Genomic DNA, 50,683 nt, shown 5'->3' with positions numbered 1-50,683 from the left:
GCTTTGGTCGTTAAACATATTCTACCCGCTATGGGTTTATTTTTTTAAATCTGTTGCACTTAGATTGTAAATACTCAACATATAATTTCGGATACTTTTCCACCTAGTCAGATTAAACCAACTTATAGCCAAATCCCCGGACAGTTAAAAGGTGCTGTGGCTGGTGGGGGTTATTCTCTAACTTATCACGGAGGTGGCTGATATGGATATCGACAATTCGTGAGGTATCCAGGATATCGTATCCCCAAATTCCGTTAACCAGCTGCTCGCGGCTTAGCACTTGTCCGTGGTGTTCAACTAAGTAGGAGAGTAGCTGGAATTCTTTAGGTGTTAGTTCAACCGGCTGTTCATTTTTGGTAACCAGGAAATTTTGCCGGTCAATTTGCCAATTTCCCATTGTAATAATGCTAGGGTGTGTTGTTTCTTTACGCGTGGTGCGGTCCCTTAGCTGGAAATGATCATAAAGCCATAATCGTTGCTCAAGGAGGGGCCGGAATACTTCCCTCGTGATGGGGGTTGGGATAATGTCATCGACTTTAGCTCGCAAAAGTTTTCGCTGGCTCCGAATAGTTGGCTCATCAGTAAAAACCGTGATCGGTCCGCTAACCTGGTCACGAATTAGGGTGACGGTTGCAATTGTGGTATCAAGCGTGGTGGATCCAGCTAAATCCCACCAAATTCCCGCAAAAGTATGCTTTTCTAGCTCAACCACGAGGCCGGTGGGGGTAGTGACTTGGATAAAATTCCAATGGGTCTTTTTACAAAGGGTTCTTAACTGGTAGACGAGTTCTTGGCGCTGACTCATTAGTAGAAATTCTTTTGTCATAACTTCTCCAAATTTACACAACTTTTACAAAGCAAAGATTAAAAGTTTACATCGGATTGGTATGCTCTATTTGTACCATAGGAAATAAACGAAGACAACCGAGGAGTTTACCATGAAGAAGATTATTTTAAGCGTTGGGATCGCTGTAATTATCGCCGGTCTTGGTGCCGGGTGGGTGGTAGCGAAAAAGCAGCCCCCACAAGAAAAGGTAACGATTGTTGGCTCAACTGCCCTTCAACCACTTACCGAAGCAGTTGTTGGCAAGTACCCTAACAGCAACCATACCAGCATCACTGTTCAGGGCGGTGGTTCTGGTACCGGCCTAAGTCAGGTTCAGGCTGGCGCGGTCGATATTGGTGCATCCGATATTTTTGCTGAACAGCAAGACGGGATTACCGCTGCTAATCTTAAGGATCATATCGTGGCGGTTTCCGGGATTGTTCCAGTGGTTAACAAGCGGTTGGGGGTGGACAATTTAACGATGAACCAGCTCCGTCAGATCTTTACCGGCCAGGTTACCAATTGGCGTGAAGTTGGCGGGCCCAATTTGCCAATTACGGTCATTAACCGGGCTAACGGAAGTGGTACCCGGGTTGCATTTGAGCAAACGGTTCTTAAGCCCGGAACTCATTCGGTCAATGCCCAGGAGCAGGACTCAAATGGGACGGTTAAAGAGATCGTTAAAAATACGCCTGGAGCGATTAGTTACATTTCATCTGCTTACCTTAATCGCGACGTTCAACCGGTAAAACTTGATGGGGTGCGCTTATCGACGGCAAACATTACCACTAATAAGTGGCCGCTGTGGTCGTATGAACACTTGTACACTAAAAAACGGCCACGTTTAGCAACCCAAAATTTTATTAATTTTATGCAGTCAAAAAAGGTACAAAACTCATTAGTAGAGGATGCCAATTACGTCAATATTCATGATATGAAAGTAGAACGGACGGCAGACGGACAGGTTAGTGAGAGGAAATAATGATGGATAAATTAAAAAAACAACTATTGGGTCCGTCAGCAGAAAGTAAGCAGGAACTGCTGGGTAAACTAGTTAGCTACATCGCAATTATCGTAATTGGTGGGTTAGTTGGCACAATCCTTGTCTTCTTGACGATTAAGGGGGTGGCCCTCTTTAATAATGATCACTTTTCCTTATGGCAATTTTTAAGCGGGGTTAATTGGCAGCCATCACACCACCTTTATGGCGCGTTACCGATGATTGCCGCATCGTTTGGGGTAACTGTTTTGGCAGGGATGGTTGCTTTGCCATTAGCATTAGTGGTCGCGCTTGCGCTAACGGAGATGTTGTCAAAAAAGATCAATCAATTTTGTCAGCCATTGATTGAGTTACTGGTTGGAATCCCATCAGTGGTTTATGGGTATATTGGATTAACGGTGGTGGTACCCAACCTACGCCAACTCTTTGGTGGAACTGGTTTTGGCCTCCTGGCTGCTGCCTGCGTTTTATTTCTCATGATTCTCCCAACCATGACATCAATGACAATTGATAGTTTACGGGCAGTTCCCAAGCAATACCGGATGGCGTCAACCGGCCTCGGTGCGACTCGGTGGCAAACAATTATCCGCGTCATTATTCCCAGTGCCCGGAGTGATATCTTTACCGCAATGGTTTTTGGAATGTCCCGGGCATTTGGTGAGGCCCTAGCAGTTCAAATGGTAGTTGGTAATACAACCATTATGCCAAAGGGACTGATGGATTCGGCGGCCACCCTGACGAGTGTTATCACAACGGGAATTGGGAACACTGTGATGGGAACACCATCTAATAATGCGTTGTGGTCACTGGCACTAATCCTTTTAATCATGTCCTTAGCCTTTAACCTTTTGATTCGGGTGGTTAGTCGGAAAGGAGCACGGTAATGCGACCAGAAAAAATTGATCGGATTGCAACGATTGTAATCCTCGGCCTTACCGGGGTGGTTGGGTTATTGATTATAAGCTTATTAGTTTATATCTTGGCAACGGGCTTACCAAATATTTCCTGGCACTTTTTAACTTCAAGTGCCGAAGCCTTCAAGAGTGAGGGCGGAATCCGTGACCAATTATTTAATTCACTATACCTAGTTGTTATTACAATGATTGTTTCCGTACCGTTAGCGCTCTGTGCAGCAATTTACTTGAGTGAATATGCGCCGGCAAACCGGTTGACTAGCTTATTACGGTTGGCAATTGAGGTTCTTAGTTCGTTACCATCAGTGGTGGTCGGCCTTTTTGGTTACCTGGTTTTTGTCCTTAAATTTGGGATGGATTTTTCCCTTCTTGCAGGGGCACTAGCCTTAACTATCTTGAACCTCCCAATCCTTACTCGTAGCTGTGAAGATGCCCTCCAGCAGGTGCCGTACTTGCAACGGCAGGCGGGACTCGGACTGGGGATGTCTAAGTGGCGGATAGTAACGAAGATTGTGCTACCAGCCGCCTTGCCAGGGATTATCACAGGAATCATCCTGAGTGCCGGCCGTATTTTTGGTGAAGCAGCGGCCTTGATATACACTGCAGGACAAAGTTCGCCCGCAATCGATTATTCTGATTGGAACCCATTCAGTCCGACAAGTTTCTTGAATCCGATGCGGCCAGCAGAAACACTGGCGGTCCATATTTGGAAGGTAAATAGTGAGGGGCTGGTGCCGGATGCACGGGCGGTATCGAACGGTTCAGCAGCAGTCTTGGTTATTACGATTCTGTTGTTTAACTTACTCGCACGTTATGTTGGTCACTTAATAAAACGGCGCCTAGTAAAGTGAGGATGGATAAAAGATGAAGATAGCACTAGAAGTAAAAAATCTCCAAGTCCTGTATGGTGAAAAACACGTGGTTCATGATATTAATTTGAAGTTTCCCGCAAACCAAATTACCGCGTTAATTGGTGCGTCAGGATCAGGAAAATCGACGGTATTGCGGAGCTTAAACCGGATGAATGATGACCTGGCAACGGTACAGGGGACGATTGATTTTCATGGTATTAATATTAACCAGCCACAGGTTAACGTCTACCGTGTCCGGCAGCAAATTGGGATGGTTTTTCAGCAACCAACCCCGTTCCCGTTATCAATCTACGAAAATGTAATTTATGGGCTTCGCTTAGCGGGGGAGAAGGATAAACAAGTCTTGAGTCAACGGGCAGAAGAAAGTCTCCGGCAAGCGGCGTTGTGGGATGAGGTGAAAGACCAGTTAAATGAGAGTGCGCTGGCGCTTTCTGGTGGCCAACAGCAGCGGCTATGCATTGCCCGGACGCTGGCAGTTCGCCCAGAGATTATCTTGATGGATGAGCCAACTAGTGCGCTTGATCCGGTTTCTACTTCGCAAATTGAGGATACTTTAGTACAATTGAAGGAAGAATTTACGATTATTATGGTGACCCACAATATGCAGCAGGCATCCCGGGCCGCTGACTGGACAGCTTTTATGCACCAGGGGAACTTAATTGAATTTGACAAGACTGCCACAATTTTTATGAATCCACGTGAGCAAAAAACTGCTGACTATCTTAGCGGCAAGTTTGGTTAGGAGGCGAAAGGATGGGCGCGATCTTTGATGACGAATTAAAACGACTGCGAAGCCATTTTATGGAGATGGGGATTGATGCTAGTGAGCAGATTTACCAGGCAACGAAGGCCTTCACTGAGAAAGATAGTGAGCTAGCACAAACGGTTTTAAACACGGATCCCAAAATTAACAATGAGGAAATCCGGTTAGAAAAACAGGCACTTAAATTAATGGCCCTCCAGCAACCCGTAGCTAGTGATTTTCGAAAAATTATTAGTATTCTAAAGGCTAGTAGTGATATCGAACGGTTAGGGGATTACGCTGCGCACATTGCCCGGGCGGCAATAAACCTTAGTTCCCGCGAGCATAACAAGGCAATTGAAGAGCAGGTCGAAAAAATGATGATGATTGTTCGCCAGATGCTGGAACGGGTCCTTGATGCCTATGTTTATACGGATGAGCAAAAGGCTTATGAAGTAGCTAATGAGGACTTACAAGTTGACCTTATTTACGTCCAGCAGCAGGATAATATCCTTCGTGCACTCGCTGCTGGGGGAAAGAATGTGAAGGTCTATAGTGATTACCTCTCTGTTATTCGCTACCTGGAACGTTCAGGAGACCACATTGTTAACCTAGCGGAATGGATTATTTATAGTGGTTCTGGTAAGTTAGTGGAATTAAATCCTGGTAAGGCTGATCCGGAAATGGTTCAGCGGAAATTAAAAGAACAGGAATAAAAAATGGGAGAAATAATTCAGAAGTCATCATGACTACTGGATTGTTTCTCCCATGCTATTTATCAAATTAGTAGAAGCTTGGCAGGGGAGTAAAAGAAAATTACTTCATCTAGATAGGACTATGCATAAAACGTATAGGTGTAAAATAACCCTATTGAGGAGGGAACAGGATGGAAAACAAAAATCCGGGTGCCCGTATGCAGGCATTCCTAGAAAAGATGATGAGGTCCACAGCCTTTCAGAAGGGAAACGTGGCTCAGTATAGTCCTAATGCGGTGGCTTTTAATCCTCAGTCACCGTTAGTCGGGAAGCGGGTGGCTTTTCTGGGCTCATCAGTAACGTATGGCTTTGCGGCGAAGGGAAAGTCCTTCGTTGACTACTTAGCGGCCCGGGACGGCGTAAAGACGGTTAAGTCAGCAATCTCCGGGACCACGCTGGCTGGTTTAGAACCAGGTGGTTACCTTGACCGATTGAAGAAAGATTTCCCAACTGACCAGCAGTATGACCTCTTTGTTTGCCAGCTATCGACGAACGACAACCGGCATGGCAAGCAGCTGGGACAGCTGACTGCCGATGATCAACGGGACGGGTTCAATGTGGAAACAACCCTGGGGGCAATTGAGGAAGTTTGCCGGTATGTGCAGACGACGTTTAACTGCCCGCTGGTGTTCTACACTTGCCTGCAAAATGATCCAGAACACAAGTATGCCGACCTGGTTCAGAAATTAAAAAAGGCTGCAGAAGAAGTGGGGCTTTTACATCATTGACCTCTTCCATAACCAGGGCCTACTTGCCAGTACGGCCGCGCACCCGAACGCAATGTTTGATGACGTCCACCCGACCCAGGAAGGTTACTTGAAGATTTGGTTGCCGGTGTTTGAAGGGGAACTGGCGTTGATTATTAAGAACTAGTAGGAAGGTTGATTACATAATGGATATTACAATTAAAAGAGATGGCTTAACGCTCCGTGGCGTACTTGAAGGTACTGATGCTCTGCAAAATGACCGCATTGCTATTTTGATGCACGGTTTTCAAGGGGACCGCGGTTATCACCCGGGCAAGCTCCTTTATGACCTTTCCCACCAGCTTAATGCGGCCAGGCTTCCCACCCTCCGCTTTGACTTTGATGGCTGCGGGCAAAGCGATGGCGACTTTGCGGACATGACCGTTCTTGGTGAAATTTTAGATGGGATGGCAATTATCGACTTTGTCCGGACAAAGGTTAAGGCAACGAAGATCTACCTGGTTGGTCATTCCCAAGGTGGGGTGGTTGCTTCAATGCTGGCGGGCTATTACCGGGACTTAATTGACAAGTTAGTTCTGATGGCGCCAGCAGCTACTTTGAAGGATGATGCCTTGATTGGCGAGTGCCAGGGAAGTAAGTATGACCCGAACCATATTCCATTGGCGGTACCAGTCCATGGTCAAAACGTAAGCGGCCAGTACTTCCGGACCGCTCAGTTACTGCCAATTTATGAGACGGCCCAGCACTTTGGCGGGGATGCGTTGATCATTCATGGCTTAAACGACAACATCGTTTCACCAGAAGCATCACGGAAGTACAACGTAATCTTACCAAACAGCAAGCTGTACCTAATGGAAGGCGAAGACCATATGTTGGAAGGTAAGAAACTGCCGGAGATTTTAACCACTGTGACTGATTTCTTGAACGAATAATGTTTCACATGAAACAAAAACGGCACCGTTTTGCGTGGTGCCGCTTTTGCTATTTTAAATCTTTTTCCCGCTGGTCAAGAAAGTGGCTGATGCAGTTTTCCAAACTTAACCCGGTTTGGTCAGCCAGGGTCGAGAGCCACCAGATACATTCGCCAATCTTGTAGTCAAGCTGGTCTTCACTGGTTTTCGGCCACCGTCCTTGCTGGTCCATTACTAACCGGCCGACGATTCCGGCATCGGTTAAGAAGGCCAGGGCATCTTCCTCCGTATTCCATTTACTGCCATGATACTTTAACTCCAATTCATGGTAACGTTGGCGAATTTTTGCTGATCGTTGTGAAACTTCTTTGATATCCATTTTAATTTACTCCTTAGTTTGCTTGTGCCGGTAATCCTTCTCAAAATCAACAAGTTCCTTGATATCATGGCAGTTTGCCAGTGCAGCCTTGTACTGGTCGTGAATATCGGGGTCGACCCGCTGCCCCTCAGCAGTTTTGGCGTAGTGGATAGTCTCGGTACCGGCCTCAATTGCTGTCTTGAAATACCACATCTTATAGTGGAGGAAGTCGAGCTGGTCTTGCAGAACCTTAATCTGCTTAGTAACTGTTTGCTCTTCCTGCTTAAGGAGGTCGTAACGGTCATTGAGGGTAACGTCACCGACCATGCACAGGTCAATAAAGTGCCGGATCTCTTCAATCTTCATTCCGCACTTTTTCATGCACTCAATTACTTGTAGAAAGTTCAGGTCGTTATCCTTAAAACTCCGCCGTCCCGCCTGGTCGCGGTCGACAAAGGGGAGCAGTCCCTTCTTATCGTAGAAACGGAGAGTGGAAGTTGGAATATTCAACTTTGTGGCGACCTCACCAATTGTATAACGCATTATTTGCCTTCTTTCCCTTCTTTCCCTTCTTTCCCTTTGACTTAAACCATGGTTTAACTCGTATTATAACAATGATGAATTAAGGAGGTAATTAAGATGTCTGAAATTGACAAGTTAGCAGCTGGTGAATGGTTTAATTTTGGCGCGCCCGAAATTGCTTCCCGGAAACTACGGGCAGCAACATTAGCCCAAGAATTTAATGCGATTCCTGAAAATGAGGCCGAGCGGCAGGAAGCAATGGCCCGCGAGATTCTTGGCTCTGCTGGTAAGAACCTCGTGGTGCATAGCCGGTTTAACTTTGATAACGGTAAGAACATCCATGTCGGTGATAATTTCTTAGCCAACTATAATTTAACTGTCCTAGATGTTGGCGAGGTACATATCGGTGATAATGTTTGGATTGGGCCGAACACTGATATTTACACGGTTAACCACCCCTTAACTGCGCAGGGCCGGCGCCAGCACTTGGCCCGGGTTCAACCAGTGACGATTGGTAATGATGTCTGGATCTGCGGGAAGGTTACAATTACGCCGGGCGTTACGATTGGCAATAATATTGTTATTGCAGCGGGGGCCGTGGTTACCCATGATATTCCCGACAATAGTTTGGCTGCGGGAGTCCCAGCGAAGGTTATCCGGCAATTAGGTGAAGAATAATTTCACTATGCATTAATCGTATACTGTTATAAAAAAGCGGCAATTTTCAAACTTACTTTTCACCAGTAGAATGAAACCATCGAATCAAACAAAACACAAAAAGGATGGTATTAATAATGGAAAAGTTTAAGTTAAACAATGATGTTGAAATGCCTGAAATGGGAATCGGAACCTTCCGGATGTCCTCAAGCAATGCACAAAAGGCTGTTGAATCGGCCCTGGCAGACGGTTACCAATTAATTGATACTGCCGAAGCTTACTACAACGAAGACGGGGGTGGCCGTGGGATCAAGAACTCCGGTGTTAACCGTGAAGACCTCTTCGTCAGCACCAAGCTTTGGACCTCTTCTTACAATGATCCAGATGCCGTTGACAAGGCACTTGACCGTTTAGACCTCGACTACATTGACCTGCTCTTCTTGCACCAACCATCTGGTGATTGGAAGACTGCTTACCAGACTCTCGAAAAGGCCTACAAGGAAGGCAAGATCAAGGCCATCGGTATTTCCAACTTTGACCGGAGCGCTTCAATGCTGAAGAACGTCTTGGACTTTGCCGAAATCAAACCACAAGTACTGCAAGCAGAAGCACACCCATACTTCCCACAAACAGAAGCACGGGAAATTCTCAAGCCTTACGGTACCCGTCTGATGGCTTGGTACCCACTAGGTTCCGGTGACCGTTCCCTGATCAACGAACCAATCTTCACTAAGTTGGCAAAGAAGTACAACAAGACTAACGTTCAAATTATCTTGCGTTGGCACACCCAAATGGGCTTTGTGGTAATCCCTGGTTCAACTAACCCGGCCCACATCCACGACAACGCTGATATCTTCGACTTTACGCTGACTGATAATGAAATGGCTGAAATTGCCAAGATCAACAAGAATAAGCGTTACTACTAAAATGAAATGACTAGAGACTGAGAAATAACTAAGCCTCTTTTTATTTTATATTCATGCTGCTGGGTACCGTAGCTAGAAAGTGATAACCCTTTAATTAAAAAAGCGTTCCGTGAGTCAAATGACTTGCCGGAACGCTTTTGGTGTGTTTATTTAAGTTAAATTACAGAACTACGTAGAAGCTTGGTGCGTACCATGCTTGGGTAGTAACAGTAACGGTTTGACCAGGTTGTGGTGCGTGAACGTAGCGACCGTTACCAAGGGAGATAGCAACGTGACCTGGAGTGGTGTCAGAACCAAAGAAGAGCAGGGCACCCAGTGGGGCGTTTGCAACATCATAGTGGTGGACACCAAGTGCTTGTTGTTGGTAGGTGATCCGTTCGCGAAGACCGTATGCCCATTGAACTAAACCAGAGCAGTCAAAACCACCAGGCTTGTTACCACCCCAAACGTATGGGGTACCAACAACAGAAAGTGCACGGTTAACAGCAATTTGCTGGCGTGTCTGTAACTTACCATCGTTACCAAAGAGGTAGGTAGTACCGTTGATTACTTGTTGGCCAGTAACCTTTTGACCAGTCGTTGGGTTGTAGTAATAGTCACCTTGCCAACCACTGTTGATGGAGTAATCACCAGACATAAAGTCAACGTATTGGCTGTTACCATCGGCAGAACTAGTGTACCGGTGGATGATCCGGATCCCCTTGTGTTGCATTGCGTCAGTTACCGGAATATCAACGCTGAAACCGGATTGGGCAGTTTCGGCAATCCATGGGTAAGCCTTGGTAATGTCATTCCGGGTGATGTTCTTTTGTGAACCAGTTAATTCGGTCCGGTAAAGTTCATGCCCATTCAGGTCTAAAACAATGATGTATTGGTGTTGCATCCCCTTAGCATTAGTAGCAGCATGCCAACCAGAGTAGTGGATGGTGTTGCCGTTTAATGAGAATTGGTCAGCGTAGCCGGCGTTAGTAGCGTAAACCTTTGAGTATTGGTCACTGTAGTTGCCATTTCCTTGAGCATCATTGGTGAACCGCATCATTACTTGCAGGTTGCCGCTTAAGAGTGCTTGGTCAACATTGAAGTTAGCAGTGAAGCCACTCTTGGCACTGCCATAAATCGTGTTCATTGCCTTTGCAACATCATTCCGGGTAGTCAGGTTAACCTTTGTCCGAGCTAATTCCTTACCATCCTTCATTAAGAAAACATAAGCGTATGGTTTAGTAGCGGAAGCATCATCGGCCATCCAGCCAGAAACTTGCATACCAGTGTCAGTTTGCTTTAATGAGTCAATTGCAAAAGCTTTTTGGGACTTACCGAGGTCAATTGGGCCAAACCACTTATCGAGGTTCTTGCCTTCACCGTTAGCAGCGGTGGAGTAACGGCTGATGATCTGTAAGCTATCGTTTAAGTATGGGGTTAAATCAAAGTTGAAGTTGGTTGAAAAGCCAGCATACTTGGCGTTGTAAACACCAGGGTAAACTTTTGCTACATCGTCCCGTTGGGTGTTGGTAACTTCTTGCCGTGCTAATTCCTTGCTTTGTGTTTGATCGTAAACAATTACGAAGTGGTGTTGGTAGTTAACATCCTGGTTAGAAGCATTCCAGCCGGAAACTTGCAGGTTGCCGTTAGCAATGCTGAAGTTATCCAGGCTACCGTGGTTAGCTTGGTCGCTAGCGGTTTGGGCCTGTTGAGTATTTAGAGATGCGTTGCTTGGTTGCCAAGCAGGAGTCTGGTTTTGTTGTGTTTGGTTAGTGGTTGCAGCTTGATTAGCAGTGGATGCTTGTTGGCTAGTAGCACTAGTTGTACTAGTAACAGCAGTAGTTGCTGGTTGGTTAACCGTATCGGCCTGGGCAGCGGGTTGGCCACTAACCATTACACCGAAGGCAACAGCAAGCGTTGCGATTGCAGCGTAGCACCAGTTCTTACCATTCTTGTACATCTTGTAGTGTTTCTTAGTACCCATTGATTAATCATTACTCCCTTTTTTAATCCGTTAAATAATTTCCGATTGTAAGATTACCACTCCTACAAGGTGAAAAGGGGGAAGTGGGCGTAATGTTATTGGAATGATACTTTTTGCAATCGGCCTGTAATAGGACTGCAATATAAATAAGGTTGGTGAAAAGAAAACGGTCTAAATGTAGGTGTTCTCCACTCATAAGTAAAACTTATTGATTACCTTGCCAATTGAAATTGGTTCTTTACCGATTGCTGTCTAGAATAAAAGCATCGACAGAGGAAAAGGAGCGATTAAAATGCAAAAAGAGGTAACAGTATTATTCGGTAGTGGTTCAATCGGTGAAGCAATTGCGCGCCGGGTTAGTGCCGGTAAGAAGCTCTTGTTAGCTGATTACAATGAGGGCAACCTGAAGAATGTTCAAAAGCGGCTTCAAGAAGCTGGCTTTGACGTGGAAACCATCAAGGCTGACCTGTCATCCCGTAATTCAATTAAGGAAGTAGTCGCAAAGGCGCAAGAATTAGGTGCCATTAAGCACTTAATTAACGCAGCGGGGGTTTCACCATCCCAAACAACGCCAGAGCAAGTTTTGAAGGTCGACCTTTACGGGACTTCCGTTTTACTGGAAGAGTTTGGTAAAGTAATGGCAGAAGGTGGCAGTGGTGTGATTATTTCTTCGCAATCTGGTCACCGCCTGCCTGCTTTAGGGACCGGAACTGATAAGAAGCTGGCAATGACGCCAACCGAAGAATTACTTGACCTGGATGTTTTGCAGCCAGATGTCATTAAGGATTCACTGGCTGCTTACCAATATGCTAAGCGGCAAAATGTCCTGCGGGTAGCGGCCGAATCCGTTAACTGGCAAAAGCGCGGTGCCCGGATTAACGTTATTTCACCAGGGATCGTTATGACCCCATTGGCACTGGATGAGCTGAACGGTCCTCGTGGTGCCGGCTACAAGAAGATGTTTGAATCCATGGTTACTAAGCGCCCTGGTACGCCAGACGAAATTGCCGGACTGGCCGAATTCCTGCTTAGTGACAAGGCTGCCTTTATTACTGGAAGTGACTTCCTGATGGACGGTGGGGTTACTGCCCAATACTGGTACGGTAACGTCAGTGAAGTTCGGGGGTCTGGCAAGGCTGAATAGCATTTTTTAGGAAGAACCTGATTGATGATGGAATACTTAACATTGAATACTGGTGCGAAGGTGCCGGTGTTGGGATTCGGGACCTACTTAATTGAGCCCCGTGACACAAAGCAAGCGGTGTATGAGGCCATCAAGGCGGGTTACCGTAGTATCGATACTTCTCAGGATTACTACAACGAAAAAGAAGTTGGCCAGGGTATTACCCAGGCAATCAGTGCGGGCCTGGTTAAACGGGAAGATTTATTTGTAACAACTAAGGTTGATACTGATGGCTATAAGCAAGGCAAGAAGGGAATTGAAGAATCCCTAAGTAAGCTAGGCTTGGATTATCTGGACATGATGATTCTCCACTGGCCACGCCGGGATGATCTCGGTTCCTATCAAGCACTAGAGGAATATTACCATGCGGGTAAGATCAAAGCGATTGGTCTCTCTAACTTTAATATTGCTCAAACTAAGAAGATGATTGAACAGACAGAGGTTAAGCCAGTAGTTGACCAAATTGAAACAAACCTCAACCTCCAACAGGGGAAGATGCACGATTTTCTTCTTAGTGAGGGAATTGTCCATGAATCGTGGTCACCACTTGCTCAGGGCGCCCAGAATCTGAATACTAACCCGGTCCTGGCTAAGATTGGACAAAAGTATGGTAAGACCGGGGTTCAGGTCCTGTCGCGGTTCTTGACCCAGTGGCATGTAATGACGATTCCGCGTTCGATCAGTCCGGAACACATTAAGAGTAACTTTGATATCTTTGATTTTCAGTTAACCGCTGATGAGATGACAGACATCCGGCAACTCGACCAACACCGTTCACAGGGCGGTTGGCCAAGTTCAATGCAGGTTGATGCTTAAAAAATAACTAAGGGGCCCGTGACAAAACTTGGTTTTGTCATGGGCCCTTGTTTTAGTTCCGAATATTACAGAGATATCGCGTGCCACAACCCAGGGCCTTAGTGTCTAGCTACGGCCAATCGCTAGCCCGTTCCGTGCTAACGATCGTCCTATGCTAGCCATACAGGCCCTAACCGGGGTTGTGTCACAGCTCCCTTATTCATTTTAGTTCCAAATACAGCTCCCTTAATCCGCCCAAATTTCATGGAGTTGGTCAACGAGGGACCGGACAAGCTTTCGCTGGCTTGGCTGGTAGTTAAGATAAAAGTCCATTGTGGCTTCTGGACTGGAGATTGGGACCATTACCTGGTTGGTGTCAGCGTTTCGCCGTTCCCCTAATTTTTCGGTAATGTTAGTTGTAAAGTATGGAAAACTAGAGTAATTGGTGATTTCACGGAGGGCGTCCCACTGCGTTTGGTAAAGGAATTTAGCATCGGGGATGTTATCCTGGATGACCTGTTTCCAGGGACCAATATCACTAAGGACCACGAAACTTAACCCCTTAAGCTCATTAAAGGTAATCGTTGGCTGCTGCGACTGGATCATAAACTGGTCCAAGTTGACATTCAACGTTTCCTTCCCCAGGTAAAGCGACTCAATTTCGTCAGTTTGGATTTCCTGGTTACTGATAATAAAACTATAACGATTATCTACCAGGTCACTGCTGATTTCATCGCTTGGCAGGAGGTGGGGGTCAACATTGACATTCCCTTCTTCCCCAGCCAGTGCTTGGAGGACCATTACGGGACCTGGAGCATTCGAAGCAACCTTGATTTCCCGGTGACTTTGGTCAAAGTTGTGCACGCGGTTAATAAATTCTTGGTTTTGCCGGAGGACTTTTTCCGCCTCTTGGACAGCAAACTGTCCGGTTTCGTTCAAACTAATTTGGTTGCTCTGCCGGTCAAATAGTTTGACACCCAAGTCTTCTTCGAGCTTTTGCATCCCCCGGGTAACCGTTGGCTGGGTTAACATGAGCTCTTTAGCGGTAGCTGACAGGGTTTTGTACTTGGCAAAGGTGACAAACTGTTCTAACAGGTGGTTGTCAATCATTTAGAGCCCTTCTTTCGCTATGATAATTTCGTATGGTGCTATCCATAATTGATAATTTTCAGCTAGAGTATGTATTTATATAATAATGCCATTGCCAAAATATTAAAAGTAGATAATGGAGGAGCAAACTTATGCAATTATTATGGTTATTATTACCAGCTATTGGTTGGGGCCTCCTACCACTGGTAGTAGTAAAAACGAACAGTCGAGTTGGTAACCAGATTTTTGGGACCGCGATGGGGACATTAATCATTAGTATTATTGTCATGGCGGTACTCCAGCTACACCTTTCTGTTGCCACCTTTATCATGGCGGCGGTCGCTGGTGCCGTTTGGATTGTTGGTCAGCTCGGTCAGTACACCGCCTACCAACGGATTGGTGTTTCACAAACAATGCCGATCTCCACGGGACTTCAGTTGATTGGGACGTCCCTAGTAGGTGTATTTATGTTTGGCGAATGGTCCACGGCCACGGCCCGGATTGCTGGCTTTGCGGGGATCGTCTTATTTATTATCGGGGCGGTACTAACCTCAATCAGTGATGGCGGTTCAAATAGTACCCAAAAGATGCCGGTAGGGACACTGGTAATGTTGGTCCTAACGACAATTGGTTATGTGATTTACAACGCGATCCCGCGGGCGCTGACTGCTTCCGGGATTGCAATCTTCTTCCCTGAATCCGTAGGGATGGTAATTGGGGTTTTGATTTACTTCGTCGCTAGTCACCAGACGGGGATGTTACGGGAACGGGCAAGTTGGCGGAGCCTGGTAATTGGGTTTGTCTTCTCAATTGCCTCACTGGCATACATCCTTAGTGTCCGTGACAACGGTGTGAACACTGCCTTTATCGTTTCCCAACTTTCCGTAGTAATCTCAACCCTGGGTGGTTTCATCTTCCTGGGTGAACGGAAGAGCAAGCGGGGTTACGTATTAACGATTACCGGCCTGGTACTGATTGTAGTTGGGGCAGTTATTACCTCGGTTTTCTAGATTCAAAATACTTGCCTTGAAGCTAACTTAAAGGTTTAACATTACATTAATAAATTTGGAGGTATACGCATGGAAACAAGAATTCTCGGTGATGATTTGAAGGTAACATCAGTTGGGCTCGGTTGTATGGGCTTTTCCCATGGTTATGGTAAGCCAACCGATGTTGATGAAGCGGTTAAGGCAATTCGGGCAGCTTATGAAATGGGCTACCTTTTCTTTGATACCGCCGAAATCTACCAGGGTATTAACCCTGATGGGACCACTAACTACAACGAAGAAGTCGTTGGTAAGGCCCTTCATGATGTACGCGACCAGGTTGTGATTGCAACCAAGTTTGGGATTGCGGCCCACGAGAGTGATGACCTGAAAGTGGACTCCAGTCCAGAAACAATCCGTAAGTCCGTGGAAGGCTCACTGAAGCGGCTGGGCACCGACCACATTGACCTTTACTACCAACACCGGATCGACCCAACGGTCTCACCAGAAACGGTTGCCGGGGTCATGAAAGAGTTGATGGATGAAGGTAAGATTACCCACTGGGGAATTTCAGAAGCAAATGAAGACTACCTTCGTCGGGCTAACGCAGTCTGCAAGGTAACTGCCGTCCAAAACCGTTACTCAATGATGTTCCGCGAATACGAAGACCTCTTCCCGGTCTTGGAGGAATTACATGTTGGCTTAGTGGCATTCTCACCACTGGCTAACGGCTTATTGACGGGCCAAATCAAGCAAAGCAGGTTTGGTGAAGGCGACCTGCGGAGTAAGATGCCGCAATTTACACCAGAAGCCTTGAAGAAGAACCAGGACTTACTGGAATTGCTGAACGAGATTGCAGCGAACCACGATGCTACCCCGGCTCAAATTTCACTGGCCTGGATGATTAACAAGAAGCCTTACATCGTGCCAATTCCAGGTAGCCGCCACCTTGACCGGATCGAAGACAACCTCAAGGCTGGCCAGATTAAGATGTCAGCGGAAGAGGTTGCCCAGATTGACCAAGCACTGGATGACGTGCCAATGTCAGACGTCTTTGGTGGAACCCGGGTAGAAAAAAAGTAGAATTTTCCTTAGATATTTTGGCAAAAATTTGCTAAACTATCGTATTCAGAACTAATTTCTATAAATTAAGAACAATCAGGGCTGGATTGCAGGCTTGCTTGTTCTTTTTATTTGAGAAAGGGTGTTTTGAATGAAATTCTATAATAATTTTCCACGAAATATGAAAGAAACTCTGTTATACACGCTGGTTGTTTCCATGCTAGCCGTATGTACGATTACGCCAGCCGTTAATTTCTGCATTCAAGGGATTAGCTGGCCCGTCTTCCTTGGTGTCTTGCGGTCCCTGCCACTAGTATGGCTAGTCGCCGTTATTGTCCTTGCCGCTACTCGGTACCCAGTAACCCACCTGAAGAAGCGGTTAACCGGTGACCATGATAGTTACACAGCCCAAATTACGGTTAATATCGTTAGTAACGTTATCTTCATGTCAATGATCATGACCATTGCCGGAACGTGGGCCGGGCAGGGCTATATCAGCACAGAAATTTTCCACCACTACCTGTCATTTTGGCCCCGCAATTTTGGAATTGCCTTCGCAATGCAAAGTTTGATTGCTTAGCCAAGTGCACGGTTTGTCATGCGGACGATTCACCGTCGTCATGACAAACGGGAAAAAGAAATTATGGCAGAACTCTAAAAATTGACAATAGAAAAGGCAACCTGCGTGCGGGTTGCCTTTTATTAGTGTCTTTAGACCTAGTTGAATACGCGAACGAAGTGAGTGTATGAAACAAAAAACCACCTGCTATGCGGGTGGGCGATAAGAATTATATAAAAAGGCCTTTTTTGCCTTAAGATGTAGGTGTTCAAGCCAAAATCAATAAGGGAAAAGAGGTAATAAAAATATGGCTAATAAATTAAATAGTTTAGCCCATACAAAATGGTTATGTAAGTTCATTCCAAAGTATAGACGGAAAATAATATATAATCAATATCGAAGAGACTTACGAGATTGTATAAGACTATTGTGCAAGTATAAAGGTGTGACAATCATTGAAGGACACATGATGCCAGATCATGTTCATTTGCTTGTAAGCATACCACCGAAGTTAAGCGTATCGCGGTTTATGGGATACTTAAAAGGGAAAAGTGCATTAATGATGTTTGATCGACATGCAAATTTAAAATATAAGTTTGGCAATCGGCATTTTTGGGCAGAAGGATATTACGTAAGCACAGTAGGCATGAATGAAGCCACAATCAAGAAGTATATACGCATGACATAGCAATAGACAAGTTAACAAGTACAGAATACTCAGACCCTTTCAAGGGTAGGTGAAGTAATACGAACACTGCTTAAAACAGTAGCAAAGTAATCAGAGCATTTTGGCTTGAGCAAAGCGAAAGCCAGAGCCTTGAGACGCTGGCTTTTCTGATCGGCTTATAGCCGATGTGCAAACCACCCGTTTGACGGGTGGTTATGATTTTTCATGGTTTTAAAATATATTTTGTGTTTTATGGTATCATTACAAGCAAATGAAAGCGCTGTTTTAGACTAAGCAGGTAAAATATGCAATTAGATACAATATATATGTTAAATGATGGTAATCAAGTAGTAATTAAACAAGTCTTTAATCATTATCAAAGCCAACAAATAGATTACTTAATTGCTACTCAAGAAGGAGAATATATAATTACTCAGCAAGAGTTAGCCGCTCAATTGCGAAAAAAAAGAACGACGGCTGAAAAATTAGCCCTTTTTCATCGTTATTTTGCAGGTCGTGACGATGTATATGCTCAGAAGTGGAGCAATGGTAAGGGATATAGCCCTGCACTTACTAATTGGTGGGATTTTTATCAAGTTCGTGATGATAAAGTAGCCCAGAAAAAACTAACGAAAAAATATGAACCTTATACTGAAAAAACAATTTATGATCAGATTGCAAAGACGGACTCTTATCATCGTTATGGGATTTACCCTTTATTAAAGGGAGATCAGACTCGACTACTAGTTTTTGATTTCGATAAACATTCGTCACCAGTTGATCCACGAAAAACGACAAAAGCGGTATTGGCAACGTGTCTTAAGTATGGAATTGAGTGTTTACCCGAAATATCATCTTCAGGATCTAGCTATCATCTTTGGATATTTTTTAGTCAGCCAATTGATGCAAGTACAGCACGATTGTTAGGGAAACTTATTCTAATTGAATCGATGGCAAATAGTGAAGATGTAGATCTAAGTTGTTTTGATCGGATGATTCCAAACCAGGATAAACTTCCTAATAAGGGCTTTGGAAATCTAATTGCTCTTCCGTTAAAGTGGAGCGATGTGCAACAGAAAAGATCGATATTTACAGATAATGATCTTTTACCATTAATGCCTAAATTATTATTTGACCGCTTGGCAGCAACTAGGCGATATAGCAATGATGAAGTATGGTCATTTATTAAAAAAGATTAACCAAGACATGGGGTTGTTGCAAAGTGAAAAAAGTCTGCTTGATTTGAACAGCTTTACAGATCTCCCTCGGGAAATCACTGGGATTGTTGCCGGTGAAATAATTATCAAAAGGCAAGGCCTTACCCGTCGTGAACAACTTGGGTTACTTAATTTAGCAACTTTTGCCAACCCCGAATTCTTAAAGAAGCAACAAATGCGGATGCCGGTTTGGAATGTACCCGCAATGTTAACCACAGCAAGGATTACACGGGAGAACCTTTACTTACCTCGTGGTATTTTAAATACATTACAGGTAAAGTGCCATTGTCATTTAACTATGCACTTTACGTCACCTTCCACGCTAGACGTTTCTTTTACTGGCAAATTACGTCCAGAGCAGGCTCAGGCTGTTAGAAAGGCAAGTAAACATAATCTAGGAGTAATTTGTGCCCATACCGGCTTTGGAAAAACAGTTGTTGGCTATGCATTAATTGCGCAGCGTAAGGTTCGAACATTAATAGTTGTACCGACAACAAATATAGCGCAACAATGGCAAAAAGCCGGTCTTAAATTCCTAAAAATAGAAAACGATCCATTCCTCGAACATACGCCCACAGGAAGAGAAGTGAGAAAAAAGAAGATTGAAATTATTTCTGGTACGAGAAACCATCCTTCAAAATTAATTGATGTTATCAATATTAGAAAGCTAATTCAAATGTCGGCTAGTGAACGAAAAAATGTTTACCAGGATTACGGGCAAATTATTATTGATGAGTGCCATCATATTCCGGCAGCAACATTTGAAAAAACATTAATTGAGGCTAATGTTCGTTATATTTTAGGCCTAACTGCAACCCCAGAAAGAAAAGACGGATTGGAGAAATTCATTAGTTATCGTTGTGGAAGTATTGTTTACCAAAGTGCTAAAGAGGACACTCATTTAATTCAACGCTACCTTTATCCACGGTATAGCAATGCTTTTGAGGAACAAAAGGTATTTAATGGTAATAGTTATTCTCAAAAATTAAATGCTTTAGCGGAAGATGATGATCGAAATGAGCAGATCATCAAGGATGTTAGTCGTGCATTAGCTGAAAATCGTCATATTCTATTACTCAGTGAGCGAATAAAACATTTAGAACGGCTTTATCAATTACTACGTTCTACTGGTAATACTCATATTTATCTAATAACTGGCGGTGGGAAAAATACTCTTGATTTAAAAAATGAACAAGAACCGTATATAATACTTTCAACTAATAAATACGTAGGCGAAGGTTTTGACTTACCCAGTTTGGATACACTCTTTTTAACAATGCCTTTTTCGTGGCAAGGAAGTACAAAACAGTATTTAGGACGCCTTGAGCGGGGACTAGCTAAAAAAGATGAACTTCGAGTTTATGACTATGTTGATATTGCTGATGATGTGTTTGCCAAAATGTATCAAAAACGTGTTAAGGTGTACCGACAGTTAGGGTACCAACCAGTTAAAAGTAAAAAGTGGAATACTTATTCGGCGACATATTATACAGATCAAAATTATCGCCCAATTTGGGAACATGATCTTGAAAAGGCTACTGATATTTTTATTCGTGTTCGGCAACTTTCAAAAGAACAACTTGAGAAATTTGAAAAATTAGCAGTAAAAGAAAAGCAAGTTCATTTAGAATTAGCAACGAAAATGAAAGAGAAAAAATTTATTAGGTCTGCATTGGATTTACTAACTTCAAATTTAATTATTGATTTTAAAGATGATATCCGAAACAATCTTTGCATTTTTGATCATAAATTTTTTTGGTATGGTGATCTGAATTTTGGTGGGAAGTCTTATCACGGAATGACTGGGATACGTTTAATTAATCAGCATTTGGCTAATGAAACACTGAAAAAACATTAAAAATGCAATATGTATTCTATCGAAAAACTTTACCTAAGAGTTAAGCTAAGAATAATAAAATCGCCATCCAGGAATTCTTGGGTTCCCTGGGTGGCGATTTTTTATTGGGGTGTTGTTAGTATTAGTGGTCGATTTCAGTACTTAAAACCTTCTTGGAGTTGGCGTCAAGCGTCACCTCCTTTACCTGGTGGCCATTGACAACTTTAACTTCCCAAACGGCCTTACCATTTTCTTCCTTCAGTTCCCATTCAACCGCGGAGCCTTTTTTAGCAGCATCCTTAGCAACATTACTTGCGTCGTCGCGGCTGATTGCCTTGCTTGTGTCCAGTGCAGTTGGCTTTTCATCTGCATCGAGTTTTTCAGACTTGCTAGAAATTACCTTGCCGGTCTTGGCGTTAACTTCTACTTCGTATTCCTTCGTGTCGTCAAATCCCTTGACTTCGTAAACGTATTTCCCGTGGTCAACTTCTAATTTTACTTCTGAAATTTGCTTGTTAGCGTACTTTGCATTGAACTTATCAATTGCGGCCTGTTGGTCAATCTTAATGTCATTTGTGTTGGCTTTCTTTAATTGAGTTGCTTCAACGCGGTCTTCGTGGCTATCTTGGGCTGCCATCACGCCGAACGTTCCGCCAGCGCCAAGGAGCAAACCACCGCAGACGCAGGCAACCATGGTCGCCCACTTAGTGCGAGCATTCTTCTTAGTAGTCTTAACGTCCTTGTTGTCAATTACTGGTTGGTTTTGGTCTTGCTTCTTGTTCATGTTTTTCTTTCCTTTCTGTTTCTTGCTTAAGTTTGTAAGTTTATTTTACTGAACAGGAGGGAAAGAAAAACCAAGAATGAGTGAAAGTCAGATGAAGAAATCTTCATTTTTCTCGGGGGAGGGAAACGGTAAAAACTGCACCGTGGGGCTGGTTATCACTAACGGTAATGCGGCCCTGGTACTTGTCGACGATTGCCTTTACAATTGCCAGACCAATTCCAGAACCAGGAACCGTGCTGGAATGGGACTCATCTTCCCGGTAGAAACGATCGAAAATCCGCTGCCGGTTTTCTGGCGCAATCCCACGGCCTTGGTCGGCCACTTGGAAGATAACGTCATTATCATTTTGCTTAAGATGAACGTTGATTGTGGAATCAGCAGGTGAATATTTCGCAGCATTTTCCAGTAAGTTATGTGCAAGACTTTGGAAATCGCTAGCCGTTATTTCATAGGATAATTCTGTGGGTGCATTGAACTTAAATTCTCGCTGGTAGGCACCACGAATTGAAGCAACTTCATCACTGATAATTGGAACGAGGTTAGTTGCGGTCAGGGCCCCCTGTGACTGGTGACCTTCCAGGGTGAGCAATTCATTGATCATTCGCTGCATCCGTTGGGCCTCTTGGTCAATATAGCCCAGTGACTTATCAACTAGTTCAGGGTGACGCTTGCCATGGCGCTTAATTAGGTTAACGTGGCCAAGAATACCAGCCAACGGCGTCTTGAGCTCGTGTGAAGCATTGGCAACGAAGAATTTTTCCCGCTGCATTGCCTGGTATTGGTGGTCGAGCAGGTCGTTGAATGATTCAGCAACATTTTTGATTTCTAGTGGTTGGTCAGGAACGGTGAGTGATTGCGGCTGGTCGCTCTGGGGGTTAACTGTATTGATATCCTGGTTTAATTTGGTCAACGGGGTAGTCCACCGGTGGGCGAGCCGCCTAATTAGCGGGATGGCAAAGATGATTGCCACCAGGTTGATAAGGATTGTTAGGCCGAGTAGCCAGGCAGTTAGGCGGAGGAGGTCGTCAACATTGATTGCTACCCGCACAAGGCTTCCGTGAATGATTTGCTGGCGGAGGTAGTAAACACCCTCCTGAGTTACCTGCAGGTTATTGATGGACCAACCACGGTGGTTAATCCGGCCAAAAATCCGCGGCGCTTTTGGTGAATAGTAGTGGCGCTGGCCACTGGTAATCGCAATTGCATCGTCATCTTGACGAGCGACATAGGCAGTTAGCAGGGGCGTCCAATCCTTGTTTGGTGCCCAGTCACTTTCAATCGTTTCGGTAACTTCTTCGGCCTGGTCATCAGCATAGCGGTACACCAGGTTGGTTGCCGTAGCAATAAAGACCAGGTTAACTACTAAGAGAATGGCGATAAAAAGACCGATGAAGAGTTTAGTTAGCTGCCCAGCAGCGGTCGTCGGTTTATGCTTCATTATGGTTAGCCTCGAGTTGGTAGCCGATACCACGGACAGTCTTAATTAAGTTGCGGTAGTCACCGAGTTTATTGCGGAGTGCCCGGATATAAACGTCAACGGTGTTAGTCTGCCCGTCAAAGTCGTAACCCCAAATTTGGTTGAGGAGGTCATCCCGGGTCAGGACGGTTCCCGGTTGTTCCATCAGTGCAAGCATCAATGCAAACTCCTTGGGGGTCAGGTGAACGGCCTGGTCATTGACCGCAAATTGGTGCTTGAGTAAGTCAAGGTGGAAGGGACCAAACTGGTAGTCATGACTAGCGGGCTTGGACTGGTTAAGCCGCCGGATGATCACCCGGACACGGGCGAGCAGTTCCTCGATTTCAAAGGGTTTAGTGATGTAGTCGTCGAGTCCCTGGTCGAGGGCCATGCTGATATCAGAAGTTTGGCTCCGGGCAGTAATCATGATGATGGGGATGTCGCTGCTTTGACGAATTCGGCGGAGGACGGTGAGCCCGTCATAAACCGGAAGCATCCAGTCGAGTAGGATGAGGGTGATGCTACCGTGGTTGAAGGCTTCCAGGGCAGCCCGGCCATCTTGAACCCAGATTACCTGGTAACCCTCGAGTTCGAGTTCGGTTTTGACAAAGCTAGCGAGACTTTCTTCATCTTCGACTAGCAGGATTGTTGCTTTTTCCATTGCGTACACCTCTTTGAATAATATTCTACCAGTGATTAGCTTTTGAATATATAGACCGGATAAATCTGCGGGTTTATCCGGTGCCTTTTAAGGTCAGCAGTGGTATGATTGGAGGAACAAGGAGGGGTGGCAATGAATAACTACCAAGCTGCTTTACAAAACGCGCGAACGGTCGCGGAATGCCAGGCATTATACGAGGCCGAATTGGCTAATAAGAAGATTGAGTACCAAAAGTTGTACCCCGAAAATTACCTAACTATGCTGGCGGCCCATGAGGTTGATTACTGGATTAAGGCTGAAAACCGGGCAAAAGTCTTGAAGAGAAACGACCATTCATACGGGAATATCATCCAGCGGCAACAATTTATGTAATGAAAAATGGGAAAAGGGCTTGCCTTTTGGGGCAAAGCTTGCTAATATTATTATCGCTGTGATAATATGACCCGTTAGTCAAGTGGTTAAGACACCAGCCTTTCACGCTGGTATCGTGGGTTCAAATCCCGCACGGGTCACTTTATTGGGCTATAGCCAAGCGGTAAGGCAACGGTTTTTGGTACCGTCATGCGCTGGTTCGAATCCAGCTAGCCCAATAAGTTAAAAGCTCTCTGTGTTTTACAGGGAGCTTTTTTGTGTTGACAAGTTCGGCAAAAGGGACTAGATTAATCAAAAAATAAACGGGTTTATCTGACACCGGTTGGATAAATTTTAGGCATTTACAACGCGCCGCAGGTATGATGGTTCGCCATCTAAGGTACGTTGTAAATGCCTTATTTTTTTCCAGATTAATTAATAAAGGAGACCTGACCATGAAAATAAGTGACTTTGGTGTGGAACAATGGATGAATAAATACGAAACAAAGGCTAAGTATAACTTAGGAGAAACCTGTGTCTCGCCGTTTTCACTCCATACACTTCTTGAGACGGTGGGCGTGGATGAAACTCAATTCATGACTAAACTGCTAAATAAGCGGCTAACTTACGGTGCAATTGAAGGGGCTACGGAGTTAAAGAAGGAGATCGCCCAGCTTTACCGGCCAGCGCTGACACCAGGAGAAATCGTAACGGAGCACGGTGCAATTGGGGCTAATAACCTGGTCCTCAATACTGTCGTTGAGCCTGGCGACGAGGTAGTGGTGGTAACGCCGACCTACCAACAATTGCAGTCGATCCCAGAAGCGCTTGGGGCAACCGTTAAATTATTGCAGTTGCGGCCAGCCAACCATTACTTACCCGCTGTTCAAGAGTTGAAATCCTTGGTCAACGCGAAGACTAAGCTAATCATTCTTAACAACCCCGATAACCCATCTGGGGCGTTGATGATGGCAGATGAATTACGGCCGATTATCGATGTCGCCCGGTCGGTTAATGCTTATGTTTTAAGTGACGAGGTTTACCGCCACCTTACCCAGACAGATACTTATTCGCCATCCATCATTGACCTTTATGAAAAGGGGATTTCGACCAGCAGCTTTTCAAAGGTCTTCTCGCTTGCTGGATTGCGGTTGGGCTGGATAGCAACCCATGACCAGGGCTTAATGAAACAGTTGCTTGCTCACCGGGATTACGCCACGATTAGTTGTGGTGTTTTAGACGAGATGGTAGGAACGCTAGCTCTCCAACACCGGGAAGAAATTCTCAAACGGAACCGCCAGATTATTCGGCAGAATTTGACCATCCTGGAAAAGTGGGTTAACAGTGAACCCCACATTTCCTGGCTAAAGCCACAAGCGGGGACAACTACACTGCTTCATTATGATTTCCCACTGGCCAGTACCGAATTCTGTGATCGCTTGATGAAAGAACACCAAACATTGCTGGTTCCCGGTTCCTGCTTTGATATTGAAGGAACCGTCCGGATTGGTTATGCCTTTGAAAGTGAACATTTAAAGGCCGGCTTAGCGCAGGTTAGTGATTTTCTGAAGGAGCTTGAAAACTAAAAAATCCTCGCCGGCCAAACCTGACTAGTGAGGATAAAACTATTAATTTTCATAAACTGACCGCTTGAGGACACCAACAAAGGGGAGGTTACGATAAAGGCCACTATAGTCAAGACCGTAGCCAACGATAAATTCGTTTGGAACTTCGAAGCCAATGTAATCACCTTCAACGTCAGCTTCCCGCCGGTCCGGCTTGTCAAGGAGGGCACAAATTTCAATACTCTTTGCACTACGGCCCTTGAGTAAATCCTTAAGGAACTTCAATGTGTGGCCAGTATCAACAATATCTTCCATGATAATCACTGGCCGATCCTTGATGTCGGTCGACAGGTCCTGGATTAACTGAACCTTGCCAGACTGAGTACCATCGGCGTAGCTAGAAACGTCTACGTAATCAAGGGTGAGCTTAAAGTTAAGCCGTTCAATCATTTCACCGGTAAAGACGAGGGCACCGGTCATTACTGAAACGATTACGGGTTGTTGGTCATGGTACTTGGCGGTTAATTCACTGGCTAGTTCATCAAGACGGTGGTTAACTTGTTCATGGGTGTATAAGACTTTCTCAATATCGTTATTCATCGAATTCTCCTTCTGCATCGTTGGTATTTTTGATCGTCTTAAATAATGTTCGTGTTTTGCTAAACAATTGACCTGCTTAGCCTCTTTCAAATCACAACGTAAGAATTTTAACATATCCTGGATGAATTTAAAGGGGAATCCAGATAAAATACTAACAATTTTCTGGTAAATGCTTTTAAACGTTTATATAGAGGCGAACAAGCTAGCCGTTGAACTTGATATTTGAAACACCAGTAAGTTCAAACGGGCTTGAGTAACGAGTCTTGATTAAGATATCAATGATTTCATCCTTCGAGAGGGGGTGAGCCTGCCGGAGCCAGATTTTAACGATTGACCATAATTGGCTAACGATTAACTCCTGAGCAAAGGCCATTGGGATTGTCGGGTGTAAGTCATATTGTTCTTGGACTTGACCTAGTTTCTTTTTAAGGCTGTGGTCAATCAGGGAAACTACTTTGCTGATGGTCTCCTGATCACCATGAGACCCTAACCATGCCCGGTTAAATTCCCAATCAGCCGCGACAAAATCAATAATCTGCTGGAATAACGGAAACAGGGTTGCGGGGTTCCCTGGATTTTGCTGAGGATTGGTTGCAATTAACTCCTGGTCAATAATTTCCTGAAGACTTTCAATCATGTGTACTCGGTACTTAGCTGTTAGGTCAGGATTATCAAGGTAGTGACGGTAGAAGGTAGTGCGGTTGATGTTCGCGTAGGCACTGATTTGTTGAACGGTGACTTTTGATAAACCTTCCAAGTTAATTAATTTAATAACTGCCTGTTTAATGGCCCGCTCTGTTTTCTGGTATTTTAGATTATTTTTCATCATCAATTTTCCCCCTTAATTTAAAGCAACACTTTTATTAAAAATGCTGATTGTTACTGCTGCAATAGGCTTTTATAGTAAACAGTAACAAAAGAGGAGGGAAAGAACAATGTTTGGAAAATTTTTGAAGAGTAGGGGCGTCTTATTGGCATTTCTGGTAATGCTAATTTACGGGGTGCTTGTTTTCTCAATTTACTTTACTGGGTACCGACCACTGCCAAACCGTGTGACTGATTTACCGATTACCCTAGTTAATCAGGATAAGCAAAGCAGCAAACTAAATACTCAGTTGAAGCGGTCGTTAAAGTCATTTAAGACCGTCCACGAAAGTAGCAACTTAGACCGGTCAATTAATCAACTTAAAGATCGGCAAACCTATTTAGTAATTGATATTTCGGCGAACTTTAGCAAACGAGTTCAAGCCAACCAGCCGGCCCAGTTAAACTTCTACGTCAACGAGGCTAACCAGACGATGGTAGTGAACAGCATGGAGAATGTAGCAACTAAAGTAGGGAACGCGGTTAATAACCGGGTCATTATTAGCAAAGGCCAGGCAATTATGACTACCGCACTAGTACAGCAACTTCGTCAGCAAATGAACAATTTACCGGTAACTGCGCAAGCTCAACAGTCCCAGCTCGTTACTGCCCAGGTTAATAAGGCCTACCAAAGGGTTAATAATTCCGTGACTAGTAACATTCACCGAGTTAACCGGGTAAGGACCGGCCTGAATAATTCCATGGCACCGTTCTTTATTAGCCTGGCAACTTACTTAGGAGCATTAATCGGGACGATTGTTCTATACGGGACCTACGTCAAGTTCGCAAAATTGACCGACCGGTTTAAGTCATTCGCAATGCTCGAAACTGTTTTACTTGGACTATCGCTAATTGGTGGGGCAATCGTCGCCGGTACCGTAATGGCAATGACGGGGGCTGGCACCGGCCACTTTGCGGGAATTTGGTTGACCCATGTGCTTGAAATCATGGGGGCCTATAACCTTAACCTCATTTTCATCCTCCTACTAGGACAAATTGGTGCCGCCCTAAATATTCTGTTAACCATGATTCAAGTGGTTGCCGGTGCGGGGATGGTGCCTGTGCAACTAATGGGTGGCTTCTTCAAGGCAATCCATGCCTTTTCACCAATGTATTACAGCATTATGTCTGATTATGACTTGCTGTACGCGCAAGTATCATTTACCGGCTTGGTTAGCGGAGCATTTATTTTAGCAATAGCTTACCTATTATTAAACCTTATTATTGTGGCATTTCGCCGGAAACAACCATTCCTCCACTTTGAAGACCTAGCGTAAAATCCTTGCCTTATAGTTAACTCGAAGGTCTAGACTATTACTAATTTTTAGTAAGGGTCGTGAAATGATTTGAGTAAGTATGATAAGTTGTTTGAACCAGTTACACTGGCCAATGGTGTTCAGTTAAAGAACCGGTTTATGTTTGCACCAATGTGTGACGATTCATCTGATGGTGGCAAGGTGACGGACCAACAAATGCGGTACATGAAGCCGCGGGCCGCCCACGTAGGGATCGCGGATACCGGTTACGCCTACGTCAATGACTCAGGTATCCAGCTCCCCGGTCAATTGAGCGCCGCCCATGATAGTGATGTGCCGGGCCTTAGCCGTCTTGCAACGACGATGAAGATTGGTGGCGCAAAGGCAATCCTTCAACTATCCCATGCTGGCCGTGGTGCCGGTGGTTCAGTTGCTAAGGGTGAACGGGTTTATGCACCAAGTAAGCTCCCGTTCCCATGGCTTAACTACGATGTTGATGAAATGAGTAAGGAAGACATTCAACAAGTAATTAATGATTACCGGGAGGCCACTAAACGGGCAATTGCCGCTGGCTTTGACGGGGTTGAGATCCACAATTGTAACCACGACCTCCTCCAACAATTCTTCTCTGCCAGTGCCAACCACCGGACTGATGAATACGGTGGTAGCCGTGAAAAGCGGATGGCACTGCCGCTTGCGGTTTTACGGGCAGTTAAGGAGACGGTTGCTGCTTCTGGTAACCCAGACTTTATTATTGGTTGGCAGATTAGTCCACAAGAAAAGCACGGTGATAAACTTGGCTATGATGTGGACGATATGCTCGCCCAAACCGATGAAGCGGCCAAGATTGGTTTTGACTACCTTAACATTTCATTGAACTTGTCAGCTGACTATTCTAATAGCGTACGACCAAGCTACGATATTAAGGTGAAGGGAACTGACCTCAGCTTCCCCGCTTATTACCGGGCTGCGGTTGGTGATCGGGTACCAATCTTCATCGGTAGCAATGTTTTGACTGCTGATGACGCCCTGGCTGCAGTTACCGATGCGGACGGGGTATACGTTGGCCGGGAAATGCTGATGGATCCTGACTTTGTTCAGAAGATTGCGGATGGTCAGGCTGATGAAATCATTAACACCACAACGATTGAACACTTGAAAGAAGTCGGCCTGCCAGACGGCTTCGTTGAAAACTACGCCGACACTGATGGCAGTAGCCGGGTTGTTTCTTACCGAAATGGTATCCCGTTGCCAGGCTTGGATTAAATACTAAAAAGGAGCTAGACAGAAGTCGGTTATTACGACCTTTGTCTAGCTCCTTTTGTTTCATGTGGAACATTATTGATTAGTAAGCCCCGCAATCGCTTGCCGGTAAACCAACTGAATATCTGCTGGGCTGTATTTAATGCCAATTATTTTTTCTTGGCAGATGAGGGCTAGTGCTGGGCCAACCATACACCGGATGATTTGGATGGGCGTCAAGGCTGGATTAATTTCTGGATATTCGGTTTGGAGTCTTTTAATCGACGTAAATATTCCTCGACTGCCACCGAAGGCTTCCTTAAATGCCGGGCTAAGTTCATCTTTCTCCGTTAGTAGTTCCTGCATCACGATTTTGATGAGGTCGAAATTGTCACGGACAAAGGATATTCGGTTATCGATGATGAATTTAACTAAGTCACTTAAATGATCGTAGTGCTTGATCTCGCCAAAAAAGCTGTCCCGAACGGTTGTCAAAATGGGGATAAGGAGGGCAGTTAGTAATTCCTTCTTTGAGCCAAAGTATTTATAAATAGTGCCTTCACTAACCCCAGCCTGGTGGGCAATTTCAGCAGTGGTGGTTGCGTGAAATCCGTGGTTGGCAAAGAGATGAAGCGCGGCTAGTAAAACTTTCTTTTTGCCCGCGGGAATTTCTTGTTGATTAAGTTTCTTTTCGTATGATGTTAAGACTTCTGACATGGCGACCTCCAATTAAACTTTCCGGTACCGCTTGAGACCAATAATATTTAGGATAACAAGAATAATTAAGAAGATGAAGAGGGCGCCAATATCGCCACCCAATTGGCTTAACTTGGTCCCATCCATCACAATTCGGGTTAGTGCGTCCCCGCTGTAGGTTAAGGGGAGAACTTTCCCAATGTATTGTACCCAGTGCGCCATTGAATCAAGGGGAATGATTCCGGAGAAAAATACCTGGGGAACAACGACCAGTGGGATAAACTGCATCATCTGGAATTCGGAGTTAGCTAGGGTCGACATCAAGATTCCAAAGGCTAGTGCAACAAGGGCAAAGAGAAGGCTGATTAGGATAATGCTGAAGACATTTCCAACTACTTCAACCTTAAGGAGCCAAATCGTTGCTAGGACAATGATGGTTGACTGGATAATTGCGAGAATCCCATAACTTAGCATGTAACCATAGACAATTTCACTTCGCTTAACCGGAGTGGCGAGCAGGCGGCCGAGCGTTCCATTAATTCGTTCATTGAGTAAGCCCATTCCAGAAATTAGGAATACAAAGAAGAAAATGAAGAAGCCCATTAGGATAGGGATGATCTTAGCGAAAAAGTTGGTATTCTGGTCACCATATTGATAGTGGTTAGTAATTCGCGGCGTTGGTTGTGGATGAGCTGCTGGAGTTGCTTGAGGGTTAACCTTCATTAGAGTAGTTTGTAGTTGCTGAATAGTACCCGTCAAGGTTGTAATTGTCTGTCCCGTAAGTGCCGCATGGAGGGCCTGCTTCGTTAGGGCTGTTTTACTGGCATCGGTATTAGCGTAAGTCACCTGATAGTGGTTAGCGTGGTAGCTAATCACACCGTCAACTTTTTGCTGGTGGAGGGCCTTATTTGCATTTGACTGCTGTTGATATTGGTGAACGCTCACTCCCTTCACCTGGTCAAGGTTTTGCCGCACAACCCGGGGAACATCGACCGTTGCTAGTGAAACGTCGGTTGAAGAGTTAGCCGAGAACATTACATTCATCAGCCACATAATTAGGATCGGGGCAATAAACATTAATGCCAGGGTTCGCTTGTCCCGGACGAGTTCGCGGAGAACCCGCCCAGCAATTGCAATTATTCGCATGTTGTTGCCTCCTTTTCAGCCTTGAGAAAGACATCCTCAATTGTGGGAACGCCGTATGCTTGTTCTAGCTTTTGGGGATGGTCAAAGGCAGTAATTCGGCCACCGATTAATAAGGCTACCCGGTCAGTTAACTCGGCCTCTGACATTACGTGGGTCGTGACAAGAATGCTACATCCCTGGTCACGAAGGATCCCCAATTCATGCCAGACTTGACGGCGGAGTGCTGGATCAATTCCAACGGTCGGTTCGTCCAGGATCAGGAGCTTAGGGTGACCAAGCAGGGCAATCGCTAATGATAACCGGCGTTTCATCCCGCCAGAATACCCGGCAACGCGTTTGTCGAGATCGTCAGTGAGGTCAACCACTTGACTAACATGAGTGATTTCGGCCTTAAGCTGGGTGCCACTGATTAACTTCATTCGGCCGAAAAAAGTAAGATTTTCCCGGCCGGTTAAACTCTCATAGAGGGCATCGGTTTGGGCCATGTAGCCGATTTGGCCAAGAATCAACCGGTTGGGCATTTGGGTGTTAAGAACCCGTGCTTGGCCGCTATCGGCTCTTTCCATCCCGAGCATTGTTTTAATTATCGTTGACTTACCAGCACCGGATGGGCCGATTAGCCCCACAATTTCGCCTGATTTTACGGTGAGGTTAATTCCCCGGAGGACGGGGTGGCTATCAAAGCTCTTTTGCAGAGCCTGCAAGGAAATAGTTGTTGTCATATAATTCCTCCCTAGTGAGTGTTCACTCACCTTTTGTTTAGAATTATAGTGAGTAAACACTCACCATGTCAAGGAGGCTATTTGAGACGGGCCCGTAAAACGAGGTGTTGCCTAAGCAAAGGAACATGGTGACGGAGCCAGAGAAGGGCAGGTAACTGTAGGTGATGCAGTACGGTTTTCGTGATTTACGTAACTATTTGGTGTATTATTCGAATTAACCAGCGTGCCGAGGTTAGTAAAATTAACGCTAAACTTTGGCAGCGGAAATAGTAGAAAGCGTGATTGAATTGACTGAAGATTTTCTCATTGGAACCTACACCAACAAGACCAGCAAGGGGATGTACCGGGTGACCCTGGATACTGACCAGGAACGCCTGGTCAACGTTCGGCTGGCGGTTGAACTCCTCAAGCCGTCCTATGTTCAGGTTGGCAGTAACCACTGGGTCTACACGATCAAAAAGGCAGCCGATGGCAAGAAAGGGGCGGGAATTTACCAACTGGGAGAAACAGCAGCTGACGCAAAACTACTTGGTGAAGCCTTATTTGACGGCCCATCACCGGCGTACCTTGGCTTGGATGAAAAACGCCACCTCCTCTTTGGGGCCAACTACCACGCTGGCCGGATTGACGTCTTTAAGATCGGTACTGATGGTCAATTGACCCGGACCGACGTAGTGGAACACCATGGTGAAATGGGACCACGGCCGGAACAGGAGATGCCGCACGTCCACTACACTGACCTGACACCAGATGGCCGCCTGGCGGTTTGTGATCTTGGTGAAGACCTAGTCTCTGTTTATGACGTCTCAGATGACGGTAAGCTAACGGCAGTTTCCGACTACCAGTTTCCAAGTGGTGACGGGCCGCGGCACATGCTCTTTGGCAAGGATGGTCAATTTGCTTACGTGATGTGTGAACTGGGCAGTAAGCTGACGGTTCTTCGTTATGATGCTGATAAGGGATCTTTTACCCATATTCAGACGGTCAAGACAATTCCAGATACCTGGACGGCTCACAATGGGGCGGCCGCTATCCGGATATCGAGCGATGGTCGCTTTATTTACACAACTAACCGTGGTGAAAATACGATTGCGGTATGGGCGGTCCAGGATGATGGCACCGTTAAGCATGTTCAATCGATTTCTAGTGAAGGTGACTTCCCACGGGATTTCAACTTCAGTAAAGATGAGCACTACTTGGTTTCTTCCAACCAGGAATCCGACGACCTGGTCCTTTACCGGCGTGATCCGGCAACCGGTCAATTAACACTCCTGCAAAAGGATGTTGCCTGTCCAGAACCAATTTGTGTTCAACCATATTAATTTGTAACAAAAATCCCCGCAGTGGCGAACAACCGCTGCAGGGATTTTTTTATGGCTTCAAAACGGGTACCCGCTTTAATACCCAGTTGGTCAGCAGGCAGACCAGCAAAATGAAGACGGCAAACTGAATTGGTAAAAGCAGCCAGAGGATAATTGCGGTCAAAAGCGGCCGCTCCAAAATAACGGTGATCCCGGTAGCAACAACCAAACTAGCCGTTAACCGGGGCATCCACGGTAGGTAGTGGGCTAGGCAGGCACCAACCGCTAACGTACTAAAAATAGCGGGGAAAATGGTCCCACCACGCCAGCCAAGGGCGAAACCAACGTTGGTAATAATTGCCTTAACCAGGGCAAAGGTGATCAAGAATAGTGGTGCCATTTGTAGGGACCGGTGGGCAAAGGGGACGATACTGAATTCACCAGAGTAGAGGCAGTCGGTGGAAAACGCGGCAGCAGCAACTAGGACCAGGCCGCCAAGTACCGCCTTCATAACCGTGTGCTTTCCCCGATCAATCCAGCGTTCGCTAGCCTTGCTAATTTTGACAAAGATAAAGCCGAACAACCAGCCGACTGCGAGTGCCGGAATGACTACCAGTAGGCCACCCCATTCCCAGTTAATGGCGGGGTGGTGGAAACCAATTACGCCTTCTTGGGGGAAGAACTTAAAGAAGATCACCAAACCGATAAAGGCCACCAGGGTGTAGGCAAAGTAGAAGGCCTGCTTAGTTCGTTTACTCCGAAAGAAGTCCGTAATTGGACGGTCCACCTGGTATGTGGATAGGCGGGTGAACCAAATTACCCGAAGTTGGCGGCGAAAAGTAGCAGTCGCGAGTTCTTCACGTTGGGCCTGGATGACCTTGTAATGACAGCCTAACCAGTAGATCATGCCGGCAACCAGCCCACTGGCACTGGCTTCTGGACCAACACTGGCACCGGCACCAAGAATTAGCAGTCCGGAATAAATGATTTGTTTCCAGCGGTGGTAATCGAAGTGACCGGTAATCTTAACTTCATCCAGCACCTGGGCAATCGTCAGTGGGTATGCACCAACATACTTCTGTGAAAGTCCAATTACAATACTAAGTGGCATACAGATGGCGAGGGGGCGCCAAGCGCTGGGAATGCTAAGCCAGGCGGGGATGTCTTTCCAGAAAAAGTCAATTACCCAGTTGATGAGGTCGAGGTAGGCAGCAGTTGCGGCCCCAATAATTAAGCTCCAAAAGGCCATGTAGATGGTGGTTAATACCTTCAAGCGTGGCACATTTTTCATCTCCTAACAATTTACTTCTTCTAATATATCGGTGGCGCGGCAGGAATGCAAAAGGTCACTATGTACTTAGCGTATGGTGCTATTGAGTTTTGATAATTTATTCTCTTTGCTATGCACCATATAATTAGAAACATCGAAAGTTAAAGATTGATTTTACAGGATTACTTGCCTTCGAGTTAACTGTAAGGTCTAAACTTTTCACAAACAAGATTGAATAAGGAGTGAATAACTATGCACAAACATTTTAGCTGGTTAACTGCAATCATTATTGCAACTGTAGCGATGTTTGCTCTCGTCTTTGGCTTCGATAGCCATAACAACAATGCGTCAGCTGCAAGTTCTAACGGCAACAAGACGTTAATTGTCTACTTCTCTATGTCAGGGACAACAAAACAAGCCGCCCAACAGATTCAGCACTATACCAGTGCAGATATTGTCCGTCTTCAACGGGCAACCCCTTACCCGAAAGGCTATGACAATTACGCCCGAGTAGCCGACCGTGAACGGCGGCACAATATTCACCCGGCAATCAAGCACAACTTGCCAAACCTTGATCAGTACAGCACGGTGATGGTTGGGTTCCCAACTTGGTGGCAACAACCACCAATGGTTATCCACTCCCTGTTTGATGCATACAATTTCCAGGGAAAGACCATTATTCCATTTACCACTAGCATGAGCACCCCGATGAAGGCTTCGATGCCAACAATGCGTCGGTTGGCTCGGGCTGATGGAGCAACGATCAAGAATGGTTTCCGTTACGATGATAATAACGCTCAACTGCGGAAGTTCTTGCAACGGAATGGTCTGATGAACAATAACTAGGATTTTTTAGTGGCCGACAAGTAGCGGCCACTTTTGTGGAAGGAAGGCAATTTGATGGCGGACCATCAAGAGAAGCTTTTTACTAAGGATACGATCTTAGTAATGGCGGCGACATTTCTGTTTCAGTTTTCAACCATGGCGGTTAATCCATTGATTAATGGTATGCACGTGACATTGGCGCAAGCAGTGCTTTTGCCGGGATCGTCGTTGGGGTGATGAATATCATCTCAATGATTTTGCGGCCAGTTGCGGGTAATTTAACCGACCGGATTTCCAAGTACCGACTGACCTTCTTTGGCGGGAGCATCTGCTTTATCGGTACCCTCGGTTATGTCTTCGCCCCCAATTCCCAACTTCTCTTACTGTTCCGCTTCATTAATGGAATTGGTTTCGTTTTCTGTACGGTCTGCATGGCGACCTGGATTGCTTTTCTGGTTCCCCGTGACCATGTCGGTGAGGCAATGGGTTACTACGGCTTGCTTAATGCCTCATCAATGGCCCTTGCACCCGCACTGGCAATCAACCTTTACCAGGTAATTGGTTACCGGCCGATGTTAGGCGTTTCTGCGGCAGCGGTCCTATTAATGGTGATCTTGATCCAGTTTGTTGGCAACCCGGCCCAGCCGAAGTACCGGCCGCAGGAAAATAAGGGACGCCACCACTTCAAGATTATCCAGAAAGATACGCTTGCCGTGGCGTCAATTATGTCGTTGCTGTCAATCCCATATTTTGCTACCCAGGCGGATATCGTGATGTATGTTGCCCAACGTCACCTTAATGTGGCGGTTGGGATGTACTTCTTCATTTATGCGGTAGTCCTGTTTGCTATCCGGATTGCCCTCAAGAATTTCTTCGACACGGTTCGCTTTGGTGTCTGGTTTGCAATCTGCGCGGTTGCTTCCGTGGTTTACATTGTTTTCCTGGCGATTATGAATAGTGATTGGCAAATGGCGGTGGCAGCGGGTTGTATGGCCCTTGGATATGGAATTATGTTTTCCATCTGCCAGTCAACTTCCCTGATGTTGGCACCGATGGCTGAACAGGGGCTTGCCAATTCGACCTTCTATTTAGGCCTCGACATTGGGATGTCACTTGGCCCAATCATTGGGGGATTAATTGACAACTACCTGCCGTTGACCTGGTTCTACCCGGTCATGCTGGTAATTCTCCCGATTGTCCTAGTAATTTACCTATTTAACCGCCAAAAGCTTAATGGGGCGGTTGAACATCATTAAAACTATTGACTTGAAGTTCACTGCAAGGTTTATATTACTGATAATTTGAAAGCAAAGAGGTGACACGATGATAAAAAAAGCATTGAAATTACTGCTAGTGATTGGAGGTATCTTGTACGTGGTTGCAATTACAGTCAGGAATACTTACGCATCTAGTTCACGGGTTGAGACGGTAAATTACCAAACTCAATACCGGGGAAAAGACTATCGTAAGTCGGCACTTGTCTACTTGCCGCCAAATTATAGCTCCAGCCACCGCTATAACGTCATTTACCTGGTACACGGTTCAACAGAAACCCCGCGGGACTTCTTCCGTGATGGTAACTTTCAACGGAGCCTGGACCAATTGATTTCTTCCGGTAAGTTGAAGCCATCAATCGTGGTATTCCCAACTTATTATCCTAACCGGAGCTTCGTCACTAGTGATTATTATCGTGACAACCGCCTTAACCGGACCTTTGCTCAAAATGAACTTGTCCAAGATCTGGTTCCTGCTGTCGAAGGTCGCTACCACACTTATGCTAACGGTACTAGCACCCAGGCGTTGCAGGCTTCACGTAACCACCGGGCGTTTGGCGGCTTTTCAATGGGAGCCATTACAACCTGGTATGCTTTCCAGTATCAGTTGCCGTACTTCCGGACATTTATTCCGGTTGCCGGTGACAGCTGGACCGTTCAGGATGATGGTGGTTCCACCGCACCAACCCGGACCGCACGCCGGTTAGCTCAGACAGTCCAAGACCACTCCCAATTGGACTTTAAGATTCTTGCAGGAGTTGGCCGTAACGACGGCACTAGTGGTTCAATGGAGCCGCAAATTCAGGCAATGCACTGTTTGCCAGAATTTAATAACCGTAATCTCCAGTATTACCAGGTACCGGGTGGGACGCATAGCCCGCAAACTACGCGGCGGGCGTTTAGTCACTACGCAAGTCAAATTTTTAACTAGTCAAGAAAGAAGGAATTAACATGAAAAAACTTTGGAAAACGCTCGCTGTAGCGGTGACACTGGTAGCAGCTGTGGTTGGTACCGTCGCCTTTAGTAATAACGCAACCGCCAAGGCGGCATCGAATAAGAAAACCTTAGTTGTTTACTTTTCCCGTACCAAAGGGGTTTATGGTGGCTCCCTGAGTAAGGGTAACACTGCCCAAGTAGCCAACTTTATCAAGCAAAAGACTGGTGCTGATACTTACGAAATCGTACCAAAGAAGGCTTACCCAAACGGTTATGACCAAACCACTAAGGTTGCCCAACGGGAACAAGACCGTGATGCCCGTCCGGCAATCAAGGGTAAACTCCCTAATGTTAGCAAGTATGACACTGTCTTTGTCGGTGGCCCAATCTAGTGGGGTGAATACCCAATGGTTGTCCGGACCTTCCTGGACAAGGAAAGTGGCTTGAACGGTAAGACCTTGATTCCATTTACGACATCTGAAGGTTCTGGTCTGGGTAACACTAGTTCAGTTCTGAAGAAGCAATTCCCAAAGTCTAAGGTACGCAAGGGCTTTACTGCTCGTGGTAACTCAGTCAAGAATAACCCAAGTCAAGTTCAAAAGCGGGTTAACAGCTGGCTTGATGGTCTTGGCTACTAATACGGTGGGTTAAGATGAAAAAGACACACATTGCAAAAATGGCGGTAGTCTGGCTGGCCCTGGTGGCTTTGTCGCTACCGCTTATTTACCTCTTAGACACGCAAATGCTTGATACGCCCGACCACTTGATTGCTTACGACCTGGGGATTGTTGCTTATGTTTGGTGGCTAGCGACAATTTACTTCTCAACCCGGCCCCGGTGGCTGGCACAGCAGATAGGTTTACCATCGCTGTACCTGTTACACGGGCTGCTAGGGGTTCTTGCACTAGTGGCAGCAACTTTCCATAAGTTCATTGCTTTTTCGATGTTTCCGTTGATTAAGGATACGGGAAACATTGCCTGGTATTTGGAAATCTTCATGATAGTATATGCGATCCTCTTCCTGTCCGGCTGGCTCGTTGACTGGGTTCAATGGGTTCGCATTTTAAAGGGAATACTAGAACGACACGTCTTTAAGCACCAGGTTTCTATTTGGCTCCACCGGCTGAATTGGCTGGCGGTTGCCTTGATTTGGCTCCACGTTCAACTAATTGCCCGGTTGAATGTCCCCGGTTTTCGGTTAGTCTTCAATGCCTATACTATACTTGCAATTTTGGCATATGCGGTGTGGAAAATTCGCTGGTCGGTTGCGGCTAGCGCAGGGGTAGTGGTTGAAAACGAGGCCATTGATGACCAGCTCCAAAAGGTAGTTATCCGTCTTTCAACCACGCAACCGGCATACCAGGCGGGGGATTTCTACTTTGTTTCGTTCCGGGATAAAAATAATGTTTCATATGAAACACACCCGTTCTCGGTAGCGTCAGCCCCGCGCCAGAACGGCAACGAATTGACTTTAACGATCCACCGCTTGGGCGACTTTACAAGAAAAGTTTCCCAAATTCCAGTGGGGACCGCGGTAAAGTTGGCGGGTCCGTTTGGTCAATTTGACCAGGAAGTTTCTGCCGCTAACGGTCCGGTAATCCTGTATGGCCTCGGTTCAGGGATTGCACCATTGCTTAGTTTGGCGAACCAGTATGCGGGACAGAAAAAGCTCCACCTCATTTGGTCGGGCCCACAGGTGAATGATGAATATTACCAGCAACAGTTAGCTTCATTACGCAAACAAGGCGTACAGGTTGATGCCCAGCACCACCGCTTTGATGAAACTCAACTGTGTGACTTAATTAGTGATGCGGAAGTCGCTGAGGGTCAGGTAATCATTGTTGGTTCTGCCAACCGTGTTCTTAAGGTTCGGCATACTCTTCGCCAGCGTGGTTTCCACAAGGGCTAGCTATCAGATGAGCGGATGACAATGTAAAATATGAAAATGCGCACCTTTCTTTCTAGAAATGTGGCGCATTTTTTGTATACTTTAATTAAGTATTAATTATTTTAGCCATGTTAGCGAGAATAGGAGCGATTGTATGTCATATCAAATCAAGGAAGTTAGCGAATTACTGGGGATCAGTATTTATACCCTTCGCTATTACGAACGAATTGGCCTCTTAAACAACGTCAAGCGGGACCAGTATGGCCGACGGGAGTTTTCTGAAGATGACATTTTAACCCTCAACACGGTTGAATGCCTCAAGCAGACGGGGATGTCCCTCCAAAATATCAAGCGGTATGTTCAACTCGTTGGCGAGGGAATCGATACTGCCCCGGAACGGTTACAATTATTTGAGAGACAGCAGGCAAAGGTTGAAGCCCAGATGCAGGACCTCCAGGAGAAGCTTGACCTGATTAATGGCAAGGTTAAGTATTACCAAACGGCGGTCGAAGAGGGACGACTTGATGTTTGTCATGATGAAAAGTCAGCTCTTGTTCAAAAACTTCTCCAAAAAGAACCGTTGCCATAGAGTTAGCTCCAGCTCATATAATCAGTCTGAGGTGATTATATGAGTATTCTTTTTGTTAATGCCAGTCAAAATCCGACTGGTAATACCCACCAGTTTGGTCAACGCTTTTTAAGCGGACACGATTACCAAGAAGTTGCACTATCTCAGTACAAGGTTTACCAGCTTGGGCAAGATTATCCTGATGACCAATTCAGCGTAATTTATGATCAGTTATTAGCGGCAGATCAAATTATCCTGGGGACACCAGTGTACTGGCACACGATTAGTGCCTACCTAAAAGTATTGATGGAACGGGTATCACAAATGCCAGTGGAAAAAGTGAAGGCACTTGCCGGTAAGCAAGTTTACTTACTGGTACAGGGAGCCGACCCAAGCGACACAATTGGTCCGGCAACGAAGTTAGTCAGTCGTTTCTGCAAGGTGCTCGGCTTGGATTTTGTGGGCGCAGCAACACCGAATAAGAAGTTTACAAAGTTACAGCAAAAATTATGAAAATAAACAGCCTGTGACATGAGTTATCGCTGGAAGTATTCGAAACTAATAAAAAGTGGTCGTGACAAAAGCCAAACTTTGCCATGACCACTTTTCATTCTTTTTGTTCGTTTTTAAATAGTTTTATATGCTTAATTAGTTTAAATATTCGATTTTTGTTTAAAAATTAGTTGATTTAAAACAAATAGTTCGTTATTATAATGACACATTCGAATGTTGTTGCACTGTTACTCGTGAACTTACAAAGGAGAAACTGACTAATGCAAAACGAATTCTCAACTGTTGAAGAGGCACTGACTCAATTAAAGAATGGTGGCTACATTATCCTCGCTGATGATGAGAACCGGGAAAATGAAGGAGACCTGGTTGCTCTTGGCGATGGCATTGATGCTGGGACCGTCTACGAGATGCTTAATGAAGCTAATGGGCTGATGTGCGTTCCCGTCAGCGAACAAATTGCCGATCGGCTGGGCTTTAAGCCGATGGTTGAACACAGCACCGACCCGAACCAAACACCATTCATGGTTACTGCCGATGGGACTTATGAAGCTACCGGTGTTACTACCGGCGTTTCTGCTTTTGACCGTGCAGCAACAATTCGACAGATTGCTAAGCCAACCGCGAAGGCAACTGACTTTAACCACCCTGGTCATATTCAACCCCTGTATGCACAAGAACGGGGGCTTCGTGACCGGACTGGCCATACTGAAGCAGCGGTTGACCTTGCCTACCTTGCTGGTAAGGAACCAGTTGCAGTAATTATTGAAGTCTTGAAGGAAGATGGAACGATGGCTCGTCGGGACAGCCTGTTTGAATTGGCACAACGGGTCCATGTCCCATTCCTGACAATTAAGCAAATTACAGATTACATGGATGCTAAGGGAATTGATTACGCGGCTCAACTGGCGCGGGTCACTGAATAGTAAATTTCACCAAAGACGTTTTTGACGGGTGTGACAGCGGATGTTGTCCACCCGTTTTTTATTACCAAATCATAAGCAATTTAGTTTAGGCCGGACCACTTACCACCATTTGCTTTTTTACTACCCAACTAGTTATAGTTAGAAGTATTAATTAATGGAGGAGAAAGATTGTGAATAAGAAAGTTATGATGGCAGGAGCAATGCTTGCCGCAACCACGTTGATGACGGTCACACCATTAACGGACGCCCCAGTTGCCAACCACCTTATTAGTTCGGCAATGGCTAGCGCTAAGTACAACGATAGTGAGTATGCATTGATGGGCTACCTAATGCTGGATAAGGACGCAAAGATTGCTGAAATTGCGAAGGAAAAGCCAGCAAAAGATGGAATTGGGATGACGTTAACCCAAAAGGGAAATACCTACACAATCGGTTTTGGTGGCCATACTACCGACATGATCGTTAATGCGGATAGTGTCACTGTTAGTTATGATGATTTTAAGAGTGATGGTACCGGAATGGGGGATAAGAACGCGTCAAAGACCTATTCTAAGTCAGCATTAGCTGCTAAGTATGGGGATGATAAGCCTTACTTTGACCGGATTATTAAGAACTTTAACCTCAGTACCGGCACCGGCCAGGCAAGCCAACAGCCAGCCAAGAACTCAACTGGTAGCAAACTGGAGTATAACTCGATTACCCCGATGGAGACAGCGGCGGCTATTGTTTATTACCAACAGCCACGGATGTTTAAGGACTCAGTGAAAAATGGCGGCATGGAGCTTCGCCAGCGTGATTCCAGCGATGTTGATGAACCCGGCAACGGAATTATGTTTGAACTGGTTACTAAAAATGCCCAGGAAGGTAGTTTTGACTACACCGTTGACCATGATGGTGAAATTTACTTCTATGGTGCCGGTGACCACCACCACGGATCGGTTAACTTACATAAAGTGATTAATAAGGTTAATAATGACGGTGCCGTTGCCAAAGTTCGTGCCCTCGCAACGGAAATTGATTTTGTCCACTAGTTTTTAACTTGGGTATCATATTCATGGCTAGTTGAAGAGTGGGGGAGGAAACGGAGGAAGTTTATATATCTCTAGAACCCTCCGCGAGAGGTCCAGAGCTTGGTTTTTGCCGGGCTTTGGGCCTCTTTTGTGTGCCGCATTGTGTACTTTTGATTCATTGATTACTAATAAGATTAAATGGTGCGACTAATTGACTGTTGGTTAGGATTCGTGAAAAGTTTTTAACACTTTCTGGATGGGGATTAGCGATCCAGGCTTTAACCATGCCAATTATTCCGTCAACAATTAAGACTTGTGCGTATTTAGCCGGAATTTGATCAGTAAAGTGGGCATGGTAGAGGTCGATGCGGGTATCAAGCTCCTGGGCAGTCAAGTCCCATAGTTGTTCTGTAAACTGGGGGTCACCACGTTTCGACAGGAGGGCCTTAAATAGTGGTCGTTCTTGGTCGATTAGCGTTAACACATTGGTGAGGAAAAAATAATTTTGTTGCCAAAGTGCTGACTTATCAGTAAGTGAATTGAGAAAGTGACGGTGGTCGACGGAAAAAGCGGTAGTTAGTTGCTTAACTAGGCTCTGTTCTAGTTGCTTCAGGAGGTCGAACTTATCTTGATAATGGAGATAAAAAGCGCGCCGACTAATTTTGGCCGTTTTAATTAAGCTCGTTACGGTTACTTGGTTGAAATTTTTTCTCCGTAGTTCATGAATAAAAGCCAGTTTAATCTGCTCGTGAGTTCGTTGCCACCGTAAATCATTGCCATTCATTATTTTCACCAGCTTAATAACATTTTAATGCACATTTTAACTACTATTATAAATTGGTTCTATGTGTGAGGACAATTACAATGGATTAACTAAGTACATGGAGGAAGCAAAATGTTAAATGTTATATTAATGGGTGGCAATGGGTACCTTGGTCGTAACTTTGTGGCCCAGTGGTTGCAGAATACTACGGATGATGTACACTTCTATGTTTTGTCACGTTCTGGTAAGAACCAGCAGGTAATACCGGCAGTAACAACTCTGGCAGTTGATGTAACTGATGAGGAAGCCGTCCTGGCCAAGATTCCGGAGCAGGTTGACTACATTGTTGACTTTGTAGGGGCACCCAATAAGGATCCCCACGTATTTAAGAAGCTTAATCAACAACCCGCCCACGTAATGCGGCAAGTGGCTGAAAAAAAGCATTGTCGGGCAATGGGCTTCGTTGGGGGTGTGCTGGGGCCTAAGCAGTTTACTAGCACCAAGAAGCAATTAATTAAGTACTTACAGGAGAGCACAATTCCGTTGGCCTATGTTGAACCAACACTAGTGTACGGCGCTGGGCGTCATGACCCAATGACCCGCAATGTTCCAGTACTAAAGTTTCTGGGTATCTTTTCAAAGAAATTTAAGCCGGTCCTGGTGGGCGATGTTGTAAATGAATTACGGGAAAAATTAGTAAAAGCTGGCCGTTAGCATCAGAAACTAACTTTATTAAATTGCTATACGTTTGCCGTATGCCTCCATAGAGATCAAGTAATTTTCATTTGGCCGGATTAGCCATAAGATATAGACAATGATTATGAAAGAAATTAAAGGAGCGAGTTTTAATGGCTAACGTAGAAACTTTCAAGTTAAATGATGGTAACAACATTCCGGTAATTGGTTTTGGGACTTTCCAAATTCCAGCCGATGGTTCAACTTATGATGCTGTTAAGATGGCTTTGGCCGCTGGTTACCGCCATATTGATACTGCCGTTGCCTACTTCAACGAACAAGAAGTAGGTAAGGCCATTAAGGATAGTGGTATTCCCCGTGACCAAATTTGGGTAACTACTAAGATGTGGTTACAAGACTACAAGTATGAAGATGCAAAGAAGTCAATTGAAACTTCACTGAACAAGATGGGGCTGGACTACATTGACCTTTACCTCCTGCACCAACCATACGGTGAAGTTGAAGAAGCATGGAAGGCCTTAGAAGAAGCTAAGAAGGCTGGTAAGATTCGGTCAATTGGTGTTTCTAACATGACACCAAAGCTGTGGAACAAGTTTGTACCAAACTTTGATGAAGTGCCTTCCGTCAACCAGGTTGAATTCAACCCTTACTTTCAACAAAAGGAATTACGTGAAATCTTGGCCAAGGATAACGTTCGTGTTGAAGCCTGGGCACCACTGGGTGAAGGTAACAAGGACCTGTTGAATGAACCAGTTATCCTGGATATTGCTAAGAAGTACAACAAGAATGCCGGGCAGGTAATCCTCCGCTTTGAAAACCAAGAAGGAATTGTTGTCTTCCCTAAGTCAGTTCACGAAGCACGGATTAAGAGTAACCTGGACATCTTTGACTTCGAATTAACTGACGAAGAAATGGATAAGATGCGGGCTCTTGATAAAGGCAAGGGGATGCATGATCCAGATGCACCTGGTGTTGCTGAATCACTTCTGAATGCATTTGATGTTCACGCAAACGACTAATAAATCAATTTGAACGGGGCCTAAATTGCCGCCGTTCTTTTTTATCACTATCTATACCTTTCAAACATGAAAAACTAGTAGTAATAAGTATTTAACATATTAATTATCACCAGTTAAGATTAAGTTAATCACCCAGATACGAGGAGGAGATAGGATGGCAAAGACAATTGTTTTATATTATTCCGCTACAGGAACAACGAAGGCAATTGCAGAATATATTGCTCAACAATTAGGTGCGGATCTCCACGCAGTTCAAGCGGCCCAGCCATATACTAGTACCGACCTAAACTGGCACGATACTAGTACCCGGGCAACGGTTGAACAGCACCAGCACAATAGTCGGGTGGCAATAAAGGATGACCTGCCTGACTTGGCCGATTACGACAATGTTGTGATTGGTCACCCGATTTGGTGGGGAATTCCACCCCGCCTAGTTGCAACCCTGATTGACCAGTTGGACTTAAATGGTAAACACGTTGCCCTATTTGCTACTTCCGGCGGGTCAACCTATGAACGTTCACAAAGTTTCGTGGAACGGACAATTAAGGAAAACGGCTATGAAGTCACCCTTAATGAAGGAGCGGTTTTAAATAGCCCAGCACGAGTTGACCAGTGGTTGCCACGCCAGAATTTTAAAAAATAAAAAACACGATTGGCGTAGGGATACCCATCTTATCGTGTCTCAAATGTCAATTATTGGTAGCTAGTGTCCGGTAAGCTGGATGCTAGCTGCTATTTGTGTATTGTAGTTACTATTACTTTAGTGGAGGTAGCGGCGGAGAAATTCCATTTCTTCGTGGTTACATTGCTTGGCTACCTCGTCACGTTGGTCAATGTGGAAGACGTGACCCCGCGGATCTTTTTGGGTTCCGTATTCCTTGAACTGGTGGTAAACATGGCGGTCGGTTAAGAATTGGTCAAAACGAACACCAGTATCACGGAGCGGGTCGTCATAGGAAGTCATGACAAACGTTGGCAAAAAATCGGTAGTGATATAGTCCTCAACCCGCAGACTTTGCTGGTACTTTTCCCGAACGGCGGGTGTGAAGTATGCGTCGATGACGGATGGCTTGCTAAGCTGTTGCCCTAAGAAGTAGCAGCCGCAGTTGAGTAAGCCGGCACGCAAGGTCAGTTGGGGTTTAGTAAAGCCGAGCAGTTTACGGTATTCGGGATTGGTGTAAGCAGTAATGTATTGTTCCGCCATTTGGCCGCCAGCGCTATCGCCAGTGATGAAAACATTGTTAAGGTCGAGGTCATGGTTGTGTCCATTAGCGGCAACCCAGTGAAATACTTGGTTAACCTCATTAATTTCACCGGGATAGTGAACAGCAGGTGCCTTTTGGTAGTTAAAGTTAACAAAAGCAAACCCGTGTTGGGCAAACATTAGCCCGTAATACTGGTAAGTCTCCTTGGTACCGTAGAAGTAGCCACCGCCATGGACATTGACGACCACGGGAACCAATCCCTGACGCTTGCGGGGAAGGTAGATGTCGAGGTAATTGTCCTCACCGTGGCTGCCATAGCTGAGATTATCAATTCGTTCAACGTCATGGGGATGGGAATCTAAGCCGGCATCACGCTTGTCGTCATTTTTCTTCCATTCCCGACGGTATTTCTCGTATTTTTCGTTAATTTCGGACATGATTACACTTCCTTTGATTTCCCTATATAGTAACCCATCTGATAAAAAACTGCTTGCCTTGAAGCTTGCTACAAGGTTTATATTGACGTTATGAATTAAAGTTGAGGAGGAAAAATAATGGCAGCAAAAGTATTAATTGCGACCTATTCTAAAACTGGCAGCACCAAGCGGGTGGCTGACCAGTTGCAAAATTTAATTCCTGGAGCAGATACCTTTGAAATTAAGGTACCAGCGGGAACATTCCCTAATGACATGTTCGCTACCAATGATGTTGCTAAGGAACAAATTGACAGTGGCAATTACCCTGAACTGGCGGGTACAATGCCAGACTTCAGTAAGTATGACCTGGTATTAGTAGGTAGCCCTGTTTGGAGTGCCGCACCAGCAACCCCAATCCATACTTTCTTGGAAAAGATGGCTGGCTTTAGTGGAAAAGTGGCAACATTTTATACTCATGCCGGTACCCCGGGCGCATATGAACAAGTCTTTGAGCAGTGGGCACAGGGCTTAAACGTATTGCCTGGTCATGCCGGTGGCAGTAACCTGCAGCAATGGGTAGATAAGTTACTCTAGTGAAATACTAAGTGAGGATGGTAAATGGATATTCAACAAGCAGCGGAACAATTATCGATTTCACCAGACCAAATTCGGCACTGGGAACATGCTGGAATTATTCCACCGATTGAGCGGAACCGGCAGGGCTTTCGGCAGGTTGAAGCTGTGGATCTTGAGTGGCTTCGCTTTGCTAAGATGCTAAATCAAATGCACGTTTCGCGTGATTTTCAGATTGAATATGTAAAATTGGCACAGCTAGGCAAGGAGGCTACTCCGGCACGGGTAAACCTGCTAAAGGAGCAGCTGGCGACATTGAAGGATGATTACCAAAGCCTAGTTGATGAAATTGGGCGGATTGAGGGCCTGGTAAAAGAACGGCAGGCAGTCAACGAGAATTGATGGAGGAAGCAGCTTGAACATTAAAGAAGTTAGCGAACGGTTGGATATTCCCAAAGAAATGCTTCGTTACTGGGAAAATAGTGGCTTAATTCCGAAAGTGCCACGTAATGATAGCGGGTACCGGGACTACACTGAGCGCGAGATTAAGTGGGCACTTTTTGTTAAGGCAATGCGCAATGCTGGAATGTCGGTCGACTCCTTGATTGAATTTGTAAATCTTTACCGGAATAACAAGGACAGCCGCGATGCACAATAGTCCTTGATTAAGGAACAGTACGAAACGTTGGTTAAGAAGCGTGACGAGCTAAATAAAACAATTAACTACCTTGCTTATAAGCTTGACCACTTTGAAAGTCATGTTATTCCCTTTCTTGAAGAAGATGAGTACTACCAGTTGCGGAAGAAAAAGATGCTTAAACAAGATAACTAAAGGGCATGGAACCAATCTAATTGTTAGAAGTGGTTACCATGCCCCTTAAGCATGAAATGTCACTAATAATAAGTATTTTAAATTACAAAACTGCTTGTTTATGATAAACATAACGATTAACTGAGGAGGTAAATGGAATGAGTAAACCTTACGTTTTGGTTCATATGATGATGTCTCTCGATGGTCGGATTGACTGTGGGATGACAATTCAATTGCAAGGTAATGACCATTATTATGCAACGCTAAACAGCTTGGATGCACCAAGTCGGATTAGCGGTCGAGTAACTGCTGAAACTGAATTAACTGGTGGCGGTAAGTTTAAGGCTAATGGTGACGCGCAGCTAGGTAAGGAAGACTTTGCTAAGAATGCTGCTGCAGGCAGTTATAATATCGTCATGGATACCAAGGGAAGTCTGCTCTGGGGTAATGATGATGGTGCGACCCAACCACACTTGATTATTACTAGTGAACAGGTTTCGCCAGAATACTTAGACTACCTCAATGAAAAGGGAATTTCCTGGATTGCCACTGGTAAGGAACACATTGACTTAGGACGGGCGCTGGAAATTCTTGGCGATAAATTCGGCGTTCAACGGGTAGCAGTTGTCGGCGGCGGTAAGATTAATGGCGGCTTTCTCGACGCGGGTCTCGTTGATGAAGTTAGCGTTGTAATTGGTCCCGGTGTAGACGGTCGGACCGGACAGCCGAGCCTGTTTGACGGTCGCCCCAACAGTCGAAGAGTACTGCCATTGAAGTTAAAAGATGTTCAATCATATGATGATGGTACGATTTGGCTGCGGTACTTAACAAAGTAAAAAATAAGCTGGCAGAAGGATTAATCCGTTGCATTTAGCAACAGGAATAATTCTTTTGCCAGCTTTTAATGTTTCACATGAAACATTACTTAATTAACTTAAATACTTCATTTTCCGGCAGGTAATCCTTATCGCCAGCTGGTGCTTCGATTGCACCAAATGGCATTTCAGCCCGCAATTGCCATGAAGCAGGGAGGTTGAAGGCTTCATGAACTGCTTCGTCAATTAGTGGGTTGTAGTGTTGCAAACTAGCGCCAATCCCTTGTTCTGCCAATGCTGCCCACACTGCCTGCTGAGCACCGCCGATTGCTTGTTCTGCCCACGGAGCGAAGTTAGCCGCGTAAGATGGGAACTGTTTTTCGAGATTATGTACAATTTCAGTGTCAGTTAAGTAAAGGACTGTTCCATAGCCAGCGCGGAAACTAGCGATTTTAGCCTGAGTCTTCTTAAAGGCTTCAGGGTCCTTCACAATCTTACCCAATGTTTCTTCAACGATGTCCCAGACCTTATCAGAGGACGCACCAAAGAGGACGACCGCCCGGACACTTTGACTATTAAAAGCACTGGGGGAATTACGGACGGTTTCTTTTACCAGGTTAAAAATTTCTTCTGGTTGGGCGTCGACCCGGTCACTGAGGGCATAGATTGACCGGCGCTTTGCTAGTAATTCATTAAACTTTGATTCCATAATGGATGACCTCCTGATTAGCTTGCTTATTTACTTACTAATAGTAACCTAATAAAATGGGGACACAAGAGGTGAATTATTTTTCACCTGGTCATTAGTAGGTTAAAATGGTTCTCGATAGGAGGTGCCGCCGATGGCTAAACCAATTAAAAATTGTCCAATCGATCAGACGCTACAGGTGATATCAGGTAAATGGAAGGCAGTAATCATCCATGTACTTCTTGAAAATCCGGTTTGCCGTTTTAGTGAATTACAGGCAAGATTGAAGAACTGCTCGCGGCGGATGCTGGCACTTCAACTGAAAGAATTAGAGCGGGACGGGATCCTGACCAAACGGGTTTACCCAACCGTCCCGGCAACAACTGATTACTCGCTAACGGAGCGTGGCAAGCAACTGAAGCCGATTATTGATAGCATGCAATCCTGGGGGGAATAATTAAAGATGCTTTTCTTGCTTGCCCTCTAGCCAACTCAAGGGAATATATTTCTTGTTAGGGTTAGTAAAAGATGGTGCAGTAATTAAAGTGATGATTTTAGGAGCGGCTGGTCAAATTGGCCGCATGGTCACAAAGAACCTGCTTGAGCAGACAGATGATGAGCTAGTCTTGTATGGCCGGAATGTTTCAGAAAGGCTTCGGGGTTTTGCAAGTGACCTGGTAAGCCTGGTGGATGGCACATTTGAAGAGGTAGCAAGGATTAAGAAGCACTTAGCAGGGGTAGATGCCGTCTACCTCAGTTTTGTTGCAGGTCCGCAAATTGTAGGTTCCTTAATTAAAGTACTTGATGAAGTAGGGATGAAAAAGTTTATCGCCTGCAATGTCCCTGATATTTACCAGGAAGTAACTGGGAAATTCCAAGCGTGGTACCGGAAACATACCGGATTAACTTGGCGAAGTTCGCGGCTGGTATCAGCGCAATTAATGGAAAACAGTGACCTGGACTATATTGTCTTGCGGATTACCTGGCTTTATAACCAAGATGGAAATACCGCAATTCACGTAACTAAAAAGGTTGAACCCTTCACCGAGTCTCAAATCACCCGGCAGGTTGTCGCCCAGTTTGTGACTGACCTGTTGACGGGTAAAGCAGATTACCACCGGGAAAGCCTTGGAATTGGCGAACCAAACACGGATTGGGAAAAACCAAGCTTTTATTAATTAGGCAGATTGTAAAATTTAAGTTGAACATATTAGTGGACAAAAAAACCCATAAAGGTCTTTAATGGTGTCACCACAACATTCCATTAGAAAGAAGGACCTTTATGGGCACCACTATT

At 45.2% G+C, this 50,683-nt stretch carries 55 protein-coding genes, 2 tRNA genes and 3 pseudogenes; 43 read left to right on the top strand and 17 right to left on the bottom strand.

What is annotated here, in order from left to right; genetic code table 11:
* Positions 1–112: 112 nt before the first annotated feature.
* Positions 113–826 (bottom strand): winged helix-turn-helix transcriptional regulator, encoded by a 714-nt coding sequence (locus QOS07_RS04795; protein WP_283587860.1) that lies wholly within the window; start codon positions 824–826, stop codon positions 113–115.
* A 112-nt stretch (positions 827–938) separates the two neighbouring features.
* On the opposite strand from QOS07_RS04795, the gene QOS07_RS04790 reads away from it, so the two are divergent.
* The 7 genes from QOS07_RS04790 to QOS07_RS04760 all read left to right on the top strand — a co-directional run bounded on the left by QOS07_RS04790 (position 939) and on the right by QOS07_RS04760 (position 6,748).
* Positions 939–1,808, top strand: a complete 870-nt coding sequence (locus QOS07_RS04790) for a phosphate ABC transporter substrate-binding protein PstS family protein (protein ID WP_283587859.1) — start codon at positions 939–941, stop codon at positions 1,806–1,808.
* 2 nt (positions 1,809–1,810) lie between these two features.
* Positions 1,811–2,710, top strand: coding sequence for a phosphate ABC transporter permease subunit PstC (gene pstC / locus QOS07_RS04785; RefSeq protein ID WP_283587858.1), 900 nt, complete (start codon positions 1,811–1,813; stop codon positions 2,708–2,710).
* Positions 2,710–3,591, top strand: a complete 882-nt coding sequence (gene pstA / locus QOS07_RS04780) for a phosphate ABC transporter permease PstA (protein WP_283587857.1) — start codon at positions 2,710–2,712, stop codon at positions 3,589–3,591. Before pstC ends, pstA begins: the two co-directional genes overlap by 1 nt.
* A gap of 13 nt (positions 3,592–3,604) precedes the next feature.
* Positions 3,605–4,354: a phosphate ABC transporter ATP-binding protein PstB gene (pstB, locus tag QOS07_RS04775; RefSeq protein ID WP_283587856.1), complete on the top strand. Its 750-nt coding sequence runs from the start codon at positions 3,605–3,607 to the stop codon at positions 4,352–4,354.
* A gap of 11 nt (positions 4,355–4,365) precedes the next feature.
* Positions 4,366–5,070 (top strand): phosphate signaling complex protein PhoU, encoded by a 705-nt coding sequence (gene phoU / locus QOS07_RS04770; RefSeq protein WP_283587855.1) that lies wholly within the window; start codon positions 4,366–4,368, stop codon positions 5,068–5,070.
* 170 nt (positions 5,071–5,240) lie between these two features.
* Positions 5,241–5,837 (top strand): SGNH/GDSL hydrolase family protein, encoded by a 597-nt coding sequence (locus QOS07_RS04765; RefSeq protein ID WP_283587854.1) that lies wholly within the window; start codon positions 5,241–5,243, stop codon positions 5,835–5,837.
* A 164-nt stretch (positions 5,838–6,001) separates the two neighbouring features.
* Positions 6,002–6,748 carry an alpha/beta hydrolase gene (locus QOS07_RS04760; RefSeq protein WP_283587853.1) on the top strand — a complete coding sequence of 249 codons (747 nt, stop codon included), beginning with the start codon at positions 6,002–6,004 and terminating at the stop codon, positions 6,746–6,748.
* A gap of 49 nt (positions 6,749–6,797) precedes the next feature.
* Here the strand turns inward: QOS07_RS04760 and QOS07_RS04755 are convergent, their stop codons facing one another.
* Together QOS07_RS04755 and QOS07_RS04750 are read right to left on the bottom strand one after the other, a co-directional pair.
* Positions 6,798–7,106, bottom strand: coding sequence for a nucleoside triphosphate pyrophosphohydrolase family protein (locus tag QOS07_RS04755; protein ID WP_283587852.1), 309 nt, complete (start codon positions 7,104–7,106; stop codon positions 6,798–6,800).
* A gap of 6 nt (positions 7,107–7,112) precedes the next feature.
* The gene (locus QOS07_RS04750) at positions 7,113–7,628 is read right to left on the bottom strand and encodes a MerR family transcriptional regulator (protein ID WP_283587851.1); all 516 of its coding nucleotides are present in this window, start codon (positions 7,626–7,628) and stop codon (positions 7,113–7,115) included.
* Positions 7,629–7,724: 96 nt separating this feature from the next.
* Between QOS07_RS04750 and QOS07_RS04745 the strand changes: the two genes are divergently transcribed.
* Positions 7,725–8,285 carry a sugar O-acetyltransferase gene (locus tag QOS07_RS04745; protein WP_283587850.1) on the top strand — a complete coding sequence of 187 codons (561 nt, stop codon included), beginning with the start codon at positions 7,725–7,727 and terminating at the stop codon, positions 8,283–8,285.
* 116 nt (positions 8,286–8,401) lie between these two features.
* Complete coding sequence (locus tag QOS07_RS04740; RefSeq protein ID WP_283587849.1) at positions 8,402–9,190, top strand: aldo/keto reductase; 789 nt, start codon at positions 8,402–8,404, stop codon at positions 9,188–9,190.
* 160 nt (positions 9,191–9,350) lie between these two features.
* On the opposite strand, the gene QOS07_RS04735 is transcribed toward QOS07_RS04740, so the two are convergent.
* A complete protein-coding gene (locus QOS07_RS04735) occupies positions 9,351–11,153 on the bottom strand; it encodes an NlpC/P60 family protein (RefSeq protein ID WP_283587848.1) in 1,803 nt (600 codons plus the stop codon).
* 292 nt (positions 11,154–11,445) lie between these two features.
* Between QOS07_RS04735 and QOS07_RS04730 the strand changes: the two genes are divergently transcribed.
* Positions 11,446–12,297, top strand: coding sequence for an SDR family oxidoreductase (locus QOS07_RS04730; protein WP_283587847.1), 852 nt, complete (start codon positions 11,446–11,448; stop codon positions 12,295–12,297).
* A gap of 27 nt (positions 12,298–12,324) precedes the next feature.
* A complete protein-coding gene (locus QOS07_RS04725; RefSeq protein ID WP_283587862.1) occupies positions 12,325–13,152 on the top strand; it encodes an aldo/keto reductase in 828 nt (275 codons plus the stop codon).
* A gap of 225 nt (positions 13,153–13,377) precedes the next feature.
* Here QOS07_RS04725 and QOS07_RS04720 read toward each other — a convergent pair whose 3' ends face one another.
* Complete coding sequence (locus QOS07_RS04720; protein ID WP_283587846.1) at positions 13,378–14,241, bottom strand: LysR family transcriptional regulator; 864 nt, start codon at positions 14,239–14,241, stop codon at positions 13,378–13,380.
* A 131-nt stretch (positions 14,242–14,372) separates the two neighbouring features.
* Here QOS07_RS04720 and QOS07_RS04715 point away from each other — a divergent pair, with 131 nt between their 5' ends.
* The 6 genes and pseudogenes from QOS07_RS04715 to QOS07_RS04690 all read left to right on the top strand — a co-directional run bounded on the left by QOS07_RS04715 (position 14,373) and on the right by QOS07_RS04690 (position 20,569).
* Positions 14,373–15,230 (top strand): GRP family sugar transporter, encoded by an 858-nt coding sequence (locus tag QOS07_RS04715; RefSeq protein ID WP_283587845.1) that lies wholly within the window; start codon positions 14,373–14,375, stop codon positions 15,228–15,230.
* Between the two features lie 69 nt (positions 15,231–15,299).
* Positions 15,300–16,289, top strand: coding sequence for an aldo/keto reductase (locus QOS07_RS04710; protein ID WP_283587844.1), 990 nt, complete (start codon positions 15,300–15,302; stop codon positions 16,287–16,289).
* 130 nt (positions 16,290–16,419) lie between these two features.
* Positions 16,420–16,848 carry a hypothetical protein gene (locus tag QOS07_RS04705; protein ID WP_283587843.1) on the top strand — a complete coding sequence of 143 codons (429 nt, stop codon included), beginning with the start codon at positions 16,420–16,422 and terminating at the stop codon, positions 16,846–16,848.
* 286 nt (positions 16,849–17,134) lie between these two features.
* A pseudogene (tnpA, locus tag QOS07_RS04700) lies at positions 17,135–17,568 on the top strand (IS200/IS605 family transposase).
* Positions 17,569–17,799: 231 nt separating this feature from the next.
* Positions 17,800–18,693 (top strand): TOTE conflict system archaeo-eukaryotic primase domain-containing protein, encoded by an 894-nt coding sequence (locus QOS07_RS04695; RefSeq protein WP_283587842.1) that lies wholly within the window; start codon positions 17,800–17,802, stop codon positions 18,691–18,693.
* A complete protein-coding gene (locus tag QOS07_RS04690) occupies positions 18,659–20,569 on the top strand; it encodes a DEAD/DEAH box helicase (RefSeq protein ID WP_283587841.1) in 1,911 nt (636 codons plus the stop codon). The genes QOS07_RS04695 and QOS07_RS04690 overlap by 35 nt, the downstream gene beginning before the upstream one ends.
* Before the next feature lie 121 nt (positions 20,570–20,690).
* On the opposite strand, the gene QOS07_RS04685 is transcribed toward QOS07_RS04690, so the two are convergent.
* The 3 genes from QOS07_RS04685 to QOS07_RS04675 all read right to left on the bottom strand — a co-directional run bounded on the left by QOS07_RS04685 (position 20,691) and on the right by QOS07_RS04675 (position 23,449).
* On the bottom strand, positions 20,691–21,332 hold the full coding sequence (locus QOS07_RS04685) for a PepSY domain-containing protein (protein WP_283587840.1): 642 nt from the start codon (positions 21,330–21,332) through the stop codon (positions 20,691–20,693).
* 103 nt (positions 21,333–21,435) lie between these two features.
* Positions 21,436–22,770: a sensor histidine kinase gene (locus QOS07_RS04680; protein WP_283587839.1), complete on the bottom strand. Its 1,335-nt coding sequence runs from the start codon at positions 22,768–22,770 to the stop codon at positions 21,436–21,438.
* Positions 22,760–23,449, bottom strand: coding sequence for a response regulator transcription factor (locus QOS07_RS04675; protein ID WP_283587838.1), 690 nt, complete (start codon positions 23,447–23,449; stop codon positions 22,760–22,762). The genes QOS07_RS04680 and QOS07_RS04675 overlap by 11 nt, the downstream gene beginning before the upstream one ends.
* 132 nt (positions 23,450–23,581) lie before the next feature.
* Between QOS07_RS04675 and QOS07_RS04670 the strand changes: the two genes are divergently transcribed.
* From QOS07_RS04670 to QOS07_RS04655, 4 genes are all read left to right on the top strand, one after another.
* Entirely contained in the window at positions 23,582–23,821 is a 240-nt protein-coding gene (locus tag QOS07_RS04670; RefSeq protein ID WP_283587837.1) for a hypothetical protein, read from the top strand.
* Positions 23,822–23,889: 68 nt separating this feature from the next.
* A tRNA-Glu gene (locus tag QOS07_RS04665) sits at positions 23,890–23,961 on the top strand.
* Positions 23,962–23,967: 6 nt separating this feature from the next.
* Positions 23,968–24,039 (top strand) — tRNA-Gln (locus tag QOS07_RS04660).
* 216 nt (positions 24,040–24,255) lie between these two features.
* The gene (locus QOS07_RS04655; protein ID WP_283587836.1) at positions 24,256–25,386 is read left to right on the top strand and encodes an aminotransferase; all 1,131 of its coding nucleotides are present in this window, start codon (positions 24,256–24,258) and stop codon (positions 25,384–25,386) included.
* A gap of 42 nt (positions 25,387–25,428) precedes the next feature.
* Here QOS07_RS04655 and hpt read toward each other — a convergent pair whose 3' ends face one another.
* Positions 25,429–25,965, bottom strand: a complete 537-nt coding sequence (gene hpt, locus QOS07_RS04650; protein ID WP_283587835.1) for a hypoxanthine phosphoribosyltransferase — start codon at positions 25,963–25,965, stop codon at positions 25,429–25,431.
* Between the two features lie 202 nt (positions 25,966–26,167).
* Positions 26,168–26,794 carry a TetR/AcrR family transcriptional regulator gene (locus QOS07_RS04645; protein WP_283587834.1) on the bottom strand — a complete coding sequence of 209 codons (627 nt, stop codon included), beginning with the start codon at positions 26,792–26,794 and terminating at the stop codon, positions 26,168–26,170.
* Between the two features lie 106 nt (positions 26,795–26,900).
* Between QOS07_RS04645 and QOS07_RS04640 the strand changes: the two genes are divergently transcribed.
* A complete protein-coding gene (locus tag QOS07_RS04640) occupies positions 26,901–28,106 on the top strand; it encodes a YhgE/Pip domain-containing protein (RefSeq protein ID WP_283587833.1) in 1,206 nt (401 codons plus the stop codon).
* Positions 28,107–28,175: 69 nt separating this feature from the next.
* Positions 28,176–29,351: an oxidoreductase gene (locus QOS07_RS04635; RefSeq protein WP_283587832.1), complete on the top strand. Its 1,176-nt coding sequence runs from the start codon at positions 28,176–28,178 to the stop codon at positions 29,349–29,351.
* A 72-nt stretch (positions 29,352–29,423) separates the two neighbouring features.
* Here QOS07_RS04635 and QOS07_RS04630 read toward each other — a convergent pair whose 3' ends face one another.
* Genes QOS07_RS04630 through QOS07_RS04620 form a run of 3 tightly spaced genes read right to left on the bottom strand, consistent with a single transcriptional unit; the run spans position 29,424 to position 31,891 of the window.
* Positions 29,424–30,044 carry a TetR/AcrR family transcriptional regulator gene (locus QOS07_RS04630; RefSeq protein WP_283587831.1) on the bottom strand — a complete coding sequence of 207 codons (621 nt, stop codon included), beginning with the start codon at positions 30,042–30,044 and terminating at the stop codon, positions 29,424–29,426.
* Positions 30,045–30,056: 12 nt separating this feature from the next.
* Positions 30,057–31,169 carry an ABC transporter permease gene (locus QOS07_RS04625; RefSeq protein ID WP_283587830.1) on the bottom strand — a complete coding sequence of 371 codons (1,113 nt, stop codon included), beginning with the start codon at positions 31,167–31,169 and terminating at the stop codon, positions 30,057–30,059.
* Complete coding sequence (locus tag QOS07_RS04620; RefSeq protein WP_283587829.1) at positions 31,160–31,891, bottom strand: ABC transporter ATP-binding protein; 732 nt, start codon at positions 31,889–31,891, stop codon at positions 31,160–31,162. The genes QOS07_RS04625 and QOS07_RS04620 overlap by 10 nt, the downstream gene beginning before the upstream one ends.
* A gap of 287 nt (positions 31,892–32,178) precedes the next feature.
* Here QOS07_RS04620 and QOS07_RS04615 point away from each other — a divergent pair, with 287 nt between their 5' ends.
* Complete coding sequence (locus QOS07_RS04615; RefSeq protein ID WP_283587828.1) at positions 32,179–33,213, top strand: lactonase family protein; 1,035 nt, start codon at positions 32,179–32,181, stop codon at positions 33,211–33,213.
* Positions 33,214–33,262: 49 nt separating this feature from the next.
* On the opposite strand, the gene QOS07_RS04610 is transcribed toward QOS07_RS04615, so the two are convergent.
* On the bottom strand, positions 33,263–34,474 hold the full coding sequence (locus QOS07_RS04610; RefSeq protein WP_283587827.1) for a chloride channel protein: 1,212 nt from the start codon (positions 34,472–34,474) through the stop codon (positions 33,263–33,265).
* Between the two features lie 240 nt (positions 34,475–34,714).
* Here QOS07_RS04610 and QOS07_RS04605 point away from each other — a divergent pair, with 240 nt between their 5' ends.
* The 9 genes and pseudogenes from QOS07_RS04605 (at position 34,715) to QOS07_RS04565 (ending at position 42,421) form a co-directional block, all read left to right on the top strand.
* Complete coding sequence (locus tag QOS07_RS04605) at positions 34,715–35,308, top strand: flavodoxin (protein ID WP_283587826.1); 594 nt, start codon at positions 34,715–34,717, stop codon at positions 35,306–35,308.
* Between the two features lie 54 nt (positions 35,309–35,362).
* Positions 35,363–36,543 (top strand): annotated as a pseudogene (locus QOS07_RS04600) (MFS transporter).
* Between the two features lie 67 nt (positions 36,544–36,610).
* The gene (locus tag QOS07_RS04595) at positions 36,611–37,492 is read left to right on the top strand and encodes an alpha/beta hydrolase (RefSeq protein WP_283587825.1); all 882 of its coding nucleotides are present in this window, start codon (positions 36,611–36,613) and stop codon (positions 37,490–37,492) included.
* Positions 37,493–37,512: 20 nt separating this feature from the next.
* Positions 37,513–38,136 (top strand): annotated as a pseudogene (locus QOS07_RS04590) (flavodoxin).
* A gap of 14 nt (positions 38,137–38,150) precedes the next feature.
* A complete protein-coding gene (locus QOS07_RS04585; protein WP_283587824.1) occupies positions 38,151–39,407 on the top strand; it encodes an FAD-binding oxidoreductase in 1,257 nt (418 codons plus the stop codon).
* A gap of 133 nt (positions 39,408–39,540) precedes the next feature.
* Positions 39,541–39,975, top strand: a complete 435-nt coding sequence (locus QOS07_RS04580) for a MerR family transcriptional regulator (protein ID WP_283587823.1) — start codon at positions 39,541–39,543, stop codon at positions 39,973–39,975.
* Positions 39,976–40,014: 39 nt separating this feature from the next.
* Positions 40,015–40,467, top strand: coding sequence for a flavodoxin family protein (locus tag QOS07_RS04575; RefSeq protein ID WP_283587822.1), 453 nt, complete (start codon positions 40,015–40,017; stop codon positions 40,465–40,467).
* A 260-nt stretch (positions 40,468–40,727) separates the two neighbouring features.
* Positions 40,728–41,390 (top strand): 3,4-dihydroxy-2-butanone-4-phosphate synthase, encoded by a 663-nt coding sequence (ribB, locus tag QOS07_RS04570; protein ID WP_283587821.1) that lies wholly within the window; start codon positions 40,728–40,730, stop codon positions 41,388–41,390.
* Positions 41,391–41,560: 170 nt separating this feature from the next.
* Complete coding sequence (locus QOS07_RS04565) at positions 41,561–42,421, top strand: hypothetical protein (protein WP_283587820.1); 861 nt, start codon at positions 41,561–41,563, stop codon at positions 42,419–42,421.
* A 154-nt stretch (positions 42,422–42,575) separates the two neighbouring features.
* Here the strand turns inward: QOS07_RS04565 and QOS07_RS04560 are convergent, their stop codons facing one another.
* Complete coding sequence (locus tag QOS07_RS04560) at positions 42,576–43,184, bottom strand: TetR/AcrR family transcriptional regulator (protein ID WP_283587819.1); 609 nt, start codon at positions 43,182–43,184, stop codon at positions 42,576–42,578.
* 111 nt (positions 43,185–43,295) lie between these two features.
* Between QOS07_RS04560 and QOS07_RS04555 the strand changes: the two genes are divergently transcribed.
* The 3 genes from QOS07_RS04555 (at position 43,296) to QOS07_RS04545 (ending at position 45,521) form a co-directional block, all read left to right on the top strand.
* Positions 43,296–43,877, top strand: a complete 582-nt coding sequence (locus tag QOS07_RS04555; protein ID WP_283587818.1) for an NAD-dependent epimerase/dehydratase family protein — start codon at positions 43,296–43,298, stop codon at positions 43,875–43,877.
* Between the two features lie 134 nt (positions 43,878–44,011).
* Entirely contained in the window at positions 44,012–44,878 is an 867-nt protein-coding gene (locus tag QOS07_RS04550; protein ID WP_283587817.1) for an aldo/keto reductase, read from the top strand.
* Between the two features lie 154 nt (positions 44,879–45,032).
* A complete protein-coding gene (locus QOS07_RS04545; protein WP_283587816.1) occupies positions 45,033–45,521 on the top strand; it encodes a flavodoxin in 489 nt (162 codons plus the stop codon).
* Between the two features lie 117 nt (positions 45,522–45,638).
* Here QOS07_RS04545 and QOS07_RS04540 read toward each other — a convergent pair whose 3' ends face one another.
* Complete coding sequence (locus QOS07_RS04540) at positions 45,639–46,520, bottom strand: alpha/beta hydrolase (RefSeq protein ID WP_283587815.1); 882 nt, start codon at positions 46,518–46,520, stop codon at positions 45,639–45,641.
* A gap of 117 nt (positions 46,521–46,637) precedes the next feature.
* Here QOS07_RS04540 and QOS07_RS04535 point away from each other — a divergent pair, with 117 nt between their 5' ends.
* From QOS07_RS04535 to QOS07_RS04515, 5 genes are all read left to right on the top strand, one after another.
* Positions 46,638–47,093, top strand: coding sequence for a flavodoxin (locus QOS07_RS04535; protein WP_283587814.1), 456 nt, complete (start codon positions 46,638–46,640; stop codon positions 47,091–47,093).
* Positions 47,094–47,117: 24 nt separating this feature from the next.
* The gene (locus QOS07_RS04530; protein ID WP_283587813.1) at positions 47,118–47,474 is read left to right on the top strand and encodes a MerR family DNA-binding transcriptional regulator; all 357 of its coding nucleotides are present in this window, start codon (positions 47,118–47,120) and stop codon (positions 47,472–47,474) included.
* 13 nt (positions 47,475–47,487) lie between these two features.
* Positions 47,488–47,730, top strand: a complete 243-nt coding sequence (locus QOS07_RS04525) for a MerR family transcriptional regulator (RefSeq protein WP_283587812.1) — start codon at positions 47,488–47,490, stop codon at positions 47,728–47,730.
* Positions 47,731–47,733: 3 nt separating this feature from the next.
* On the top strand, positions 47,734–47,904 hold the full coding sequence (locus QOS07_RS04520) for a hypothetical protein (protein WP_283587811.1): 171 nt from the start codon (positions 47,734–47,736) through the stop codon (positions 47,902–47,904).
* A 137-nt stretch (positions 47,905–48,041) separates the two neighbouring features.
* On the top strand, positions 48,042–48,719 hold the full coding sequence (locus QOS07_RS04515) for a RibD family protein (protein ID WP_283587810.1): 678 nt from the start codon (positions 48,042–48,044) through the stop codon (positions 48,717–48,719).
* 85 nt (positions 48,720–48,804) lie between these two features.
* Here QOS07_RS04515 and QOS07_RS04510 read toward each other — a convergent pair whose 3' ends face one another.
* Positions 48,805–49,407: a nitroreductase family protein gene (locus QOS07_RS04510; protein ID WP_283587809.1), complete on the bottom strand. Its 603-nt coding sequence runs from the start codon at positions 49,405–49,407 to the stop codon at positions 48,805–48,807.
* A gap of 133 nt (positions 49,408–49,540) precedes the next feature.
* Between QOS07_RS04510 and QOS07_RS04505 the strand changes: the two genes are divergently transcribed.
* Together QOS07_RS04505 and QOS07_RS04500 are read left to right on the top strand one after the other, a co-directional pair.
* On the top strand, positions 49,541–49,843 hold the full coding sequence (locus tag QOS07_RS04505) for a winged helix-turn-helix transcriptional regulator (protein WP_283587808.1): 303 nt from the start codon (positions 49,541–49,543) through the stop codon (positions 49,841–49,843).
* 82 nt (positions 49,844–49,925) lie between these two features.
* The gene (locus QOS07_RS04500; RefSeq protein WP_283587861.1) at positions 49,926–50,564 is read left to right on the top strand and encodes an NAD(P)H-binding protein; all 639 of its coding nucleotides are present in this window, start codon (positions 49,926–49,928) and stop codon (positions 50,562–50,564) included.
* Positions 50,565–50,683 lie beyond the last annotated feature (119 nt).

It is taken from the genome of Limosilactobacillus viscerum (genome assembly GCF_947387525.1).
Classification (GTDB): domain Bacteria; phylum Bacillota; class Bacilli; order Lactobacillales; family Lactobacillaceae; genus Limosilactobacillus; species Limosilactobacillus viscerum.
The sequence above is the reverse complement of the archived record's forward strand: the minus strand, read 5'-3'. Positions and strand labels throughout refer to the sequence as shown.

What these genes read in the sequence shown, in the direction of transcription:
- QOS07_RS04795 (WP_283587860.1), bottom strand. Translation starts at nt 826, where the DNA reads ATGACAAAAGAATTTCTACTAATGAGTCAGCGCCAAGAACTCGTCTAC.
- QOS07_RS04790 (WP_283587859.1), top strand. Translation starts at nt 939, where the DNA reads ATGAAGAAGATTATTTTAAGCGTTGGGATCGCTGTAATTATCGCCGGT.
- pstC (WP_283587858.1), top strand. Translation starts at nt 1,811, where the DNA reads ATGGATAAATTAAAAAAACAACTATTGGGTCCGTCAGCAGAAAGTAAG.
- pstA (WP_283587857.1), top strand. Translation starts at nt 2,710, where the DNA reads ATGCGACCAGAAAAAATTGATCGGATTGCAACGATTGTAATCCTCGGC.
- pstB (WP_283587856.1), top strand. Translation starts at nt 3,605, where the DNA reads ATGAAGATAGCACTAGAAGTAAAAAATCTCCAAGTCCTGTATGGTGAA.
- phoU (WP_283587855.1), top strand. Translation starts at nt 4,366, where the DNA reads ATGGGCGCGATCTTTGATGACGAATTAAAACGACTGCGAAGCCATTTT.
- QOS07_RS04765 (WP_283587854.1), top strand. Translation starts at nt 5,241, where the DNA reads ATGGAAAACAAAAATCCGGGTGCCCGTATGCAGGCATTCCTAGAAAAG.
- QOS07_RS04760 (WP_283587853.1), top strand. Translation starts at nt 6,002, where the DNA reads ATGGATATTACAATTAAAAGAGATGGCTTAACGCTCCGTGGCGTACTT.
- QOS07_RS04755 (WP_283587852.1), bottom strand. Translation starts at nt 7,106, where the DNA reads ATGGATATCAAAGAAGTTTCACAACGATCAGCAAAAATTCGCCAACGT.
- QOS07_RS04750 (WP_283587851.1), bottom strand. Translation starts at nt 7,628, where the DNA reads ATGCGTTATACAATTGGTGAGGTCGCCACAAAGTTGAATATTCCAACT.
- QOS07_RS04745 (WP_283587850.1), top strand. Translation starts at nt 7,725, where the DNA reads ATGTCTGAAATTGACAAGTTAGCAGCTGGTGAATGGTTTAATTTTGGC.
- QOS07_RS04740 (WP_283587849.1), top strand. Translation starts at nt 8,402, where the DNA reads ATGGAAAAGTTTAAGTTAAACAATGATGTTGAAATGCCTGAAATGGGA.
- QOS07_RS04735 (WP_283587848.1), bottom strand. Translation starts at nt 11,153, where the DNA reads ATGGGTACTAAGAAACACTACAAGATGTACAAGAATGGTAAGAACTGG.
- QOS07_RS04730 (WP_283587847.1), top strand. Translation starts at nt 11,446, where the DNA reads ATGCAAAAAGAGGTAACAGTATTATTCGGTAGTGGTTCAATCGGTGAA.
- QOS07_RS04725 (WP_283587862.1), top strand. Translation starts at nt 12,325, where the DNA reads ATGGAATACTTAACATTGAATACTGGTGCGAAGGTGCCGGTGTTGGGA.
- QOS07_RS04720 (WP_283587846.1), bottom strand. Translation starts at nt 14,241, where the DNA reads ATGATTGACAACCACCTGTTAGAACAGTTTGTCACCTTTGCCAAGTAC.
- QOS07_RS04715 (WP_283587845.1), top strand. Translation starts at nt 14,373, where the DNA reads ATGCAATTATTATGGTTATTATTACCAGCTATTGGTTGGGGCCTCCTA.
- QOS07_RS04710 (WP_283587844.1), top strand. Translation starts at nt 15,300, where the DNA reads ATGGAAACAAGAATTCTCGGTGATGATTTGAAGGTAACATCAGTTGGG.
- QOS07_RS04705 (WP_283587843.1), top strand. Translation starts at nt 16,420, where the DNA reads ATGAAATTCTATAATAATTTTCCACGAAATATGAAAGAAACTCTGTTA.
- QOS07_RS04695 (WP_283587842.1), top strand. Translation starts at nt 17,800, where the DNA reads ATGCAATTAGATACAATATATATGTTAAATGATGGTAATCAAGTAGTA.
- QOS07_RS04690 (WP_283587841.1), top strand. Translation starts at nt 18,659, where the DNA reads ATGATGAAGTATGGTCATTTATTAAAAAAGATTAACCAAGACATGGGG.
- QOS07_RS04685 (WP_283587840.1), bottom strand. Translation starts at nt 21,332, where the DNA reads ATGAACAAGAAGCAAGACCAAAACCAACCAGTAATTGACAACAAGGAC.
- QOS07_RS04680 (WP_283587839.1), bottom strand. Translation starts at nt 22,770, where the DNA reads ATGAAGCATAAACCGACGACCGCTGCTGGGCAGCTAACTAAACTCTTC.
- QOS07_RS04675 (WP_283587838.1), bottom strand. Translation starts at nt 23,449, where the DNA reads ATGGAAAAAGCAACAATCCTGCTAGTCGAAGATGAAGAAAGTCTCGCT.
- QOS07_RS04670 (WP_283587837.1), top strand. Translation starts at nt 23,582, where the DNA reads ATGAATAACTACCAAGCTGCTTTACAAAACGCGCGAACGGTCGCGGAA.
- QOS07_RS04655 (WP_283587836.1), top strand. Translation starts at nt 24,256, where the DNA reads ATGAAAATAAGTGACTTTGGTGTGGAACAATGGATGAATAAATACGAA.
- hpt (WP_283587835.1), bottom strand. Translation starts at nt 25,965, where the DNA reads ATGAATAACGATATTGAGAAAGTCTTATACACCCATGAACAAGTTAAC.
- QOS07_RS04645 (WP_283587834.1), bottom strand. Translation starts at nt 26,794, where the DNA reads ATGATGAAAAATAATCTAAAATACCAGAAAACAGAGCGGGCCATTAAA.
- QOS07_RS04640 (WP_283587833.1), top strand. Translation starts at nt 26,901, where the DNA reads ATGTTTGGAAAATTTTTGAAGAGTAGGGGCGTCTTATTGGCATTTCTG.
- QOS07_RS04630 (WP_283587831.1), bottom strand. Translation starts at nt 30,044, where the DNA reads ATGTCAGAAGTCTTAACATCATACGAAAAGAAACTTAATCAACAAGAA.
- QOS07_RS04625 (WP_283587830.1), bottom strand. Translation starts at nt 31,169, where the DNA reads ATGCGAATAATTGCAATTGCTGGGCGGGTTCTCCGCGAACTCGTCCGG.
- QOS07_RS04620 (WP_283587829.1), bottom strand. Translation starts at nt 31,891, where the DNA reads ATGACAACAACTATTTCCTTGCAGGCTCTGCAAAAGAGCTTTGATAGC.
- QOS07_RS04605 (WP_283587826.1), top strand. Translation starts at nt 34,715, where the DNA reads ATGCACAAACATTTTAGCTGGTTAACTGCAATCATTATTGCAACTGTA.
- QOS07_RS04595 (WP_283587825.1), top strand. Translation starts at nt 36,611, where the DNA reads ATGATAAAAAAAGCATTGAAATTACTGCTAGTGATTGGAGGTATCTTG.
- QOS07_RS04585 (WP_283587824.1), top strand. Translation starts at nt 38,151, where the DNA reads ATGAAAAAGACACACATTGCAAAAATGGCGGTAGTCTGGCTGGCCCTG.
- QOS07_RS04580 (WP_283587823.1), top strand. Translation starts at nt 39,541, where the DNA reads ATGTCATATCAAATCAAGGAAGTTAGCGAATTACTGGGGATCAGTATT.
- QOS07_RS04575 (WP_283587822.1), top strand. Translation starts at nt 40,015, where the DNA reads ATGAGTATTCTTTTTGTTAATGCCAGTCAAAATCCGACTGGTAATACC.
- ribB (WP_283587821.1), top strand. Translation starts at nt 40,728, where the DNA reads ATGCAAAACGAATTCTCAACTGTTGAAGAGGCACTGACTCAATTAAAG.
- QOS07_RS04560 (WP_283587819.1), bottom strand. Translation starts at nt 43,184, where the DNA reads ATGAATGGCAATGATTTACGGTGGCAACGAACTCACGAGCAGATTAAA.
- QOS07_RS04555 (WP_283587818.1), top strand. Translation starts at nt 43,296, where the DNA reads ATGTTAAATGTTATATTAATGGGTGGCAATGGGTACCTTGGTCGTAAC.
- QOS07_RS04550 (WP_283587817.1), top strand. Translation starts at nt 44,012, where the DNA reads ATGGCTAACGTAGAAACTTTCAAGTTAAATGATGGTAACAACATTCCG.
- QOS07_RS04545 (WP_283587816.1), top strand. Translation starts at nt 45,033, where the DNA reads ATGGCAAAGACAATTGTTTTATATTATTCCGCTACAGGAACAACGAAG.
- QOS07_RS04540 (WP_283587815.1), bottom strand. Translation starts at nt 46,520, where the DNA reads ATGTCCGAAATTAACGAAAAATACGAGAAATACCGTCGGGAATGGAAG.
- QOS07_RS04535 (WP_283587814.1), top strand. Translation starts at nt 46,638, where the DNA reads ATGGCAGCAAAAGTATTAATTGCGACCTATTCTAAAACTGGCAGCACC.
- QOS07_RS04530 (WP_283587813.1), top strand. Translation starts at nt 47,118, where the DNA reads ATGGATATTCAACAAGCAGCGGAACAATTATCGATTTCACCAGACCAA.
- QOS07_RS04515 (WP_283587810.1), top strand. Translation starts at nt 48,042, where the DNA reads ATGAGTAAACCTTACGTTTTGGTTCATATGATGATGTCTCTCGATGGT.
- QOS07_RS04510 (WP_283587809.1), bottom strand. Translation starts at nt 49,407, where the DNA reads ATGGAATCAAAGTTTAATGAATTACTAGCAAAGCGCCGGTCAATCTAT.
- QOS07_RS04505 (WP_283587808.1), top strand. Translation starts at nt 49,541, where the DNA reads ATGGCTAAACCAATTAAAAATTGTCCAATCGATCAGACGCTACAGGTG.